Source organism: Serratia sp. A07 (assembly GCF_058725505.1).
This window is the reverse complement of record NZ_JBZXDO010000004.1, coordinates 283872-339856: the sequence shown is the minus strand read 5'-3', so window position 1 is coordinate 339856 and position 55985 is coordinate 283872. Positions and strand designations below refer to the sequence as shown.

General features: G+C 58.9%; 57 protein-coding genes, 4 tRNA genes, 1 rRNA gene and 1 other annotated feature (1 of these 63 only partly in view). Of the genes, 19 read left to right on the top strand and 43 right to left on the bottom strand.

All coding sequences use genetic code 11. From position 1 onward, the window contains the following. The 4 genes from AC4PR2_RS07005 to rluD all read right to left on the bottom strand — a co-directional run. Nucleotides 1–76 (bottom strand): 16S ribosomal RNA (locus AC4PR2_RS07005); the annotation flags it as partial. 519 nt (nucleotides 77–595) lie between these two features. Beyond that, nucleotides 596–3169 carry an ATP-dependent chaperone ClpB gene (gene clpB, locus AC4PR2_RS07000; protein ID WP_492174959.1) on the bottom strand — a complete coding sequence of 858 codons (2574 nt, stop codon included), beginning with the start codon at nucleotides 3167–3169 and terminating at the stop codon, nucleotides 596–598. Between the two features lie 130 nt (nucleotides 3170–3299). After that, a complete protein-coding gene (gene yfiH, locus AC4PR2_RS06995) occupies nucleotides 3300–4031 on the bottom strand; it encodes a purine nucleoside phosphorylase YfiH (protein WP_197802423.1) in 732 nt (243 codons plus the stop codon). After that, nucleotides 4031–5008, bottom strand: coding sequence for a 23S rRNA pseudouridine(1911/1915/1917) synthase RluD (gene rluD / locus AC4PR2_RS06990; protein WP_004932452.1), 978 nt, complete (start codon nucleotides 5006–5008; stop codon nucleotides 4031–4033). Before rluD ends, yfiH begins: the two co-directional genes overlap by 1 nt. A gap of 131 nt (nucleotides 5009–5139) precedes the next feature. Here rluD and bamD point away from each other — a divergent pair, with 131 nt between their 5' ends. From bamD to pheA, 4 genes are all read left to right on the top strand, one after another. Continuing rightward, nucleotides 5140–5871, top strand: coding sequence for an outer membrane protein assembly factor BamD (bamD, locus tag AC4PR2_RS06985; RefSeq protein WP_004932456.1), 732 nt, complete (start codon nucleotides 5140–5142; stop codon nucleotides 5869–5871). A 312-nt stretch (nucleotides 5872–6183) separates the two neighbouring features. After that, on the top strand, nucleotides 6184–6600 hold the full coding sequence (gene raiA, locus AC4PR2_RS06980) for a ribosome-associated translation inhibitor RaiA (RefSeq protein ID WP_492174958.1): 417 nt from the start codon (nucleotides 6184–6186) through the stop codon (nucleotides 6598–6600). Between the two features lie 47 nt (nucleotides 6601–6647). After that, nucleotides 6648–6774: a sequence feature (Phe leader region), on the top strand. Beyond that, entirely contained in the window at nucleotides 6649–6696 is a 48-nt protein-coding gene (locus AC4PR2_RS06975) for a hypothetical protein (RefSeq protein WP_101428074.1), read from the top strand. It overlaps the preceding feature by 48 nt. 42 nt (nucleotides 6775–6816) lie before the next feature. Further along, nucleotides 6817–7974, top strand: coding sequence for a bifunctional chorismate mutase/prephenate dehydratase (gene pheA, locus AC4PR2_RS06970; RefSeq protein ID WP_060425327.1), 1158 nt, complete (start codon nucleotides 6817–6819; stop codon nucleotides 7972–7974). Between the two features lie 61 nt (nucleotides 7975–8035). Here pheA and tyrA read toward each other — a convergent pair whose 3' ends face one another. Both tyrA and AC4PR2_RS06960 read right to left on the bottom strand, forming a co-directional pair. Next, the gene (gene tyrA, locus AC4PR2_RS06965; protein WP_049273621.1) at nucleotides 8036–9157 is read right to left on the bottom strand and encodes a bifunctional chorismate mutase/prephenate dehydrogenase; all 1122 of its coding nucleotides are present in this window, start codon (nucleotides 9155–9157) and stop codon (nucleotides 8036–8038) included. 3 nt (nucleotides 9158–9160) lie between these two features. Then, nucleotides 9161–10237 carry a 3-deoxy-7-phosphoheptulonate synthase gene (locus AC4PR2_RS06960; RefSeq protein ID WP_038871801.1) on the bottom strand — a complete coding sequence of 359 codons (1077 nt, stop codon included), beginning with the start codon at nucleotides 10235–10237 and terminating at the stop codon, nucleotides 9161–9163. A 505-nt stretch (nucleotides 10238–10742) separates the two neighbouring features. Here AC4PR2_RS06960 and AC4PR2_RS06955 point away from each other — a divergent pair. The 4 genes from AC4PR2_RS06955 (at nucleotide 10743) to AC4PR2_RS06940 (ending at nucleotide 12770) form a co-directional block, all read left to right on the top strand. Then, a complete protein-coding gene (locus tag AC4PR2_RS06955; RefSeq protein ID WP_047728881.1) occupies nucleotides 10743–11507 on the top strand; it encodes a DUF481 domain-containing protein in 765 nt (254 codons plus the stop codon). 249 nt (nucleotides 11508–11756) lie between these two features. Then, nucleotides 11757–11978, top strand: a complete 222-nt coding sequence (locus tag AC4PR2_RS06950; protein WP_038871804.1) for an HP1 family phage holin — start codon at nucleotides 11757–11759, stop codon at nucleotides 11976–11978. Then, entirely contained in the window at nucleotides 11962–12477 is a 516-nt protein-coding gene (locus AC4PR2_RS06945; protein ID WP_492174957.1) for a lysozyme, read from the top strand. Before AC4PR2_RS06950 ends, AC4PR2_RS06945 begins: the two co-directional genes overlap by 17 nt. Before the next feature lie 65 nt (nucleotides 12478–12542). Then, nucleotides 12543–12770, top strand: coding sequence for an ogr/Delta-like zinc finger family protein (locus AC4PR2_RS06940; protein ID WP_016929021.1), 228 nt, complete (start codon nucleotides 12543–12545; stop codon nucleotides 12768–12770). A gap of 142 nt (nucleotides 12771–12912) precedes the next feature. On the opposite strand, the gene rplS is transcribed toward AC4PR2_RS06940, so the two are convergent. The 5 genes from rplS to ffh all read right to left on the bottom strand — a co-directional run bounded on the left by rplS (nucleotide 12913) and on the right by ffh (nucleotide 16529). Further along, nucleotides 12913–13269, bottom strand: a complete 357-nt coding sequence (gene rplS / locus AC4PR2_RS06935) for a 50S ribosomal protein L19 (protein WP_015376707.1) — start codon at nucleotides 13267–13269, stop codon at nucleotides 12913–12915. A gap of 48 nt (nucleotides 13270–13317) precedes the next feature. Continuing rightward, nucleotides 13318–14085, bottom strand: a complete 768-nt coding sequence (trmD, locus tag AC4PR2_RS06930) for a tRNA (guanosine(37)-N1)-methyltransferase TrmD (protein ID WP_060440743.1) — start codon at nucleotides 14083–14085, stop codon at nucleotides 13318–13320. A 52-nt stretch (nucleotides 14086–14137) separates the two neighbouring features. Then, nucleotides 14138–14686: a ribosome maturation factor RimM gene (gene rimM / locus AC4PR2_RS06925; protein WP_197802419.1), complete on the bottom strand. Its 549-nt coding sequence runs from the start codon at nucleotides 14684–14686 to the stop codon at nucleotides 14138–14140. A gap of 18 nt (nucleotides 14687–14704) precedes the next feature. Beyond that, nucleotides 14705–14953 carry a 30S ribosomal protein S16 gene (rpsP, locus tag AC4PR2_RS06920; protein ID WP_004932501.1) on the bottom strand — a complete coding sequence of 83 codons (249 nt, stop codon included), beginning with the start codon at nucleotides 14951–14953 and terminating at the stop codon, nucleotides 14705–14707. Nucleotides 14954–15167: 214 nt separating this feature from the next. Further along, complete coding sequence (gene ffh, locus AC4PR2_RS06915; protein ID WP_004932504.1) at nucleotides 15168–16529, bottom strand: signal recognition particle protein; 1362 nt, start codon at nucleotides 16527–16529, stop codon at nucleotides 15168–15170. Between the two features lie 169 nt (nucleotides 16530–16698). Between ffh and AC4PR2_RS06910 the strand changes: the two genes are divergently transcribed. Continuing rightward, nucleotides 16699–17490, top strand: coding sequence for a cytochrome C assembly family protein (locus AC4PR2_RS06910; protein ID WP_004932506.1), 792 nt, complete (start codon nucleotides 16699–16701; stop codon nucleotides 17488–17490). Between the two features lie 42 nt (nucleotides 17491–17532). Continuing rightward, nucleotides 17533–18822, top strand: a complete 1290-nt coding sequence (locus tag AC4PR2_RS06905; protein WP_038871814.1) for an HlyC/CorC family transporter — start codon at nucleotides 17533–17535, stop codon at nucleotides 18820–18822. A gap of 66 nt (nucleotides 18823–18888) precedes the next feature. On the opposite strand, the gene luxS is transcribed toward AC4PR2_RS06905, so the two are convergent. The 10 genes from luxS to alaS form a co-directional block, all read right to left on the bottom strand. Continuing rightward, nucleotides 18889–19404, bottom strand: a complete 516-nt coding sequence (luxS, locus tag AC4PR2_RS06900; protein WP_019455133.1) for an S-ribosylhomocysteine lyase — start codon at nucleotides 19402–19404, stop codon at nucleotides 18889–18891. A gap of 166 nt (nucleotides 19405–19570) precedes the next feature. Further along, on the bottom strand, nucleotides 19571–21133 hold the full coding sequence (gene gshA, locus AC4PR2_RS06895; RefSeq protein ID WP_049200284.1) for a glutamate--cysteine ligase: 1563 nt from the start codon (nucleotides 21131–21133) through the stop codon (nucleotides 19571–19573). Nucleotides 21134–21215: 82 nt separating this feature from the next. Then, complete coding sequence (locus AC4PR2_RS06890) at nucleotides 21216–21644, bottom strand: YqaA family protein (protein ID WP_004932520.1); 429 nt, start codon at nucleotides 21642–21644, stop codon at nucleotides 21216–21218. Next, nucleotides 21641–22207: a fructose-1-phosphate/6-phosphogluconate phosphatase gene (yqaB, locus tag AC4PR2_RS06885; protein ID WP_033637176.1), complete on the bottom strand. Its 567-nt coding sequence runs from the start codon at nucleotides 22205–22207 to the stop codon at nucleotides 21641–21643. The genes AC4PR2_RS06890 and yqaB overlap by 4 nt, the downstream gene beginning before the upstream one ends. Nucleotides 22208–22382: 175 nt before the next feature. Beyond that, nucleotides 22383–22459 (bottom strand) — tRNA-Arg (locus AC4PR2_RS06880). Nucleotides 22460–22511: 52 nt separating this feature from the next. Beyond that, a tRNA-Arg gene (locus AC4PR2_RS06875) sits at nucleotides 22512–22588 on the bottom strand. A gap of 52 nt (nucleotides 22589–22640) precedes the next feature. Then, nucleotides 22641–22717 (bottom strand) — tRNA-Arg (locus tag AC4PR2_RS06870). Nucleotides 22718–22720: 3 nt separating this feature from the next. Continuing rightward, nucleotides 22721–22813: transfer RNA gene (locus AC4PR2_RS06865), tRNA-Ser, on the bottom strand. 310 nt (nucleotides 22814–23123) lie between these two features. Next, nucleotides 23124–23309, bottom strand: coding sequence for a carbon storage regulator CsrA (csrA, locus tag AC4PR2_RS06860; protein WP_004091602.1), 186 nt, complete (start codon nucleotides 23307–23309; stop codon nucleotides 23124–23126). Nucleotides 23310–23562: 253 nt separating this feature from the next. Then, nucleotides 23563–26190: an alanine--tRNA ligase gene (gene alaS, locus AC4PR2_RS06855; protein ID WP_492174956.1), complete on the bottom strand. Its 2628-nt coding sequence runs from the start codon at nucleotides 26188–26190 to the stop codon at nucleotides 23563–23565. Between alaS and AC4PR2_RS06850 the strand changes: the two genes are divergently transcribed. Beyond that, nucleotides 26140–26283, top strand: coding sequence for a hypothetical protein (locus AC4PR2_RS06850; protein WP_162091232.1), 144 nt, complete (start codon nucleotides 26140–26142; stop codon nucleotides 26281–26283). The genes alaS and AC4PR2_RS06850 overlap by 51 nt on opposite strands. A gap of 40 nt (nucleotides 26284–26323) precedes the next feature. Here AC4PR2_RS06850 and recX read toward each other — a convergent pair whose 3' ends face one another. From recX to pncC, 3 genes are all read right to left on the bottom strand, one after another. After that, nucleotides 26324–26836: a recombination regulator RecX gene (gene recX, locus AC4PR2_RS06845; protein WP_060440746.1), complete on the bottom strand. Its 513-nt coding sequence runs from the start codon at nucleotides 26834–26836 to the stop codon at nucleotides 26324–26326. A gap of 60 nt (nucleotides 26837–26896) precedes the next feature. Next, nucleotides 26897–27961, bottom strand: coding sequence for a recombinase RecA (gene recA / locus AC4PR2_RS06840; RefSeq protein WP_004932541.1), 1065 nt, complete (start codon nucleotides 27959–27961; stop codon nucleotides 26897–26899). A gap of 111 nt (nucleotides 27962–28072) precedes the next feature. Then, complete coding sequence (gene pncC, locus AC4PR2_RS06835) at nucleotides 28073–28561, bottom strand: nicotinamide-nucleotide amidase (protein ID WP_060425320.1); 489 nt, start codon at nucleotides 28559–28561, stop codon at nucleotides 28073–28075. Nucleotides 28562–28804: 243 nt separating this feature from the next. Here pncC and AC4PR2_RS06830 point away from each other — a divergent pair, with 243 nt between their 5' ends. Continuing rightward, entirely contained in the window at nucleotides 28805–30184 is a 1380-nt protein-coding gene (locus AC4PR2_RS06830; protein ID WP_337046764.1) for an MFS transporter, read from the top strand. A gap of 9 nt (nucleotides 30185–30193) precedes the next feature. Here the strand turns inward: AC4PR2_RS06830 and chbG are convergent, their stop codons facing one another. The 6 genes from chbG to AC4PR2_RS06800 all read right to left on the bottom strand — a co-directional run bounded on the left by chbG (nucleotide 30194) and on the right by AC4PR2_RS06800 (nucleotide 36400). Next, complete coding sequence (gene chbG / locus AC4PR2_RS06825; protein WP_087762913.1) at nucleotides 30194–30955, bottom strand: chitin disaccharide deacetylase; 762 nt, start codon at nucleotides 30953–30955, stop codon at nucleotides 30194–30196. Nucleotides 30956–31103: 148 nt separating this feature from the next. Next, complete coding sequence (gene chbR / locus AC4PR2_RS06820) at nucleotides 31104–31952, bottom strand: transcriptional regulator ChbR (protein ID WP_060425318.1); 849 nt, start codon at nucleotides 31950–31952, stop codon at nucleotides 31104–31106. A 15-nt stretch (nucleotides 31953–31967) separates the two neighbouring features. Continuing rightward, nucleotides 31968–33353 carry a family 1 glycosylhydrolase gene (locus tag AC4PR2_RS06815; RefSeq protein ID WP_197802417.1) on the bottom strand — a complete coding sequence of 462 codons (1386 nt, stop codon included), beginning with the start codon at nucleotides 33351–33353 and terminating at the stop codon, nucleotides 31968–31970. 43 nt (nucleotides 33354–33396) lie between these two features. Beyond that, nucleotides 33397–34758: a PTS N,N'-diacetylchitobiose transporter subunit IIC gene (gene chbC / locus AC4PR2_RS06810; RefSeq protein ID WP_049200339.1), complete on the bottom strand. Its 1362-nt coding sequence runs from the start codon at nucleotides 34756–34758 to the stop codon at nucleotides 33397–33399. A 12-nt stretch (nucleotides 34759–34770) separates the two neighbouring features. After that, nucleotides 34771–35088, bottom strand: a complete 318-nt coding sequence (locus AC4PR2_RS06805) for a PTS sugar transporter subunit IIB (protein WP_004932561.1) — start codon at nucleotides 35086–35088, stop codon at nucleotides 34771–34773. Between the two features lie 418 nt (nucleotides 35089–35506). Next, the gene (locus tag AC4PR2_RS06800) at nucleotides 35507–36400 is read right to left on the bottom strand and encodes a LysR substrate-binding domain-containing protein (protein ID WP_197802416.1); all 894 of its coding nucleotides are present in this window, start codon (nucleotides 36398–36400) and stop codon (nucleotides 35507–35509) included. Nucleotides 36401–36506: 106 nt separating this feature from the next. Between AC4PR2_RS06800 and AC4PR2_RS06795 the strand changes: the two genes are divergently transcribed. The 4 genes from AC4PR2_RS06795 (at nucleotide 36507) to mutS (ending at nucleotide 42178) form a co-directional block, all read left to right on the top strand. Further along, nucleotides 36507–37307 (top strand): SDR family NAD(P)-dependent oxidoreductase, encoded by an 801-nt coding sequence (locus AC4PR2_RS06795; RefSeq protein WP_049200335.1) that lies wholly within the window; start codon nucleotides 36507–36509, stop codon nucleotides 37305–37307. A gap of 12 nt (nucleotides 37308–37319) precedes the next feature. Continuing rightward, nucleotides 37320–38291 (top strand): aldo/keto reductase, encoded by a 972-nt coding sequence (locus AC4PR2_RS06790; RefSeq protein ID WP_492174955.1) that lies wholly within the window; start codon nucleotides 37320–37322, stop codon nucleotides 38289–38291. A 29-nt stretch (nucleotides 38292–38320) separates the two neighbouring features. Beyond that, nucleotides 38321–39313, top strand: a complete 993-nt coding sequence (locus AC4PR2_RS06785; RefSeq protein ID WP_227818455.1) for a Vgb family protein — start codon at nucleotides 38321–38323, stop codon at nucleotides 39311–39313. 309 nt (nucleotides 39314–39622) lie between these two features. Then, complete coding sequence (gene mutS, locus AC4PR2_RS06780) at nucleotides 39623–42178, top strand: DNA mismatch repair protein MutS (protein WP_060425333.1); 2556 nt, start codon at nucleotides 39623–39625, stop codon at nucleotides 42176–42178. A 79-nt stretch (nucleotides 42179–42257) separates the two neighbouring features. Here mutS and rpoS read toward each other — a convergent pair whose 3' ends face one another. The 8 genes from rpoS to ftsB form a co-directional block, all read right to left on the bottom strand. Beyond that, a complete protein-coding gene (gene rpoS / locus AC4PR2_RS06775; protein ID WP_004932578.1) occupies nucleotides 42258–43256 on the bottom strand; it encodes an RNA polymerase sigma factor RpoS in 999 nt (332 codons plus the stop codon). A gap of 54 nt (nucleotides 43257–43310) precedes the next feature. Further along, a complete protein-coding gene (gene nlpD / locus AC4PR2_RS06770) occupies nucleotides 43311–44309 on the bottom strand; it encodes a murein hydrolase activator NlpD (RefSeq protein WP_038871876.1) in 999 nt (332 codons plus the stop codon). 325 nt (nucleotides 44310–44634) lie between these two features. Then, the gene (locus AC4PR2_RS06765) at nucleotides 44635–45261 is read right to left on the bottom strand and encodes a protein-L-isoaspartate(D-aspartate) O-methyltransferase (protein WP_047728898.1); all 627 of its coding nucleotides are present in this window, start codon (nucleotides 45259–45261) and stop codon (nucleotides 44635–44637) included. After that, nucleotides 45255–46016 (bottom strand): 5'/3'-nucleotidase SurE, encoded by a 762-nt coding sequence (surE, locus tag AC4PR2_RS06760; protein ID WP_047728900.1) that lies wholly within the window; start codon nucleotides 46014–46016, stop codon nucleotides 45255–45257. The genes AC4PR2_RS06765 and surE overlap by 7 nt, the downstream gene beginning before the upstream one ends. Beyond that, nucleotides 45997–47043, bottom strand: a complete 1047-nt coding sequence (gene truD / locus AC4PR2_RS06755) for a tRNA pseudouridine(13) synthase TruD (protein ID WP_089185481.1) — start codon at nucleotides 47041–47043, stop codon at nucleotides 45997–45999. Before truD ends, surE begins: the two co-directional genes overlap by 20 nt. 4 nt (nucleotides 47044–47047) lie before the next feature. Then, a complete protein-coding gene (gene ispF, locus AC4PR2_RS06750; protein WP_004932594.1) occupies nucleotides 47048–47521 on the bottom strand; it encodes a 2-C-methyl-D-erythritol 2,4-cyclodiphosphate synthase in 474 nt (157 codons plus the stop codon). Nucleotides 47522–47531: 10 nt separating this feature from the next. Next, nucleotides 47532–48239 (bottom strand): 2-C-methyl-D-erythritol 4-phosphate cytidylyltransferase, encoded by a 708-nt coding sequence (ispD, locus tag AC4PR2_RS06745; RefSeq protein WP_102985439.1) that lies wholly within the window; start codon nucleotides 48237–48239, stop codon nucleotides 47532–47534. Between the two features lie 3 nt (nucleotides 48240–48242). Further along, a complete protein-coding gene (gene ftsB / locus AC4PR2_RS06740; protein WP_016929043.1) occupies nucleotides 48243–48563 on the bottom strand; it encodes a cell division protein FtsB in 321 nt (106 codons plus the stop codon). 403 nt (nucleotides 48564–48966) lie between these two features. Here ftsB and AC4PR2_RS06735 point away from each other — a divergent pair, with 403 nt between their 5' ends. From AC4PR2_RS06735 to AC4PR2_RS06725, 3 genes are all read left to right on the top strand, one after another. Beyond that, a complete protein-coding gene (locus tag AC4PR2_RS06735; RefSeq protein WP_197802413.1) occupies nucleotides 48967–49737 on the top strand; it encodes a transporter substrate-binding domain-containing protein in 771 nt (256 codons plus the stop codon). A 114-nt stretch (nucleotides 49738–49851) separates the two neighbouring features. Then, complete coding sequence (locus AC4PR2_RS06730; RefSeq protein ID WP_042706788.1) at nucleotides 49852–50571, top strand: amino acid ABC transporter permease; 720 nt, start codon at nucleotides 49852–49854, stop codon at nucleotides 50569–50571. Next, nucleotides 50555–51277 carry an amino acid ABC transporter ATP-binding protein gene (locus tag AC4PR2_RS06725; protein WP_038871895.1) on the top strand — a complete coding sequence of 241 codons (723 nt, stop codon included), beginning with the start codon at nucleotides 50555–50557 and terminating at the stop codon, nucleotides 51275–51277. Before AC4PR2_RS06730 ends, AC4PR2_RS06725 begins: the two co-directional genes overlap by 17 nt. A 52-nt stretch (nucleotides 51278–51329) precedes the next feature. On the opposite strand, the gene AC4PR2_RS06720 is transcribed toward AC4PR2_RS06725, so the two are convergent. The 5 genes from AC4PR2_RS06720 to cysG all read right to left on the bottom strand — a co-directional run. Further along, nucleotides 51330–51656: a DUF3561 family protein gene (locus AC4PR2_RS06720; protein ID WP_004932611.1), complete on the bottom strand. Its 327-nt coding sequence runs from the start codon at nucleotides 51654–51656 to the stop codon at nucleotides 51330–51332. An 84-nt stretch (nucleotides 51657–51740) separates the two neighbouring features. Then, nucleotides 51741–52430, bottom strand: a complete 690-nt coding sequence (gene cysC, locus AC4PR2_RS06715) for an adenylyl-sulfate kinase (RefSeq protein WP_080440255.1) — start codon at nucleotides 52428–52430, stop codon at nucleotides 51741–51743. Continuing rightward, nucleotides 52369–53796 carry a sulfate adenylyltransferase subunit CysN gene (gene cysN / locus AC4PR2_RS06710; RefSeq protein WP_102985440.1) on the bottom strand — a complete coding sequence of 476 codons (1428 nt, stop codon included), beginning with the start codon at nucleotides 53794–53796 and terminating at the stop codon, nucleotides 52369–52371. Before cysN ends, cysC begins: the two co-directional genes overlap by 62 nt. A gap of 11 nt (nucleotides 53797–53807) precedes the next feature. After that, entirely contained in the window at nucleotides 53808–54716 is a 909-nt protein-coding gene (gene cysD, locus AC4PR2_RS06705; protein WP_004932620.1) for a sulfate adenylyltransferase subunit CysD, read from the bottom strand. A gap of 22 nt (nucleotides 54717–54738) precedes the next feature. Beyond that, nucleotides 54739–55985: the 3' portion of a siroheme synthase CysG gene (gene cysG, locus AC4PR2_RS06700; RefSeq protein WP_060440757.1), read on the bottom strand. Its footprint extends 184 nt past the window's final position; the window shows 1247 of its 1431 coding nt (coding positions 185–1431); the start codon falls outside the window, past its right edge; it ends in the stop codon at nucleotides 54739–54741.

Genomic DNA, 55985 nt, shown 5'->3' with positions numbered 1-55985 from the left:
TGTGCTACCGCTCGACTTGCATGTGTTAAGCCTGCCGCCAGCGTTCAATCTGAGCCATGATCAAACTCTTCAATTAAAAGCTTGATTTGCTTCCACTCGAGAAGCGATGCTCAAAGATTTACTGCATGAATTTTACTTCAGTTAGTCACTCTTCAAGACTTGATATTTTTTTGCATCCGAAGATGCTGGATATCGTCTTGTGGAGTGCCCACACAGATTGTCTGATAAATTGTTAAAGAGCAGTGAGTTAGGCGCTTTCGCTTGCTAACTCGAGGTGGCGTATATTACGCTTTTCACCCGGAGAGTCAAGCGTTTATTTCGCTTTCCTCTCGCTGACCCGGCGGCTTGTCAGTCGTTGTTCCCGGTCAGTGGAGGCGCATTATAGGGAGTTCTCGGCGGGCCGCAACCCCTAATTGCAAAAAACTTTTCAATCGCTCAAATAATCACCCGAAATGCCTTTTTAGGATGTTTATTAGTCAAAAAATACCACTTTTAGCACAGTAATAGCGGCAAACCCTGTAAATAGGGACAAACGAAGATAAAGAAAAGGGAGCGGTCGCCCGCTCCCTTTCATCTTTATTACGCTCGATTGCCGTTATTGGCGTGCAACGATATGGTCGTTTTCCACATCCAACGTGACCAGCTTGCCGGGGATCAGTTTACCGGACAGGATTTGCTGCGCCAGCGGGTTCTCGATCTCCTGCTGAATAGCGCGTTTCAACGGACGCGCACCATACACAGGGTCGTAACCGGTTTTGCTCAACAGCGCCAGGGCCGGTTCGGTCATGGTCACTTCGTAACCGCGCTCTTCCAAACGCTTGTAGAGACGCGACAGCTGAATCTTGGCAATTGCAGCAATGTGTTTCTCGCCCAGCGGATGGAACACCACCACTTCGTCGATACGGTTGATGAACTCCGGGCGGAAGTGGTGACTCACCATCTCCATCACCGACTCTTTCATCTGCGCGTAGTTCATCTGACCGAAATGCTCCTGGATCAGATCTGAGCCCAGGTTGGACGTCATGATCACCACAGTATTGCGGAAATCGACGGTACGGCCTTGACCATCGGTCAGTCGGCCGTCATCCAACACCTGCAACAGAATATTGAATACGTCCGGGTGCGCTTTCTCGACTTCATCCAGCAGAATCACCGAATAAGGCCGGCGGCGCACGGCCTCCGTGAGGTAACCGCCCTCTTCATAGCCGACATAACCCGGAGGCGCGCCGACCAGACGAGAAACGGAGTGTTTCTCCATAAACTCGGACATGTCGATACGCACCATGGCGTCGTCGCTGTCGAACAGGAACGAAGCCAGCGCTTTGCAGAGCTCGGTTTTCCCCACCCCGGTCGGGCCCAGGAACAGGAACGAACCGATCGGCCGGTTAGGATCGGACAATCCGGCGCGGCTGCGGCGGATAGCATTCGAGACCGCGCTGACCGCTTCGTCCTGGCCGATAACCCGCGAATGCAGCTCTTGCTCCAGGCGCAGCAGTTTGTCACGCTCCCCTTCCAGCATTCTGGCAACCGGGATACCGGTCGCACGCGCCAGCACTTCAGCAATCTCCGCATCGGTCACCCGGTTGCGCAGCAGCTTCATGCTCTTGCCTTCGGCCTGCGTGGCGGCGGCGAGCTGTTTCTCCAGCTCAGGAATTTTGCCGTACTGCAGTTCCGACATCCGCCCCAGATCGCCGACGCGGCGCGCCTGCTCCAGGGTGATTTTGGCCTGTTCGAGTTCGGCCTTGATGTTCTGGGTGCCGGAGAGCGAGGCTTTTTCCGCTTTCCACTCTTCTTCCAGCTCCGAATATTCGCGCTCTTTCTGTCCCAGCTCGTCGCTGAGCATGTCCAGGCGTTTCTTGCTGGCGTCGTCAGACTCTTTATTCAGCGCCTGCTGTTCCAGCTTCAACTGAATGATGCGGCGTTCAAGTCTGTCAAGCGATTCCGGCTTGGAATCCATCTGCATCCGAATGCTGGACGCCGCTTCGTCGATCAGGTCGATAGCCTTGTCCGGCAATTGACGATCGGCGATATAACGGTGCGAAAGCGTTGCCGCCGCCACGATGGCCGGGTCGGTGATCTGCACGTGGTGGTGCAGTTCGTAACGTTCTTTCAAGCCGCGCAGGATAGCGATGGTGTCTTCCACGCTCGGCTCCGCCACATACACTTTCTGGAAACGACGTTCGAGCGCCGCATCCTTTTCTATATACTGACGGTACTCGTCGAGCGTAGTCGCGCCGACGCAGTGCAGCTCGCCGCGCGCCAGCGCTGGTTTGAGCATGTTGCCCGCATCCATCGCGCCATCCGCCTTACCGGCGCCAACCATGGTGTGCAGTTCGTCGATAAACAGGATACCGCTGCCTTCCTGCTTGGCCAGATCGTTGAGCACGCCTTTCAGGCGCTCTTCAAACTCGCCGCGGTACTTGGCGCCGGCGATCAAGGCGCCCATATCGAGGGACAATACGCGCTTGTGCTTCAACCCTTCAGGCACTTCGCCGTTGATGATGCGCTGCGCCAGGCCTTCGACGATGGCGGTTTTACCCACGCCAGGCTCGCCGATCAGCACCGGGTTATTTTTGGTACGGCGCTGCAGCACCTGGATGGTACGGCGGATCTCTTCGTCACGGCCGATTACCGGGTCAAGTTTGCCCTGCTCGGCGCGTTCGGTCAGATCGATGGTGTATTTCTTCAATGCTTGCCGTTGGTCTTCGGCGCCTTGGTCTTCCACGCTGTCACCGCCTCTCATTTGTTCAATGGCTTTGCTGATTTTGTCGGCCGTTGCGCCGGCCGCTTTCAACAAGTCGGTCAACGAGCCGCGGTCTTCCAGCACCGCAAGCACAAACAGCTCGGAAGAAATGAATTTGTCCGCGCGCTTCTGCGCCAGCTTGTCGCACAGGTTCAAGACGCGCACCAGCTCGTGGGACGGTTGAACGTCGCCACCGGTGCCTTCTACCTGCGGTAAACGGGACAGCGCCTGTTCGATTTCGGTGCGCACGCGCCCGGCATCGATACCTGCGGAAGTTAATAGTGGACGAACCGTGCCCCCTTCCTGATTGAGCAGGGCGCTCATCAGATGTAGCGGTTCAATAAACTGGTTGTCGTGCCCAAGGGCTAGTGACTGGGCATCGGCGAGGGCAAGCTGGAATTTGTTGGTAAGACGATCCAGACGCATAACACCTCCAAGATGGGTCGAAATTGCTACTGGAGATTAAATGAGGTCATCCCTCAAATTTTCAAGGTTATCTCGACGCTAAATTTTCGGTACAACGCCATGCGTCGTTGGATCGTCCTAATTCAATAGGTTATATCAGCCAGATTAAACTTGCCAGACGTCCGGTTATTCCATCGCGTCGATAGGAGAAAAAATGACTCTTTTCGTTAACCGTGCAGCGGTCACCACCATAGATGGCCTGCACGCCTGCCCGCAACAAACGTTGGCGCGCCAGTAAGTAGATATTAGCCAAAAACTTATCGCCGTGCGGCATAAACGCCGCCGCGGCTTCGGCGTCTTCCGCGATAAAGGCGGCACGCACCTCCGGCCCGACTTCAAACTGCTGCGGGCCAATCGCCGGCCCCAGCCAGGCGCGGATCTGGCCCGGTGCGGCGCTGAACGCCGCCACGGTTTGTTCCAGCACGCCATGGCACAACCCACGCCAGCCGGCGTGGGCGGCGGCCACTTCATCGCCGTTCTGCGAGCAGAACAGCACCGGCAGACAATCCGCCGTCATCACGGCACACACCTGCCCCGGCACGTTGCTGTACACCGCATCCGCCCGCAGATCGGCGGGCGCTTGCCCCGTCAACGTCACCACGCGGGTGCCATGTACTTGCTCGAGCCATACAGGCATCTGCGGCAAGCCGGCGGCGGTAACCAACCGTTCCCGATTGCGCTTCACCGCTTGCTCCTCGTCACCGACGTGGGTGCCGAGGTTCAGCGAGTCATAAGGCGGCAGGCTGGTGCCGCCGCCGCGCGTGGTGCTGCAGGCCTTAACGCCGGAAGGCAACGGCCAGTCGGGCAGAATGAGCGAATTCATTACCAGTCCATCTGATCTTTGAATTCTTCGGTGTCCGCCTTCAGCGCGTTGATCAGATCGACCATGTCCTGCGGCAGCGGCGCATGCCACTCCATCTGGATACCGCTGATCGGATGATACAAACGCAGCATGGTGGCGTGCAGCGCCTGGCGGTCAAAGCCGCGCAGCGTGTTGATGAAGGCTTCCGAAGCGCCTTTCGGCGGACGTGGACGGCCGCCGTACAGCGGATCGCCCACCAGCGGATGGCTGATGTAAGCCATGTGTACGCGGATCTGGTGAGTACGGCCGGTTTCCAGGCGCAGACGCAGGCGGGTGTGCGCACGGAAGTGTTCCATGATGCGGTAGTGCGTCACCGCCGGTTTACCCATCGGGTGCACCGCCATGTGGGTGCGCTTGGTAGAGTGACGCGCGATAGGCTCTTCTACCGTGCCACCGGCGGTCATGGTGCCGATCGCCACCGCTTCGTATTCACGGGTAATTTCACGCGCCTGCAGCGCTTCCACCAGCCGGGTTTGCGCCGGCACGGTTTTCGCCACCACCATCAGACCGGTGGTGTCTTTATCCAGACGGTGCACGATGCCGGCGCGCGGCACGTCGGCGATTTCCGGGTAATGATGCAGCAATGCATTGAGCACCGTGCCGTCCGGGTTACCGGCGCCAGGATGCACCACCAAATCGCGCGGTTTGTTGATCACCAGGATGTCGCTGTCTTCATAGACGATATCCAACGCGATATCCTGCGGCTCCCAACGCGCCTCTTCTTCAATCTGTGCATCGATGGCGACGGTCTCTCCGCCCAGCACCTTCTCTTTCGGTTTGTTTGACGTTTTGCCATTGACCTTCACCCGATCGCCCAGGATCCACTCTTTTATGCGAGATCGTGAATAATCAGGGAACAATTCGGCCAAAGCCTGATCTAAACGTTGTCCGAGTTGAGATTCGGCCACCGTTGCGGTGAGTTGTACTTGTTGTGCCATATGCAGCTTCTTCGTTAACGTTGGGTTTTCACGGCGATGCCGTTTAATATAATGTGCTATTGTACCTGGTCTTTGTCGGGAGCTTAACGGACAGTCTCCCGGAATAACACCCTGAGGATAATCAAAACGTCATGACGCGTATGAAATATCTGGTGGCAGCAGCCACGTTGAGCCTGGCGCTGGCAGGTTGCTCCACATCCAAGGATGCGGTTCCCGACAACCCACCTTCGGAAATCTATGCTACCGCGCAGCAAAAACTGCAGGACGGTAACTTCAAGGGCGCGATTACGCAACTCGAAGCGTTAGATAACCGCTATCCTTTCGGGCCGTATTCCCAGCAGGTCCAGCTGGATTTGATTTACGCCTACTATAAGGCTGCCGACTTGCCGATGGCTCAGGCATCCATCGATCGCTTCATGCGTCTGAACCCGACGCACCCGAACATCGATTACGTGATGTACATGCGCGGCCTGACCGACATGGCGCTCGATGACAGCGCACTGCAGGGCTTCTTCGGGGTTGACCGTTCTGACCGCGATCCTCAGCACGCTCGCGCTGCGTTCCGCGACTTCAGCCAGTTGATTCAGCAATACCCGAACAGCCAATACGCGACCGATGCCAACAAGCGTTTGGTGTATCTGAAAGACCGCTTGGCCAAGTATGAGCTTTCGGTGGCGGAATACTACACTAAACGCGGTGCTTACGTCGCGGTCGTTAATCGCGCCGAGCAGATGTTGCGTGAATTCCCGGATACCAAAGCGACCCACGACGTGTTGCCGCTGATGGAAAATGCCTACAAGCAGCTGCAGTTGAACGGCCAGGCTGACAAAGTGGCCAAAGTGATCGCCGCCAACCCGCAATAACCGCGCGTCGGCATCGGCAGAAAAACCAAACGGCAGCCTCGGCTGCCGTTTTCATTGGCGTCGACCGGGTTTTCACTGGAGAAATATACAAGTAAAAACACGGTGTTAGCTAGCGCCCCTCACCGGTCAACTCATCGATAATGCGCCATCCGGCGGCAACTCTCAAGCATTAGATAGTCAATTCAGATGCTGAATCACAGATTGAACTAACTTTGCAAAAAGTGACAAAAAATCGTGATTTACATCACGCATTTAAACAAAAAGCGGGGTATGCTGGATTCACCAAGACGGAAAGACAGAGAGGTAAGTTATATGACATTGAACATTACCAGCAAACAAATGGATATCACTCCCGCAATCCGCAATCACGTCGAAGACCGTCTCACCAAACTGGAAAAATGGCAGACCCAGCTCATAAACCCACATATCGTCTTATCTAAAGAACCGCAGGGGTTTGTCGCCGACGCTACCATTACCACGCCTAACGGCCCGCTGGTCGCCAGCGCCAAACATGATGACATGTACACCGCCGTTAATGAGCTGATCGCCAAGCTGGAGCGCCAGCTGAACAAGGTGCAGCACAAAGGCGAAGCGCGCCGCTGCAATGCCAGCGTGAAAGACATCGTGCCGGAAGTCACGCAAGAGCAAGAATATCCGTCCGACAGCGATTGCCGCATCAAACGCGCCCGAGGGCGCGTTTTTTGTCGGGTATTTTTGTTGACGGGGTAAAGGCCAGCGGTTACTTTAAAACCTGATCGCATTAACCTTAGGTAGACCATGCCACGCACACCGTTTTTCTTCGCATTCTTTTTTACCTTCCCCTGACTGGGAGGCGTTTCGTCGTGTGAGAAAGAATGCGAAGACGAACAACAAGGCCTCCTGGAAACAGGGGGCTTTTTTTATGGCTATTTTACAACGAATAAGAACTGAAGGCGGAAGCTGATTATGACTGACAACCCGTTATTGGTGCTGCGCGAGCGCATCAGCGCACTGGACTTGAAACTGTTGGCCCTGCTGGCGGAACGCCGTGAGCTGGCGATCGAAGTCGGCAAGACCAAGCTGCACTCTCACCGCCCGATCCGCGATAAAGAACGCGAGCGCGACCTGCTGGACGCGCTGATCGCCGCCGCCAAACCTTACGATCTGGACGGCTTCTACGTCACCCGCCTGTTCCAACTGATCATTGAAGACTCCGTTCTGACCCAACAGGCGCTGCTGCAGCACCAGCTCAACCCCGTCAGCCAGCACTCCGCCCGCATCGCCTTCCTCGGCCCGAAAGGCTCTTATTCACATCTGGCGGCGCGTCAATACGCCGCCCGCCATTTCGATCAGCTGATCGAATGCGGCTGCCAGAAGTTTCAGGATATCTTCACCCAGGTGGAAACCGGCCAGGCGGACTACGCGATACTGCCGATCGAGAACACCAGCTCCGGCTCGATTAACGAGGTGTACGATCTGCTGCAACACACCAGTCTGTCGATCGTCGGCGAGCTGACTAACCCGATCAACCACTGCGTTCTGATTGCCGGCGACAGTGATTTGAGCCAGATTGAAACCGTCTACAGTCACCCGCAGCCGTTCCAGCAGTGCAGCCAGTTCCTGAACCGCTTCCCGCACTGGAAAATCGAATACACCGAAAGCACCGCCGCCGCGATGGAGAAAGTCGCCAAGCTGAATTCACCGAAGGTAGCGGCGCTGGGCAGCGAAGCCGGCGGCGCACTGTACGGGCTGCAGGTGCTGGAACACAACCTTGCCAACCAGCAGCAGAACATCACCCGCTTTATCGTCCTGGCGCGTAAAGCGATTGACGTCTCCGAACAGGTGCCGGCCAAAACCACGCTGATCATGGCGACCGGCCAGCAATCCGGCGCACTGGTCGAAGCGCTGCTGGTTCTGCGCGACAACGGCATCATCATGACCAAGCTGGAGTCACGCCCGATCAACGGCAATCCGTGGGAAGAGATGTTTTATATCGATGTGCAGGCCAATCTGCGTGCCGACGCGATGCAAAAAGCGCTGCGCGATCTGGCACCAATCACCCGCTCGCTGAAGGTACTGGGCTGTTACCCGAGCGACACCGTGGTGCCGGTCAACCCATCCTGAAACCATAAAAAAAGGGTTCGGCCAAGCCGAACCCCTTACCTTTACGTTTACCACCCGCGTTTTACTGCCGGCTGTCGTTAGCCTGCCGCAACAGCGTGCGGCTCTCCACCAGGAAGCGCTGGGCGTAATCGCCGAACCAGTGCTCCACCTTGCGGAAACTGTCGATAAACGCCTGTTTGTCGCCATGCTCCAACAACTTTATCGCCTCGCCGAAGCGCTGGTAGTAACGCTTAATCAGCGCCACATTTTCCTCCGACGACATGATGATGTCGGCGTACAGCTGCGGATCCTGCGCAAACAAGCGGCCAACCATCGCCAGCTCCAGCCGGTAGATCGGCGAGGAGAGCGCCAGCAGTTGCTCCAGTTGCACGTTCTCTTCCGCCAGGTGCAACCCGTAGGCGAAGGTGGCGAAGTGCCGCAGCGCCTGAATAAACGCCATGTTTTGATCGTGTTCGACCGCGCTGATGCGATGCAGCCGCGCCCCCCACACCTGCAGTTGTTCAAGCAACCACTGGTAAGCCTCCGGCCGGCGGCCATCGCAGTAGACCACTACCTGCTTCGCCACGCTGCCCACGTCCGGGCCGAACATCGGGTGCAGCCCCACCACCGGGCCGTTGTGCACCGCCAGCATCGCATGCAGCGGACGGTTCTTCACCGACGCCAAATCCACCAGAATACAGTCGTCGGGCAACGTTGGCAGGCGGCTTATCACCTGCTCTGTCACATGGATCGGCACGCTGACGATCACCATGCCGGCGTCGGCCAACAGCTGTTCCGCCTGTGGCCAATCTTCCTGATCCAATACCCTGACCTGATAACCCGACAGCGTCAGCAGACGGTTGAACAGCCGGCCCATCTGGCCGTTGCCGCCGATGATGACGATCGGCCGCAGCTGCGGGCACAGGGTTTTAAAGCCTTTATCGTTCTCGCTGACGTATGATTCGCGCATCACGCGGCGCAAGACGTCCTCGATCAAATCCGGCGGCACCCCGAGGTTTTCCGCCTCCTGACGGCGCGAGGCCAGCATCGCCGCCTCGCGCTCCGGCACATAAACCGGTAAACCGTGGCGGCTTTTCACCTCCCCCACTTCCGCTACCAGATGCAGGCGTTTTGCCAGCAGATCCAGCAACGCTTTGTCCACCTCGTCGATTTGATCGCGCAGCGCGGTCAGTTCTGCCACCATAACTTACTTTTCTCCCGTGCGTGCCGTCAGCGCAGCGCCGAGTTCCTGATGCATATGACGCAGCAGCGTTTCCGTGCTCTCCCAGTCGATGCAGGCGTCGGTGACGGACACACCGTAACGCATGTCTGCACGCGGCTGTTCGGAAGACTGATTGCCCTCATGCAGATGGCTCTCCAGCATAATGCCGGTGATCGAACGGTTGCCCGCTTTGATCTGCTCCACCACGGACTCGGCCACCGCCGGCTGACGGCGATAGTCTTTATTCGAGTTGCCATGGCTGCAATCTATCATCAAGGACGGATGGAGTCCCGCCTCGAGCATCTGTTTTTCACAGGCCGCAACGTGCTCGGCGCTGTAGTTCGGGGTTTTGCCGCCGCGCAGGATCACGTGCCCGTCCGGATTGCCCTGGGTCTGCAGCAGGCAAACCTGGCCCGCCTGGTTGATGCCGACGAAGCGGTGCGGCATAGCGGCGGCGCGCATGGCGTTGATGGCGGTGCCCAGACTGCCGTCGGTGCCGTTTTTGAACCCGACCGGCATCGACAGGCCGGAAGCCATTTCGCGGTGGGTCTGCGATTCGGTGGTGCGCGCGCCGATCGCCGACCAGCTGAACAAGTCCCCCAGGTACTGCGGGCTGTTCGGATCCAACGCTTCGGTAGCCAACGGCAAGCCCATGCCCACCAGATCCAGCAACAGGCGACGCGCGATATGCAAGCCTGCTTCAACGTCAAACGAACCGTCCATGTACGGATCGTTGATCAAACCTTTCCAGCCGACAGTGGTTCTGGGTTTTTCAAAATAGACGCGCATAACGATATACAGCTGATCGCTCAAGTCAGCCGCCAGGGTCTTCAAACGACGGGCGTAGTCCAGTGCCGCATCCGGATCGTGGATCGAACAAGGCCCGCACACTACCAACAGACGGTGATCGCGCCCCTGCAAAATATTGGCGATGGTGTTGCGCGCGGTGGCGATTTCATTTTCGTCGTCGGCGCTAAGCGGGAACTGGTTCTTCAGCTCCTCCGGCGTGATGAGAACCTGTTCTGCACTGATGTGTACGTTATTGAGCGCGTCTTTTTGCATGATGCTATTCCTGTCGTTTGGCGTTATGCGTTGAAATGGAACATTGAGCGTTTCAGGGCTCTACCTTACCACGGGTTGTAAAGTTTTCAATCCAATATCCGTAAATAAAAAATTACCGTGATTAAACCGATGAAAATGCACGCATGTAAATATCAATAAATTAAAATAAAACCAAGTAAATTCAATGATATGTACAAAAAACAAGACATCGAAACGCACCTGTACGCCTTCCCGGCGGAAACCCCACTCCGTAAATATATATGTACAGTTGATTTTACAGGCAAGATACGCCGCCCGCCGCGGCGCCAACTAACGGGCAGCAGCGGATACCGTCAGGCTCAGCACGAAAGGCCGCCGAAAGCGATGAATTTAAGTAGAAGAAAAACGAATAAATGAGGAATAAAAATTAAAAACTTAAGCTAATGGCGGCTATTTTTGTCGCCGAAGTGAACCGATATAATGTGACCGTCATCAACAATAACCACCCTTAACAACTGGATCCAAGATGCTCTCTTCTCGCGCTCGTCGCGCTTTTCCGCTGTATATTTGCTGCTTAACGACTTTCACCAGTGTTTCAGCCCTTGCCGACAATACGCTTTTCACCGCGATGGACGATCCGGCCACCGCAAAGAAACCGTTCGAAGGCAACGTGCAGGCTGGCTACAACGCCCAGTCCGGCAACTCGCAAAGCTCTACCCTGTTGGCCAACACCAACATGACCTGGTTCAATACCGACGCGGCGTATAGCCTGTGGGGGGCGGCCAATAACACCACCTCCTCAAACGTGCGCTCGTCCGAAAAGTACCAGGCCGGTGGCCGTACACGCTATAACCTGACCGATCGCAACTACCTGTTCGGCCAGGCCAGCTGGCTGAGCGACCGTTTCAACGGTTATGACTCGCGCTCCACTCTGACCGGCGGTTACGGCCGCCAACTCCTCAACGGGCCGCTCAGCGATCTGCGGGTGGAATTCGGTCCCGGCGTACGCCATGACGAATACCACGGCGGCGGCCGCTCGACCAAAGGGCTGGCCTACGGTGCGGCCAACTATTCCTATCAGCTGACCGACAACACCAAGTTCATTCAGGGCGTTTCCGCGCTGGCGAACGAGGAAACCACGCTGAACTCGGAAAGCGCGTTGAACGTGGCGATCAACGATCGCTTCTCACTGCGCGTGGCCTACACCGTGACCTACAACAGCAAACCGCCGGCCTCCGCACCGAAAAACACCGATACCACCACCTCGGTCACGCTGGTCTACGGCCTGTAACCTCCCCCCGCCCAGAATCTCTCGAAGCCCATCATCGATGGGCTTTTTTTATACCCGCCGCTCTCTCTTGCACAATCTGCTAAAAATATTCATCTCGCCCATTGACGACTTTAGCAAATAGCTTAATACTGTATGCATATACAGTAATTATTATACAGCCTCGTGGCATGATGGATTTCGATAGCGAGTGGCCAACAACGCATCGATAACCCCAGCTCCGAGAGACTGTAAACAAAGTGAGCATAAGCTATGGAGAAAATCACCTCATTCATCACCTACGCCATGGCGCTGTTTCTCGCCTGGCTCGGCAGGCTCTCTCCGCAGGACATTGCCTTTTTAGTCGGTGCGGCGGTAGGAATCGGCACGTTTCTGGTGAACTGGTACTACCGACGTAAAAGCCTGCAGATCTTGAAGGCTATTGAGCGCAATGCGGCATCACGGAGGAAAATTTACGATGAGTGCAATCGTTAAGAGCTGCAGCGTCGCCGCCGTTTTGGCCATCGCCGTGCTGTTACCGTCATTTGGCGAGCTGCAAACCTCAGAAGCCGGCCTCAGGCTGATCGCCGATCTCGAAGGTTGCCGCCTGTCGCCTTACCAGTGCAGCGCCGGAGTGTGGACACAGGGCATTGGACACACCGCCGGCGTCATCCCGGGCCAGGCTATCGATGAGCGGCAAGCCGCTGTGGATTTGGTAGACGATGTTCGCCGCACCGAGCGTGGCATGGCCGCCTGCCTGCCGCAAACGCTCCCACAAGAAACCTATGACGCGGTGATCGCCTTCGCCTTCAACGTGGGCATCAGCGCCGCCTGCCACTCCACGCTGGTCACGCTGCTGCAGCAGCGCCAGTGGCAACAGGCTTGCGATCAGTTGCCACGTTGGGTTTACGTAAACGGAAAGAAAAACAAGGGGCTGGAACAGCGACGCGCCACGGAACGCGCACTGTGCTTGCAAGGCATTGCCTCATCATGACGGGCTCGCTCGCCTAAGTGGTGATGCCACAACAATTTCACTTAATTTGTTCAAGGGGGGTTCTTATGATGCACTGTCCACTATGCGGTCACGTGGCCCACACTCGCTCCAGTCGCTATCTGAGCGAGTCGACCAAAGAGCGTTACCATCAATGCCGCAACATCAACTGCAGCTGCACGTTCGCCACGCACGAATCCGTTGCACGGGTGATCGTCAAGCCCGGCGATGACATTGTCCCGGCGCAGCCGCACCCGCCGGAGAATCAGCATAAACAAAGCGCCGCCGCGCTGTAATGCAAAAAGCCTGCTGATGCAGGCTTTTTAATGTCGCTACAACGTGGCCAAATCTCGCAAATGCAACGAAGCCGGATTTTCAGATAAAAAAAGGGGTTGGCATAGGCCAACCCCTGATAACTATTAACTTTTGGATGCAGCGTTAGTTAACGCGGTTCAGACGCTCTTTGATACGAGCAGCCTTACCAGTACGTTCACGCAGGTAGTACAGTTTAGCTTTACGAACGGCACCACGACGTTTAACAGTAATGCTGTCGATTACTGGGGAGTGAGTCTGGAATACGCGCTCAACACCTTCGCCGTTGGAAATCTTACGAACAGTGAATGCAGAGTGCAGACCGCGGTTACGGATAGCGATAACCACGCCCTCGAATGCCTGCAGACGTTTTTTGCTACCTTCAACGACCCATACCTTCACTTCCACGGAATCACCCGGACGGAATGCAGGTACGTCTTGTTTCATCTGCTCTTGTTCAAGTTGCTTAATAATGTTGCTCATAATATGTCTCTTACCCTAGGTAAACTGATATATCGGTCCCGTCTGATGTCAGACGTTTCCTTCATAGTCCTGTTGCCTGGCCTGATGTTCCCGTTGGAACTCAGCCAGCAACACCGCTTGCTCGTCAGTCAGAGCTAGGCTTTCTAGAAGTTCAGGTCTTCTAAGCCAGGTTCGGCCCAGCGACTGCTTTAAGCGCCAGCGACGTATCTCGGCATGGTTGCCCGACAGTAGAACCGGCGGTACTTCCATCCCTTCCAACACCTCTGGGCGGGTATAGTGCGGGCAGTCCAGCAATCCGTCGGCGAAGGAGTCTTCCTCCGCTGAGGCCTGATGGCCCAGCACACCCGGTATGAAACGGGCGACTGAATCAATCAGGGTCATCGCCGGCAGTTCCCCGCCGCTGAGAACGTAATCGCCGATTGACCACTCTTCGTCAATTTCGGTTTGGATTACGCGCTCGTCTATCCCTTCGTAACGGCCGCACACCAGAATCATCTTCTGATTGGCCGCCAGTTCGCACACGCCGGTTTGATCCAGCTTGCGCCCCTGAGGTGACAGATAAATCACCTTTGCTCCCTCGCCTGCCGCTTCTTTCGCCGCATGAATGGCTTCCCGTAAAGGTTGCACCATCATCAGCATTCCCGGGCCGCCGCCATAAGGGCGATCGTCCACGGTGCGATGCCGGTCGTAGGTGAAGTCGCGAGGACTCCAACACTGCACGCTCAGCAGGCCATTTTTTACTGCCCGGCCAGTCACCCCGTAATCGGTGATAGCGCGGAACATCTCAGGAAACAGGCTTACAATACCGATGAACACAAGCCAATCCCCTTACCGTTATTCCACTTGCTTCGACCGTTTGATCCGGGGGTCAAAAACCAGGATCCCAATCTGCCTCAATCACGCGGGCAGTGAGATCGACTTTCTTGATAACCTGCCCATGAAGAAACGGAATCAACCGCTCCTTCATGCCGAACGCATCTTTCAGGTTCGCTTTCACAACCATCACATCGTTCGAGCCGGTTTCCATCATATCGATGACTTTACCCAGCTCGTAGCCGGCGGTGGTGACTACCTGGCAGCCCATCAGGTCTTTCCAGTAGTAATCGTCACCCTCCAGCGGAGGAAGTTGCTCAGAATCCACCATAATCTCGCGATTAGTCAGCAGATTCGCCGCGTCCCGATCGTCAATGCCTTTGACCTTGATGATCAGATCCTGACTGTGGCGCTTCCAGTCTTCCAACTCGATATACTGCCACTGACCCGCCTGCTGGATAAACCACGGCTGATAGTCAAAAATGCTTTCGGCGTTCTCGGTGGATGAAAACACTCTGAGCCAACCACGAATGCCGTAAGCGGACCCCATTTTACCGAGTACAATCGGCTGCTTAGGCGCTACCGGTTTGAGTTGCTTGCTCATTGCCACCACCGCGACAGATTAAGCTGCTTTCTTAGCGTCTTTGATCAGCGCGTGAACGCGATCAGAAACGGTTGCACCCAGACCAACCCAGTGCTCGATGCGGTCCAGGTCCAGACGCAGTGCTTCAGCCTGACCGGAAGCGATCGGGTTGAAGAAGCCTACGCGCTCGATGAAACGACCATCACGAGCGTTGCGGCTGTCGGTCACTACTACTTGATAGAACGGACGCTTTTTAGCGCCGCCACGTGCCAAACGAATTGTTACCATAACATCCTCTTTAGTTAATAAAACAGCCGGGCCCCATTGAGGGACGGGGCCCGGTTGCAATATAAAAAGCCCGAAAATTTTACTCATTTTGGCGCAAAAAGCAATCTAAAGCGTCGATCGCAGGGGACAACTTTTGCAGCCTGTCAAATTTCGGGCGGTTTTCACCGCGAACGGCGAATGCTGAAAGCGCCCGCACTCGGCGTGCGGAGGCCCATCAGCGGCCTGGGAAGCCCGGCGGCATCATACCTTTCATGCCGCGCATCATCTTCGCCATACCGCCTTTCTTCATCTTCTTCATCATACGCTGCATTTCGTCGAACTGCTTCAGCAAGCGGTTGACGTCCTGCACCTGCATGCCGGCCCCCATCGCGATGCGGCGCTTGCGCGAGCCCTTGATGATTTCCGGTTTGGCGCGCTCTTTCAGCGTCATCGAGTTGATGATCGCCTCCATGCGCACCAGCACTTTATCGTCCATCTGCGACTTGACGTTGTCCGGCAGCTGGCCGGCGCCCGGCAGCTTGCTCAGCATGTTGGCCATGCCGCCCATGTTGCGCATCTGCTTGAGCTGCTCCAGGAAGTCGGTCAGATCGAAACCGTCACCCTTCTTCAGCTTGTTGGCCAACTTCTCCGCCTGCTCGCGGTCGACCTTGCTTTCGATATCTTCGATCAGCGACAGCACGTCGCCCATGCCCAGGATGCGCGATGCCACGCGATCCGGGTAGAACGGCTCCAGCGCTTCGGTCTTCTCGCCCACGCCGAGGAATTTGATCGGCTTGCCGGTGATATGACGGATGGACAGCGCGGCACCGCCGCGCGCGTCGCCGTCGACCTTGGTCAGCACCACGCCGGTCAGCGGCAGCGCTTCGTTAAACGCCTTGGCGGTATTGGCGGCGTCCTGGCCGGTCATGGCGTCGACCACGAACAGGGTTTCCACCGGCTTGATCGCCGCGTGCACCTGTTTGATCTCGTCCATCATCGCTTCGTCAACGTGCAAACGGCCGGCGGTATCGACGATCAGTACGTCGTAGAACTTCAGCTTGGCCTGTTGCAGCGCGCGATTGACGATGTCGATCGGTTTTTCTTTGACGTCAGACGGGAAGAAATCGATGCCGACGCCTTCCGCCAGCGTTTCCAGCTGTTTGATCGCCGCCGGGCGATAAACGTCCGCGGAAACCACCAACACTTTCTTCTTCTGTTTTTCTTTCAGGAATTTGCCGAGTTTACCGACGCTGGTGGTTTTACCGGCACCCTGCAAGCCCGCCATCAGCACCACCGCCGGCGGCTGGGCCGCCAGATTCAGCTCGGTGTTGACTTCGCCCATCGCGGCGATCAGCTCGCCCTTGACGATCTTGACGAACTCCTGCCCCGGCGTCAGGCTCTTGTTGACTTCATGACCGACCGCGCTCTCTTTGACGCGGTTGATGAAGTCGCGCACCACCGGCAGCGCAACGTCCGCTTCCAGCAATGCCATGCGCACTTCACGCAGGGTTTCCTTGATATTCTCTTCGGTCAGCCGCCCGCGGCCGCTGATATTGCGCAACGTGCGCGACAATCGATCGGTTAAATTTTCAAACATCGTCTCATGCTCAACGTGTAATGACAGGCCGCTCCGGCGACACAATTGCGCCGATGATAACACGAAGCGCGGCGGATCTCTGCCTCAGCGTTGGAGATAGGTTGGAGTGAAACGCGCGCAACGTTATACTGACACTCCAATTAACCACGCCGAAGCAAAATTAAACGCTATGCCAGTTTTCTCCATTGTGGCTTTGATGGCCTACCTGCTCAGCCTTGGACTGATCATTCCCAGCTTGTTGCGGAAGAACAGCGCATACCGTCGGCTTGCCCTCGTCTCGGCGGTGGTGGCGCTGATTTGCCATGCCATCGCGCTGCAGCAGCGCATCTTTGACGTCAGCGCCGGGCAGAATCTCAGCCTGCTGAACATTGGCTCCATCGTCAGCCTGATCATCTGCTCGGTGATGACCTTCGTCGCCTCGCGCGACCGCGGCTGGTTCCTGCTGCCGATCGTCTACAGCTTCGCGATGATCAACCTGGCCTTCGCCAGCTTCATGCCCGGCGAGTTCATCACTCACCTGGAAGCCAGCCCGGAACTGATGGTGCATATCGGCCTGGCGCTGTTCTCTTACGCTACCCTGATCATCGCCGCGCTCTACGCCTTGCAGCTCGCCTGGCTCGATTACCTTCTGAAAAACAAGAAGTTGACCTTTAGCGCCGACATGCCGCCGCTGATGAGCATCGAGCGCAAGATGTTCCATATCACCCAGATCGGCGTGGTGCTGCTGACGCTCACCCTGTGCACCGGCTTGCTGTACATGGATAATCTGTTCAGCAAAGAGAACGTGCATAAAGCCGTGCTGTCGATCATGGCCTGGTTCGTGTATATCGTGCTGTTGTGGGGCCATTACCATGAAGGCTGGCGCGGCCGCCGCGTCGTCTGGTTCAGCTTCGCCGGCGCCTTCCTGCTGACGCTCGCCTACTTCGGCAGCCGTCTGATTCAGCAGGTGATGGTGCGCTAATCCAGCCCGGTTCAATTCTCCCTCTCTATAAGGAATACTGCATTGGAGCATGTGTCGACGGGGACCCTCATCATTATCCTGGTGATCATGATCGTGGTCTCCGCTTACTTCTCCGCTTCAGAAACCGGCATGATGACGCTCAACCGTTATCGCCTGCGTCACCTGTCCAAACAGGGCAACCGCTCGGCGCGTCGGGTGGAGAAGCTGCTGCAAAAACCGGATCGACTGATCGGCCTGGTGCTGATCGGCAACAACCTGGTCAACATCCTCGCCTCGGCGCTGGCGACCATCGTCGGCATGCGGCTGTATGGCGATCTCGGCGTGGCGATCGCGACCGGCATACTGACCTTCGCCGTGCTGCTGTTCGCCGAAGTGCTGCCGAAGACCTTCGCCGCCCTCTATCCGGAACGTATTGCCTTCCCCAGCAGCGTCCTGCTGGCCCCGTTGCAAAAGGTGATGTTCCCGCTGGTCTGGCTGCTCAACGGCATCACCAGCCTGACCTTGCGCCTGTTCGGCATCCGCACCAACGTGCGCATCAGCGACGCCGTCAGCAAGGATGAGCTGCGCACTATCGTGCGCGAATCCCAGTCGCAAATCTCCCGCCGCAATCAGGACATGCTGATTTCGGTGCTGGATCTGGAAAAGGTGACGGTCAACGACATCATGGTGCCGCGCACCGAGATCGTCGGCATCGACGTCAACGACGACTGGAAGTCGATCATGCGCCAGCTGACCCACTCGCCGCACGGCCGCATCGTGCTGTATCGCAGCTCGCTGGACGACGCGATCGGCATGCTGCGCGTGCGCGAAGCCTACCGCCTGATGACCGAGAAAAAAGAGTTCAACAAAGAGAACCTGCTGCGCGCCGCCGATGAAATCTACTTCGTGCCGGAAGGCACGCCGCTCAACGTGCAGCTGGTGAAGTTCCAGCGCAACAAAGAGAAGGTCGGCATCGTGGTCGACGAGTACGGCGACATTCAGGGCCTGGTCACGGTAGAAGACATTCTCGAAGAGATCGTCGGCGACTTCACCACCTCGATGTCACCAACGTTGGCGGAAGAGGTCACGCCGCAGAGCGATGGCTCGGTCTTGATCGACGGTACCGCCAACGTGCGCGAACTGAACAAGGCCTTCAACTGGACCCTGCCGGCCAGCGAGGCCCGCACCGTCAACGGCATGCTGCTCGAAGAGCTGGAAGAGATCCCTGAAACCGGCACCCGGGTGCGTATCGGCCACTACGATATCGACATTCTCGACGTGCAGGGCAACATGATCAAACAGGTGCGAGTCACGCCGATCACCTCGCTGCAGTCCAGCGTCGGCCATCACTGACCGCCGGCCTGAAAGTAAAAAAGACGCGAAATCGCGTCTTTTTTTATCTCTGCGGGAAACTCGCGGCTAGATATGCAGTTCCTGCAGCTTCTCTTTTGGCAGCGCTAGCTCGTCGTTGTGGTTAACCACCACGTCGTTATCCAGGATGTGCTTGGCGATCTCCTGCGCTTCTTCCAGCGAGTGCATATGGTAAGTGCCGCACTGGTATTCGTTCAGCTCAGGGATTTTGCGCTGGTCGGTCACTTTCAGCACGTCGGCCATCGCCGCTTTCCACGCATCGGCTACGCGCTGCTCTTCCGGCACGCCGATCAGGCTCATGTAGAAACCGGTACGACAGCCCATCGGGGAGATGTCGATAATCTCCACGCCCTGGCCGTTCAGGTGGTCACGCATAAAGCCGGCGAACAGGTGCTCCAGCGTGTGAATGCCGCGCTCGGGCATCACTTCCAGGTTCGGGCGGCAAAAGCGCAGATCAAACACCGTGATGGTATCGCCATGAGGCGTTTTCATGGTTTTCGCAACGCGGACAGCCGGAGCTGCCATACGGGTATGATCGACGGTAAAGCTATCCAGCAATGGCATTTCGCTACCTCCTCGTAAAAGAGCATTTATTTCGAAACTTTTTTTCCTAACCGGGAAACCTTTTCTAACCCTGCGAGTCTGAGTATGTGAAAGACGCGCATTTGTTATCATCATCCCTGTCATCAGAGATGCATATTTGGCCACATTGATGTGGCCTTTTTCTTTTTCAGCTTCCGCCGTTTTGCTTCAGGAACGCTTCAAAGCTTAGCGTATCATTGGCTTCTATGTCGCGTTGGCGCTGCCACGAGGCTTCCCGCTCTTTATCCAGCTCGGCTTCGTTCAGGATTTCCAACGGCTCTTCCAGCAACGTCTGACGATACTGCTCCGCCAGCTGCAACCCGACGCGCCCGGTGCCTTCCGCCTTCATCGCCTTCAGAATGCGCGCAGAGAAGGTCAACTCAGGATCGTCGAACGCGGCAACCAGCTCATCACACACCTGCTGGTATTGACGGTTGCCGGCTTCGCCGTCCAACACTTCCGCCACCCGACGCAGATCGGCGAACAGCGCCTTACCCACTTTTTCGAGCGGTTCATGGCTGGCGCCACAGCCGATGCCGATGGTCTGGCCCGGCTTACGCCCTTCCAGAATCACCCGGTTCCAGTTCTTGCGCGTGCACAGCAGTTCATCGCTGCTCATCTCCGGCGCATCGGCCAGCGCGCACCACACCAGGAACAGATCCAGGAAACGCGCCTGCACCGCGTCCACGCCGATTGGCGAGAACGGGTTGATATCCAGCGAACGCACTTCGATGTATTCGATGCCGCCGCGCAGCAGCGCGTCCGACGGCGTCTCGCCGCTTTGGGTCACGCGCTTCGGCCGGATCGGCGCATACAGCTCGTTCTCGATTTGCAGCACGTTGCTGTTCAGCTGCAGGTAGCGATCGCCCTCTTTCACGCCCAGCTTGGCGAACTCTTCAGAAGGCGTCGCAATTGCCCGCTTCAGACCGGCCACATAGCTGTGCAGATCGTTGAAGGTGATGCCCAAATTGCTCTGCGACTTGTTGGTGTAACCCAGGTCGCTCAGACGCAGCGAGGTGGCGTACGGCAGGTAGCACATCCCCTGCTCGGTGCGCTCGAACGGCAGATTGGTCTCACGCCCTTTGAGGAACGAAGAACAAATGGCCGGCGATGCGCCGAACAGATACGGGATCACCCAACCGAAACGGTAATAGTTGCGGATCAGGCGGAAATACCCCGCCGAGATCTGCTCTTTACCGCTTTCTGCGTCCTGCACCCCGGCCCAGGCCTGCCAAAACTCCAGCGGCAGCGAGAAGTTGTAGTGCACGCCGGAAATGGTCTGCATCAGCGCGCCGTAGCGATTCTTCAACCCTTCGCGGTACAGCGTCTTCATGCGGCCGATGTTCGACGAACCAAACTGCGCCAGCTCGATATCCTGCTCGGCTTCGATAAAGCACGGCATGCTGAGCGGCCACATGCGCTCATCGCCGATATTGCGCGCCACGTAACGATGAATATCGCGCAGGAACGTCAGCAGGTGATCGATGTTGTCATCAACCGGCGTAATGAACTCTAACAGCGCTTCGGCGAAATCCGTGGTGATCCAGTGGTGCGTCAATGCCGCGCCCAGCTTTTCCGGATGCCCGGTGGTCGCCAAGGTGCCGTTCGGCGTGACCCGCAGCGTTTCACGCTCGATGCCGCGACGAATGCCTTTTAATGCCTGGGGATGGGCTTCCAACCAAGAAAGCGCCTGTGATACGTCCGGGATCAAATTGACCTCCCGCTTCTAAAAACAATAACTCGTAAGCATACTGAATCCGCACCCGAGAGAATATTGAGTTATATTCACTTGGTTACTGCCACCAGGCGATACCCTGTACCGTTATCATAGCCAAAACGATGTAACGCAGCGCCTTTCCGATACACAGAAACAGCGCGACAGAGCCCCAGGGCATGCGCAGCCAACCTGCCAACACGCACAACAAATCGCCCACCACCGGCACCCAACTGAGCAGCAGCGCAGCCGGGCCGAAGCGTTGCAGCCACCCGAGCGCCGTTGCCAGCCCCCGCTGTGGTTTCAACGCCGGTAACAGGCGCCCGATAATGACATTGGTCAAGCCACCCAGCGTATTGCCCAGGGTCGCGGCCAGCACCAGCAACTCCGGCGAGACGCGACTCTGGGTCAGCAAGGCGACCAGAACGATTTCTGAATTTCCCGGCAGCAGCGTCGCACTGAGGAAGCTACTGCCAAATAACGATATTACGGCTAGCGTACTACTCACAGCGTACGGACGTCTACCACAGCCATACCGGCACTTTTCGCCGCCTGAATGCCGAAATCGGCGTCTTCAAACACCACGCATTTTTCCGGCGGCACGCCGATCAGTTCGGCACAGCGCAAGAAGGTGTCCGGCTCCGGTTTGTGGCGCTGCACGTCGTCCGCACCGACGATCGCGTCGAAGCAGTTGAACAGGCCGAGATGACGCAGCAGCATTTCCGCCATGCGGTGCTCGCTGCCGGTACCGACCGCCATCGGACGGCGGCCGTGATAGGACTTCACCACCTCGATCAGCGGCAATGGACGCACGCTGTCCAACAGCATCGCTTCCACCGCGCGGGTTTTCTCCGCCGCCAGGTGATGGGGATCGAGATCGGCCTGATGGCTGGCGATAATCGCCTGGGCGATGCGCCAGGTCGGTGAACCGCTCAGCGCCACCATGGCCGCTTCATCAAACGTCATGCCATAACGGGACAGCACTTCACGCCACGCTTTGCGGTGCGTTGGCTCGGTGTCCAGAATCGTGCCGTCCATGTCGAAAATAAGACCCTGATAGCGGTCGTACATCGTTACTCCATGATCGTTGAGGAAAGAAAACTACTTTAGCGTAAAGCCGTTGGGTTGTCGCTGACTGCGTCATAACGGAATGTGCTGTGCCCGATCGGGCGCAAAGGAGGACGGGGGAGAGAGAATGGCTAAATGCTGAAAAGCGAAAAACCCGCCGAAGCGGGTTTCTCTTAGATGGTGCATCCGGGAGGATTCGAACCTCCGACCGCTCGGTTCGTAGCCGAGTACTCTATCCAGCTGAGCTACGGATGCATTACTATTTTTACTGCTTGCCTGCTTCGCTAATGAAGCCAGACTTAAAGAATGGTGCATCCGGGAGGATTCGAACCTCCGACCGCTCGGTTCGTAGCCGAGTACTCTATCCAGCTGAGCTACGGATGCATTACTATTTTTACTGCTTGCCTGCTTCGCTAATGAAGCCAGACTTAAAGAATGGTGCATCCGGGAGGATTCGAACCTCCGACCGCTCGGTTCGTAGCCGAGTACTCTATCCAGCTGAGCTACGGATGCAAATGGCGGTGAGGCGGGGATTCGAACCCCGGATGCAGCTTTTGACCGCATACTCCCTTAGCAGGGGAGCGCCTTCAGCCTCTCGGCCACCTCACCAAACGCTTCTTTCGAATTGCGCCTAACTTGCTTTAGAGAAGCTCATCGGCACTGCGTGGCGCACATATTACTTTCTCCGACTTTTAAGTCAAACAATTTTTCCCAACTCATGCGCGTTTGCACAATTCGCACCCAACATGGGCGATTTCACGGCAAAAAGGGCGTTTTATCAACAGGCAACCGCAGCGTCTGTAGCAACAAAGCAGAAAACTAACCGGGAAAATAATCACGAAAAAGAGAGGGGAGAACGAAAGAAGTGGGTAAAACGATGCAGTAGCGTCTCGTCTGGCAACGAGACGCTGCTTCGGAATCAGTAAGTCGTCTGCTGAGACTTCTCTGCCTGAATGCGCTGATAGATTTCTTCACGGTGAACCGAAACCTCTTTGGGGGCGTTCACACCAATACGCACCTGGTTGCCTTTTACCCCTAGCACAGTGACCGTAACCTCATCGCCAATCATGAGGGTTTCACCAACTCGACGAGTCAGAATTAACATTCTTTGCTCCTTGAAAGATTAAAAGAGTCGGGTCTCTCAGTTTCCCCGTCATTATCCATCATATGTGGTGAAAACGTAAGCCGCGCAACCCACAATAAGTGTAAGCAGACTTGGTCCCACCTCAGATAATGGTAAGTTTAGCCGACCTGAAAAACTTTGTTCCCGCAATTGTAACTAAATTGTGTTAGCACAGTATGAAAACGCCATAATCAACAAAGTATTATGGCGTTTGTGCGTGCTATTTATTATATGTTCACAGCTTCGAGGCCACCCAGGCTTCTACGCTGTTTAACGCCGCTGGCAGGGCGTTGATATCCGTCCCCCCCGCCATCGCCATATTAGGGCGACCACCGCCCTTGCCGCCTACCTGCTGCGCCACGTTGCCAATCAACTCGCCGGCTTTCACGCGGTCAGTCAGATCCTTGGTCACGCCTGCAACCAGGCTGACTTTGTCATCAGCCGTCGTTGCCAACACGATGATGGCTGAACCCAATTGATTTTTCAGGTCATCCACCATGGTGCGCAGCATTTTGGCTTCGACATTGTCCAACTGGCTGACCAACAGCTTCACGCCGTTAACCACTTTTGCCTGGCTGGACAGCGACGCGCTTTCCTGCGCCGCCTGCTGATCTTTCAACTGCTGCAGTTCTTTTTCCAGCGCGCGGGTGCGATCGAGCACCGAGCGCACTTTATCGGTCAGGGTGTTGCTGTCGCCCTTAACCAGCTGCGCAACGTCTTGCAACAAATCGCTTTGCTGGTGCAGCGTGGCGATAGCGCCTGCGCCGGTCACCGCTTCAATACGACGGATGCCCGCCGCGGTGCCCGACTCGCTCAGAATACGGAACAGGCCAATATCGCCGGTGCGGCTGGCATGAGTACCGCCACACAGCTCGGTGGAGAAGTCGCCCATGGTCAGTACGCGCACGTTGTCATCGTACTTCTCGCCAAACAGCGCCATCGCGCCCTTCTCTTTGGCATCTTCCAACGCCATCAGCTCGGTCTGTACCGGCAGGTTACGACGCACCTGCTGGTTCACCAGATCTTCCACCGCGCGGATTTGCTCCGGCTTCATCGCTTCGAAGTGCGAGAAGTCGAAACGCAGATATTTGTCGTTAACCAGCGAGCCTTTCTGCGCGACGTGGTCACCCAACGTTTGGCGCAGCGCGGCGTGCAGCAAGTGAGTCGCGGAGTGGTTAAGACGGATGCTGTTGCGGCGCTCAGCGTCGATCTGCGCATCCAGGCGATCGTTCAGCTTCAGCGAGCCCTGCGCCAGTTTGCCCTGGTGGCCGATAGCCTGGCCGTATTTCTGGGTGTCGTTGACCACAAACTCTACGCCGGCGGCTTTCAGCACGCCTTTATCGCCGACCTGGCCGCCGGATTCACCGTAGAACGGCGTCTCATCCAGCACTACCACCGCCTCTTCGCCGGCGTTGATCTGATCGACCGGCTGGCCGTCGCGGAACAGCGCGATGACAGTTGCCTGCTGCTCGTCGTGATCGTAACCGCTGAACTGGCTGCTGCCGTCCACGCGGATCAGGCTGTTGTAGTCGGCGCCGAAACCGCTGGATTCGCGCGCACGGCGGCGCTGCGCTTCCATCGCTTCTTCAAAGCCCGCTTCATCGACTTTCAGACCGCGCTCGCGGCAGACGTCAGCGGTCAGATCGACCGGGAAGCCGTAGGTATCGTACAAACGGAAAGCGGTTTCGCCGTCCAGGGTATCGCCCTGCAGCTTGGCCAGCTCTTCGTCCAACAGCGCCAGGCCACGCTCCAGCGTGCGGGCAAACTGCTCCTCTTCGGTTTTCAGCACCTGCTCCACCAACGATTGCTGGCGTTTCAGTTCGTCGGCCGCCGGGCCCATCACTTCGATCAGTGGCGCCACCAGCTTGTAGAAGAAGGTGTCTTTCGCGCCCAGCATGTTGCCATGGCGGATCGCGCGACGAATGATGCGGCGCAGCACGTAGCCGCGGTTTTCGTTAGACGGGATCACGCCATCCGACACCAGGAAGGCGCAGGAACGGATGTGGTCGGCGATAACGCGCAGGGATTTGTTGTCCAGATCGGTTGCACCGGTCACTTTTGCCACGGCGGCGATCAGGGTACGGAACAGATCGATTTCGTAGTTGGAGTTCACATGCTGCAACACCGCCGCGATGCGCTCCAGGCCCATACCGGTATCCACCGAAGGTTTCGGCAGCGGCAGCATGGTGCCGTCGGACTGGCGGTTGAACTGCATGAAAACGATGTTCCAGATCTCGATGTAGCGGTCGCCGTCTTCTTCCGGGCTGCCAGGAGGGCCGCCCCAGATGTGATCGCCGTGATCGTAGAAAATCTCGGTGCACGGGCCGCATGGGCCGGTGTCGCCCATCTGCCAGAAGTTGTCGGAAGCGAAAGGCGCGCCCTTGTTGTCGCCGATGCGAATAATGCGCTCGGCCGGTACGCCGATTTGCTTCTGCCAGATGTCGAACGCTTCGTCATCGGTTTCATACACGGTGACCCACAGTCGCTCTTTCGGCAGGTTGAACCAGTTTTCACCGGTCAGCAGTTCCCACGCGTAGCTGATCGCGTCATGCTTGAAGTAATCGCCGAAGCTGAAGTTGCCCAGCATTTCAAAGAAGGTGTGGTGACGGGCGGTATAGCCGACGTTTTCCAGGTCATTGTGCTTGCCGCCTGCGCGCACGCAGCGCTGCGAGGTGGTGGCACGGGAATAGGCGCGTTTGTCCAGCCCCAGGAAAACATCCTTAAATTGGTTCATGCCGGCATTGGTAAACAGCAATGTCGGATCATTGTTAGGCACCAGGGAGCTGCTCGCTACAACCTGGTGACCCTTACTATGAAAGAAATCGAGAAACGCTTGACGGATCTCAGCGGTGCTCTTGCTCATAATTTTCCTGGAAAGGCTAGAATAACGACACGTGAGCCGGTGACGCGTCATCCCGACGATGACAACCAGCTCACGAACAAAAAGTGGGGATAAGATAAATTTTCTTCAGAGGGAAGTAAAACCCCGTGTGCGCTCATTGCGCAAAATCACGGTAAATTGACTGAATTTCTTCCTGGAAGAAGCCGCGATAGAGCAGATAGCGCTGCACTTTGGCTTTCTCTTTCCAGTCGGTTGGCAACGCATCGCCAAATTTTCGCTGCGCCACCTGTTTCGCCTGTTCGCACCAGTCGATGTCGCATTCCGCCAGCGCGTCCTGCACCAGCGCTTTGTCGACACCCTTTTGCATCAGTTCACTGCGGATACGCTGCGCACCGTAACCTTTGCGGCTGCGGCTGCCGATGTAGCTGTGAGCGAAACGCTTATCGTCTAGCCAATTATGCTGGTAACAGTAGGCAATAACCTGCTCGATCAGCGCAGGATCCACCGGCTCTTCAGCCCCCGGCGATGATGCCGGCGCATGTGGCCCCCTGCCGCCAAAACGGGCTTTCGCCACAAACGGCTGCGCCGCAAGTTTGCGGCGCAGTTCAGCTTCACTATGATCGCGTTGCGACAGCAGGCGCATGGCGCGGCTTAGCAAGTCATTCATCATTCAAGCCTGAATTTATGGGATATGCGCCACACGAACGGCGGCGCATATCTTCAGCGATTAGAACTGCTCGCTGGTTTCCGCTTCGTCGTCTTCGAAGTCGTCACCGGAAGCGGCCACCAGTTCACCGCCGCTGTGCAGCAGCAGGTCACGCAGCTTCTTATCCAGCTCAGCGGCGATAGCCGGGTTTTCTTTCAGGAAGTTACAGGCATTCGCCTTGCCCTGACCGATCTTCTCGCCGTTATAGCTGTACCAGGCGCCGGCTTTTTCGATCATCTTGTGCTTCACGCCTAGATCGACCAGCTCGCCACGGCTGTTGATGCCTTCGCCGTACATGATTTGGAACTCAGCCTGCTTGAACGGCGCAGCGATTTTGTTCTTCACCACTTTCACGCGGGTTTCGCTGCCCACCACTTCGTCGCCCTCTTTGATGGCGCCGATGCGGCGGATATCCAGACGCACCGAAGCGTAGAACTTCAGAGCGTTACCGCCGGTCGTGGTTTCCGGGTTGCCGAACATCACACCAATTTTCATACGGATCTGGTTGATGAAGATCAGCAGGGTATTGGCGTTTTTCAGGTTGCCGGCCAGCTTACGCATCGCCTGGCTCATCATGCGTGCCGCCAGGCCCATGTGCGAATCGCCGATTTCACCTTCGATTTCCGCCTTCGGCGTCAGCGCCGCCACGGAGTCGACGATGATGACGTCAACCGCGCCGGAGCGGGTCAGCGCATCACAGATTTCCAGCGCCTGCTCGCCGGTGTCCGGCTGGGAGCACAGCAGGTTGTCGATATCGACACCCAGCTTTTTCGCATAGATAGGATCCAGCGCGTGCTCGGCATCGATGAACGCACAGGTTTTGCCTTCGCGCTGCGCAGCGGCGATCACCTGCAGCGTCAGGGTGGTTTTACCGGAGGATTCCGGGCCGTAGATTTCAACGATGCGGCCCATCGGCAGGCCGCCGGCGCCCAGAGCGATATCGAGTGACAGTGAGCCGGTGGAGATCGTTTCCACGTCCATGGAGCGGTCTTCACCCAGGCGCATGATGGAGCCTTTGCCGAACTGTTTCTCAATCTGGCCCAGTGCCGCAGCTAACGCCTTTTGCTTGTTCTCATCAATAGCCATTTTTGCTCCTTCGTTTCGCAATGCCGGTGTTACCCCACACTGCCACTGAATGTATGTTGTGCAGGAAATGTCACTAATTATACTGTATGGTCATACAGTATCAAGCCTAATTTACAAAAATTCGTCGATGGCGGTTTGCAGCGCGAAAATCGTCGCCTGCAGCCGCACCGCGTCGCGGTCGCCCTCGAATTGCATCATGCGCGACAGCCCCCGGCCATCGCTGCCGGCGAAGCCGAACCACACGGTACCGACCGGCTTTTCCGCGCTGCCGCCGTCCGGGCCGGCGATGCCGCTCACCGATAGCGCCAGATCGGCCTGCGCCGCCCGCAGCGCCCCTATCGCCATCTCGCGCACCACCTCTTCGCTGACCGCGCCGTGCGCCGCCAACGTGGCTTCTCTCACCCCTAACAGGTCATGCTTCGCCGCATTGCTGTAGGTGACGAAACCGCGATCGAAATAGGCGGAGCTGCCGGCGATATCGGTAATAGCCTTGGCGATACCGCCGCCGGTGCAGGATTCCGCACAGGTGATCCAGCGGCCCTGGGCCTTCAGTTTTTCCCCCACCAGCACGCTGAGCCGGCGCAGTTGGTTTTCACTCATAACCTCTCCCTCGCGAATTCAGGTATATGCGCCCGATAGTAGCATTTATCAAGGCGACGCGGCGGCCGACGCGTGGAAATGCGCAGCGCCTCGCAGGAGGTACGGTTTTAAGCGCCCGGCCAAGCTGCTAGTATCAAAAGAAGCGCCCCATTGAGCGGCGGCGCACCAGCACAAGGAACATCACGGAGGCGGCACGCTGCGGCAGCGGCCTCAGGGCGCACCAGAAGAGATTAGGATGATAGCGTGAAAAAAACGTTGGGCGTATTCTTGCCGTTGTATACCACCACCCTGCTGCTGCTGTTGGGCTCGGGCCTGCTCACCACCTACGTCTCGCTGCGGCTGGCCTCTATCCACGTCAGCAGCGCGCTGATCGGCGCCATCATCGCCGCCAACTACATCGGGTTGGTGATAGGTGGCAAGGTCGGCCACTTTCTCATCGCCCGCGTCGGGCATATCCGCGCCTACGTGGCCTGCGCCGGCATCATTACCGCTGCGGTGCTGGGGCACGGCCTGACGGAGTTCATTCCCGCCTGGGTCGCCCTGCGCCTGGTGATCGGGCTGTGCATGATGTGTCAGTACATGGTGCTGGAAAGCTGGCTGAACGACCAGGCGGAATCCAACCAGCGCGGCATGGTGTTCGGCTTCTATATGGCGGCGACCTATCTCGGCATGTCGCTGGGCCAGATCGTGCTGATGCTGCAAAGCAACCTGGGCATCACCACGCTGCTGGTGATCGCGCTGTGCTTCGCGCTCTGTCTGGTGCCCATCGCCCTCACCACCCGCACCAATGCGCGCCACATGTCGCCGGCGCCAATGGAGCTGCGCTACTTTGTCGGCGCCATTCCCAAGGTGCTGGCCACCACGTTGGTGATCGGCATGGTGGTGGGCTCGTTTTACGGCCTGGCGCCGGTCTATGCCAGCCTGCAGTCCTTAACCACTCAACAAACCGGCCTGTTCATGGCACTGGCCATCTTCGCCGGGCTGGTGGCGCAGTTCCCACTCAGCTGGCTGTCGGATCGCTATAGCCGCCCGTTGCTGATGCGACTCAACGCTATTTTGCTGATCGTGGCGGCGCTGCCGCTGGCGCTGCTGCCGCACATCGACTTCCCGCTGCTGCTGGCGGTGGGATTCGTCGTCAGCATGCTGCAGTTTACGCTCTACCCGTTGGTAGTGGCGCTGGCCAACGATCTGATTGAGCCGGAGCGCCGCGTCTCACTGGCCGCCTGCCTGCTGATGGCGTTCGGCGTCGGCGCCAGCATCGGGCCCTTGGCGGTCGGCGCGCTGATCGAGCCGCTTGGCGGTAATATCCTGTACGCCTTCTTCGCCCTGTGCGGCGTGCTGCTGGCGGCCCTCAGCCGCACGGCGAAAGCGGAGGAACCTCAGCTGGCGCAGGACGCACCGGTGCCGCATATTCCGCTGCCGGACAGCCTCGCCAGTTCGCCGCTGTCGCCGGCGCTCAATCCGACCTTCGATGAGCAGATCATTCACGACACCATGCCGCCGCCGGAAGCGGCGCCCGATGTCGACGAGCCGCAGCCCGAGGAACAGGAGACGGAGCCCCTGCCTCAGGGGGCCGATCCGCAAGAGGATACCGGCCTGAAAAAGGCGCACGCCATGCTGTAAACGGCGGCGCTACAGATCCAGGAAGGAGCCCAACATGAAACCGCGTTCGGCGATCGCCGCTTTCAGCGTCGGCGCGGTCAACACCTCCAGCTCGACGAGGCGCGGGTGACAATATTTGCTCTGCAGGATCGTCGCGTCGAGGAACGCCGGGTGGCACATCATTTCCAATGACTCGGCGCCCTGCTCGTCGGCGCGCGTCAACCGCTGCAGGAACAAGGCTTCGGAAATCATTTCACCGTAGAATCCCGCGTCAAACGCGTCGGTGCTGCAGGGCGTCTGCAACGCAATATCGCGCCGTTTCGCCTCTTCGCGATCGAGACGCAGCGGCAGACCCTGTGCCTGCGCAAACGCCTCCACCAGCGGGTAAATCTGCGGCTGCATATGCACATGGTGGTGGCTGTCGATGTGCGTCGGCGGCCTGCCGAACAGCGTCACAAACCGCGCGAACTGGCGCTGCAGCTCCTCCTGAACCTCGTCCAACTGCAGCTCGCCGGCCTCGGCGCGGCACCACAGCCATTTACCCAGTTCGCCATGCTCGTTGACCAGCGAAGGCATGGCGCCCAGAGGCCTGCCATGGGTCAAAACGAAATGCAGCCCGATCGGCAGCCCCGGATATTGCCGGCTGAGCGCCGCCGCGTGCTGGGCGCCGCCGCCGTTCACCATCGCCGTGGTAGAAGAAACCACGCCATGCTGATACGCCTCGATGACGCCGTAGTTTTGCCCCTTGCTCAGGCCGAAGTCGTCGGCATTCACGATCAGTAGTTTTTCCATAATGGCTCCCGCGAGATGGATTTTTGGCAAGGGAAGCCCGACCGACCGACGCGGCATTCCCCTTCGCTAAGGTAAAAATCGAATGATTAACCGGCCGGCGGCCTGAAGCTCATCGGCATATCGGCGTTGATACTGATCGGGAGCGGCCCTAAAGAGGGCCGTAGCACTTTTTTCGGTAGTTGCCTGGGGTCACGTCGGTGAGCCGCTTGAAGTTCTTAATGAACAGGCTGACATCGCCATAGCCGGAATCAAAGGCGATATCGGAAACCGAAGAGTTGGTGACCTCCAGCTGCGTCTTGGCGAAATTGATGCGGATCTCATTGATTACCTGCATCGGCGTCTTATGGTAGTAACGCCGCATCGCCCGGGTCAGATACTCCTGGGTCTTCCCCGACAGCGCCACCATGTTCGCCAACGCCCTTTCGCCGAACATCGCCTTGTCATGCATGCCGGCCAGGGTGTTCTTCAGCCACTGCGGGATATCATCGCCGCCGTCGTTTTCTTCCTTATAGTGACGAATGCGGCTGATCACATAGAAAGTCAGCGTTTCGAGAAATTCGGCGAAATCATCCTCGCGAAACTGCGGCGAACTCACCACCGATTCGATATAGGCCAAAAACTCGCTCCTCAGGCTGTAGGCCTGCGAGGCGACGAAGCAGCGCGGCAGCTGCTGCAAATAGTGCTCTTCAAAGAACGCTTTGCTGACCGCCACGTTGAAGATTTTCGTCGCGCCGAACTCGTAAAAGCTCTGGTGATAGGAGCCGATAGGGATAAAGACGAAATCCCCGCGTTCCAGCAGCACCCGCTTGCCGTTGATCTCCTGGTAACACTTGCCGCTCAGCACGATGGTGAACTCGTAATAGTCGTGCTGATGCAGCCCGGTGGCGCTTTCCACCTTGTTGTAGATAAACAGGTGAAAATCTTTGCAGTTAAAAAAATCCTGCTCGCGAATCAGCTTCACGTCGTTCGCACTCAGCGAAATTCGGTTGTCGGACACGGCGCCGGCCTCCCGTTAGTCAAATCCGTTGCGTCTGGCCGCCTCGGCAAACCAGTAGCCGCTTTTCTTTATGGTACGGCGCTGATCCGCCCGATCCAGCCGCACCAGCCCATAACGATTCTTGTAGGCGTTCAGCCAGGACCAGCAGTCGATAAAGGTCCACAGATGATAGCCTTTGCACTGCGAGCCTTCCGCCAGCGCGCGGTGCAGCCATTTCAGGTGCTCGCGAATAAAGTCGATGCGGTAATCGTCCTCCACCCGCCCATCGACGCCGATAAACGCCTCTTCGCCTTCAACGCCCATGCCGTTTTCCGAAATATAACAAGGCAGATTGCCGTAGTTCTCTTTCAGATCCATCAGGATGTCGTACAGCCCCTTTTCGTAGATCTCCCAGCCGCGGTGCGGATTGATTTTGCGGCCCGGCATTGCATAGTAACTGAACAAATCCTCCGGCGATGCGATCGGCCCCTCGGCACGGCGCCCCTCTTTCGCCTGCACCCTGCGCGGTTGGTAATAGTTGACGCCGAGGATGTCCACCACGCCGTCTTCAATCAGCTGCGCATCCTGCGGCTCGCAGTGGGGCATCAGCCCATGCCGCTCCAGCAGCTGCAGCAACGCCGCCGGATAACGCCCTTTGGCGACCGGATCGAGGAAACTGCGGTTGAGCAGCAGATCGGCGTCGTGTGCAGCCTGCCGATCCTCCGACGCATCGGAACGCGGATAGGTCGGGCTCAGGTTCAAAATAATGCCGATATTCCCCGGCAGCTCCCGCGCTCTGAAACGCTGCACCGCCATGGCATGCGCCAGTACGCTGTGATACGCCACGGTGACCGCCCGTTTGAAGTCCACTACGCAAGGGTAGTGCAGGTCATTCAGGTAACCGGCCTCCACCGGCACGATCGGCTCGTTGAAGGTGAACCAGTGGGTGACCCGATCGCCAAACAGATCGAAGCAAATGTCGGCGTAACGCGCATAGGCTTCGACCACCGCCCGGTTTTCCCAGCCGCCGCGCTGCTGCATGCACAGCGGCATATCGAAGTGGTAGAGATTGATAAACGGGGTGATGCCCTGCACCAGCAGCTCGTCGATCATCGCGTTATAGAAAGCCACCGCCTGCGGGTTCACTTCGCCGTCGCCGTCCGGGATCAGCCGCGACCACGAGATCGACGTTCTAAAGGTATTGTGGCCCAGCGTTTTGAGCAGCCCGATATCGGTACGGAAATGGTCGTAAAAGGTTGAGGCCTCGCCCGGCCCCACCCGATCGTGAAAGCGCTCGGGCGCGATCTCGAACCAATAGTCGAAGATGTTGCGGCTCTTGCCGTCCCGTGCGGCCGCCCCTTCAGACTGCGGCGCGGAGGTGGCGCTGCCCCACCAGAACCCGTCGGCAAATTGATATTCCATACTCGCGTCCCTCGCGGGGCGGCCACGCCGCCCCGTTCCACTGTTAGAATTTCAGCGCCTTGGCGATGTCTTCTTCGCTTTCCGTCGCCGCGTCGATCTGGCTCTGCGCCTTGTTGGAGATCGCCACGAACGGCAGATAAATCACGGTGGCGACCGCCAGGTTGAACAGGCTCAGCAACAGGGCCATGATGCTGCCGTTGGTGTTGAAGAACGCCCCCAGGCCGACCGGCATGGTCCAGGGCGCGATGTTGGTGATCGGCGGGATCAGCCCGGAGTAATAAGCCAGCGAGGTGATGATGGTCAGCACCGGCTGCACCAGGATGAACGGAATGAACATCACCGGGTTCATGATCACCGGCAGGCCGAACAGAATCGGTTCGTTGATCTGGAAGATGCCGGACGGCGTCGCCAGCTTGGCGACCTGGCGGTAATCTTCGCGGCGCGAGGCAATGAAGATGGCGATGATCAGGCCCAGCGTCGAGCCGGTGCCGCCGAGGTAGATGTAGGAGTCGACAAACGGCTTCGCCCACATATGGAACTCTTTGCCGGCGGCCACCGCCGCTTCGACCGAACCGTATTTGTTGTACAGCTCCACGTTTTCCAGCGCGAACGGCGTCATGATGCCGCTGTCCAGCGCCGCCAGCGCCATGGAGCCGTGCACCCCAAAGAACCACAGCAGCGAAGAGAACAGCACGTACACCCAGCCCACCACGCTGCCCATCTTGGCCAGCGGCGCCGAAATGCCGTCCATGATGATCTGGTGGAAGTTGGTGCCCCAGTGCGCCAGCGCGAACGCCACCAGCCCCATGATGGAGAGGATGATGAAACCGGGGATCAGCGCCGAGAAGGAGCGCGACACCGAAGCCGGCACGCTGTCCGGCAGGCTGATCACCCAGTTGCGCCGCACGATGAAAGCGAACATCTCGGCCACCACCAGCCCGATCACCATACCGGAAATGATGTTGGCGCCGCCCAGCCAGTTGGCGCCCACCGCATAGGCCTCGCCGACGTTAAACGGCGTGACGGTCATAAAGGCCGCCACCGCCAGCAGTGCCGAAGCCAGCGGATCGACCTTGCGCTCTTCGGCCAACGCCATGCTGATAAAGAACGGCGTCATCAGGGACATGATCCCCAGCGTGCCGTTGTAAACGCTGCCGCCGATGCTCTTCAGCCCGTTCAGCGTCTCGATGGTGGAGGCATCCAGGCGCACGCCCAGCGAATAGAAGAACGATCCTTCGCCGAAGCTCAGGAACACGTTGTTGATCAACACGAACATCGCCCCGGTCAAGGTCAGCGGCATCAGGCGGATAAAGCCGTTCTTGATGGCGTTGACGTGGGGCTGCTTACCGATTTTTACGGCGAAAGGCAGGATAACCTTCTCGAGCGAGGCAATGAGGGTATTCACGGCGGCCTCCTGTTATTGATTGGCTTTCTTGATGGCGGCCACCGCGGCCTTCAGCACCCCCAGCCCATCGACCTTGCCGTACAGCAGCGGATCGATGACTTCAACAGGTTTGTTGGGCAGCTGTTTTTGCACTTCCGGCAAGGTGTAGGCGATCTGCGGCCCCAGCAGGATCAGATCCGCTTCAACGCCTTTCTCCGCGGCCAGCGCCTCCGGATAGGCGGCGATGATCACCGGTACTTCGTATTTCTCGGCCTGCGCCTTCATTTTTGATACCAACAGGGAAGTGGACATACCGGCAGAACAAAACAGATAGATTTTTTTCTTTTCCATACCAAGCACCTCAGATAATCAAAAAAACCCCGTGTTATTTGTATGCCAGATGCAATCACGATTGCTTCACGCACATTCCTTATGAAAATTTCCGTCACGTTGCCCTGGTTGCAGACAGTATACGGAGCATGAAAAACGGATCGGTAAGCCAGCGAGGATAATAACCGTCTCTCCTTGACCTACTGGCTTGACCCTCTTCACATTTCACATAAAAAAATAGTGTGACCGGGCTCTCAAATAACCGATAAAAACTCGGAATATTCGCAATAAATACTCAAATAGCAATTATAAACAGCCAGTTATAAACTCGCCGGGAATTTAAGGGATTATTTGCGCCCGAACAAACGAAGGGGGAATAATAATAGTTCAAGCTTGATTCGCTTACTTGCCATCCGAACGCGATGGCCGGTAAAGAAGATTAGGTGGGCAGACGCAGCAACTCGATCACTGTGGTCAGCGCCACGGAATGATTCCTGCGGTTGGGATAATAGAGGTAAAAACCGGGAAACGGCGCGCACCAGTCGGCCAACACCCGCCGCAGCCGCCCGCTCGCGAGGTGTTCTTCCACCTCCTGTTCGATGGCGAAAGCGATGCCGACGTGCGCCAACGCCGCCTGCAGCAACAGCCTGGCGTCATCCACGATAAGCGGGCTGTTGACCGCCACGGAAAATCGCTGCTCGCCCTGCTGAAATGCCCATTTGTAGCGCTCGCCCGAAGAGGCCTTGCGCCAACCGATGCAGCGGTGCTGCAGCAAATCCTGTGGATGCGTCGGTTCGCCGTGCCGTTGAAAATAGTCCGGCGTGGCGACGATGGCAAAACGCAGATCCGGCGTCAGGCGCACCGCACGCATATCGTTGTGCAGATCCTCGCCGAGCCGAATACCGGCGTCAAAGCCTTGCTCGACGATGTTGGCAAACCCTTCGTCCGCCACCACCTCCAGCGTAATGCCGGGGTAATCGCTGGCCAACCGCCCCAGATGCGGCACGATGGCGAGATCGATCGCCGAACGCGGCGCGTTGATGCGCACCAGGCCGCGTGGCCCTTCGCGAAACGCATTCAGGCTCTCCAGCGCGGCGTCGATGTCGGTAAAGGCCGGCACCAGCTGTGCCAACAGATGCTCACCGGCCTCCGTCGGCGAGACGTTGCGGGTGGTGCGGTTCAGCAGGCGAATGCCCACCTGCGCTTCCAGTTCGCGCAGGGTGTGGGTCAGCGTCGGCGGCGTCACGCCCAGTCGGGCGGCGGCGCGGCGGAAGCTGCGTTCACTGGCGATAGCCACGAAGGCTGCCAGGCCGGACAATTCGGGTTTCTTCATGCTATTAATATAAATTATCTAATAGTGAGATGAATTTTTAGCGGATAGTTATCCGTCATCTAACAACATAGCATTGCGATCGAACCCATTACCAGGTATCGATGCGATGATTAATACTACAGCTCCAACTCATGAAACGCCGCGCCGTCTGGCTGACAAAGTCGTGCTGGTAAGCGGCGGCGGCACCGGTATCGGCCGCGCAGCCGCGCTGGCCTATGCCCGCGAAGGCGCAAAAGTGGCGCTGGCCGGCCGGCGTGCGGCGGAAATCGAAGCCACGGCGCGCGACATCGCGCTCGCCGGCGGCGACGCCCTGCCCATCGTGGCCGACGTCTCCCAGGAAAACGACATCCGCAGGCTGCTCGCCACGGTGACCGCCCACTACGGCCGGCTCGACGTCGCCTTCAACAACGCCGGCATCATCGGCAACTTCGCCCCCATCACCGAACAGAGCAGCGAGGATTTTGACCGCGTGATCGCCATTAACCTCCGTGGCGTCTGGCTGGCGATGAAATACGAGATTGAAACCTTCCTGGCGCAACATTCAGGCGGCGTGATCGTTAACACCTCCTCCTGGCTGACCCACGGCGCGCTCGCCGGCTCATCCAGCTATTCCGCCAGCAAAGGCGCGCTCGACGCGATGATCCGCGCGGTGGCGCTCGAATACAGCGGCCAGGGCATCCGCGTCAACAACATCAACCCCGGCATCATCGACACGCCGATGGCGCGCGGCAGCGTGGCTGACAGCGCGGCGTTCGCGCCCTTTATCGCCCACACGCCCGCCGGCCGCCTGGGCGAATCGGAAGACATCGGCGATGTGGCGCTGTGGCTGGCGACGGACGAAGCCCGCTTCATCACCGGCCAAAGCCTGCTGGTGGACGGCGGTTACACCATCGCCGGCATGCGTTGAGGGGGCGACGCCATGAACTACGTTCGGCTTGGCGACAGCGGCCTGCAGGTGTCCCGCCTTTGTCTGGGCGGCATGACCTACGGCGATCCGGCCTGGCGGCCCTGGGTGCTGAAAGAAGAGCAAGCGCGCCCCTTTATCCGTGAGGCGCTGGAGGCGGGCATCAATTTTTTCGATACCGCCAACATTTACTCCGGCGGAGAAAGCGAGCGCATTCTCGGCCGCGCGCTGAAGGCGTTCGCCCGTCGTGAAGACGTGGTGATCGCCACCAAAGCCTACTTTCCGATGGACGCGCAGCCGAACAGCCGCGGGCTGTCGCGCAAGCACCTGCTGCACAGCGTCGACGCCTCCTTGCAGCGGCTGGGAACGGATTACCTCGATTTGTTCGTACTGCACCGCTTCGATACCGAAACGCCGATCGAAGAAACTGCCGACACCCTCGACGGCCTGGTGCGGGCGGGCAAGATCCGCTATCTCGGCGCGTCTTCACTGCACGCCTGGCGCCTGATGAAAATGCTGGCCTTTCAACGTCAGCACCGCCTGGCGCCGTTTATTTCGTTGCAAAGCCAATACAACCTGGTGACGCGTGAAGACGAAGAAGAATTGATCCCGCTGTGCCTGGAGGAAGGTATTGGCCTGACGCCCTGGTCGCCGCTGGCCCGCGGCGTGTTGGCCGGCTCCGCCAGTGGCGGCACGCTGCGCGCCGCCACCGACGAACAGGCGCCCCGTTGGTACGGCGGCAGAAACGAGGTGGAATGCACCGTCGCTGCCGTAGCGGAGGTGGCGGCCGCGCGCGGCGTTCCACCGGCGCAGATCGCGCTGCCCTGGCTGTTGGCCAAACCCGGCGTAGCGTCGCCGCTGGTGGGCATGTCCAAGCCACACCATCTGCAGGATGCGCTGGCGGCGCTCGACCTCAGGCTATCGCCGGAAGACGTGGCCGCGCTGGAGGCGCCAATGGCACACGCTGCCCGCCCCGAGCGCTGGTAGCCCCCTTTCCCTCATTCCCGGAGAGAAACATGTCATACGCTGTTACCGCGCGAGCGGCGTTGTTCACCCTCGCTGCCGCATTCACCCTTAGCGCGCCGGCGCAGGCCGCCGTCAGCGCAGACTGCACGGAAAGCAGCATAACGCTGCCGCCCGGCGCACTTTACCCCAACGGCATCGCCCGCGCGGCGGACGGTACGCTGTATGTCGGGCTGATCACCAGCGGCAACGTGCTGCGCAAACGGCCGGGTCAGGCGTGGGAAACCTTCTTCCCCGGCGCTGACACGGTGTTCGCCTCAAACGCGCTGCGGCTGGACGAACGGCGCGGGCTGCTGTGGGGGAACTCGCCGGACTTTCTCTCCGGCGGCAAAACGCGCGCCAACCGCATCTATGCGCTGAACGTCGTGGATGGCACCCTCAACCGCAGCCTGGCGCTGCCGGCGGGGGAAATGGGCAACGATATCGTGCTCGGCGCAGACGGCACGGTGTACGTGACGGAAACCCGCGGCGGCGGCATCCTGCGCCTGCGGCCGGGCGAAACGGCCTTCAGTACGCTGTATCGGGATCCGCAATTGGCGGCTCCCAGCGGGTTGGGGGCCGCCGGGATCGTGCTGCTCGACGACCGGCTGATGGCAGTCGCCAATTTCGGCACCGGTAAGCTCTACGCCCTCAGCTATAACGATCCAAAGCCGCAGCTGACGGAAATGCAGCTGCCGCGCCTCATCGAAAACCCGGACGGGATGGGGTTGGCACCGGACGGCGCGCTGATCGTGCTGGAAAACGGGATCCAGAGCGGCCAGGGGCGGATCCTGCGGATCCCTTCCCCCAAGGCGGCAGGCATGCACCGGATTGAGATCTTGCGCGAAGGCATGGAATCGCCGGTCAACCTGACTATCACGCCACAAGGCTGCGCCTTCGTCAGCGAATCGCGCATCCGCCACCGCCTGCTGCCCGGCCATGAAACCGAAGTGCCCGACAGCTTCCGCCTCTATCAACTGCCTTTGCCTCTCACCGCCGCGCAATAACCTTTCCACCACCACTGCGGGCGGCGACTTGCGTTGTTGCCCGCAGGCGAACAACAATCTCGCTGCGTTACAAACCCGCCTTGCGCTACGCTTCCCATTTTTACCTGTGACAGCCGATTGCCCGCTGGGCTAGTATAAGCGTCTGTGCAAACCTCAGGTTTGAGCGCGCCGTCTGGCGTTTTGATGATTTGATTTGCGCCGCCCGGCAAGCGCTAAAGGGGGCGGCGCCTGCTGAAACAATGTGATAGCGAATGACGACAATGAAAATCACAGTTCCCTTTACATTCAATGGATTGGAAAAATAATCGCATGAATAGCACCGATAAACTCGATTCGCATACGCCGATGATGCAGCAGTACCTGCGCCTCAAGGCCCAGCATCCTGAAATCCTGCTGTTCTACCGCATGGGCGACTTCTACGAGCTGTTTTACGACGACGCCAAGCGCGCTTCCCAACTGCTGGATATCTCGCTGACCAAACGCGGCGCCTCGGCGGGTGAACCGATCCCGATGGCCGGCGTGCCGCACCACGCGGTGGAGAACTACCTGGCCAAGCTGGTGCAGCTCGGCGAGTCCGTCGCCATCTGCGAGCAGATCGGCGATCCGGCCACCAGCAAAGGGCCGGTCGAACGCAAAGTGGTGCGTATCGTCACCCCCGGCACCATCACCGACGAAGCGCTGCTGCAAGAGCGTCAGGACAACCTGCTGGCGGCGATCTGGCAGGACGCGCGCGGTTTCGGCTACGCCACGCTGGACGTCAGCTCCGGCCGCTTCCGCGTCGCCGAGCCGCAGGATCTGGAAACCATGGCCGCCGAGCTGCAGCGCACCAATCCGGCCGAGTTGCTCTACCCGGAAACCTTCGAACAAATGGCGCTCATAGAACAGCGCCACGGCCTGCGCCGCCGCCCACTGTGGGAATTCGAGCTTGAGACCGCGCGTCAGCAGCTCAACCTGCAGTTCGGCACCCGCGATCTGACCGGCTTTGGCGTCGAGCAGGCGCACCAGGCGCTGCGCGCCGCCGGCTGCCTGCTGCAGTACGTCAAAGATACCCAGCGCACTTCACTGCCGCACATTCGCGGCCTCACCATGGAGCGCCAGCAGGACGGCATCATCATGGACGCCGCGACCCGCCGCAATCTGGAGCTGACGCAAAGCCTGTCCGGCGGCAGCGACAACACGCTGGCGGCGATCCTCGATCGCACGGTCACGCCGATGGGCAGCCGCATGCTGAAACGCTGGCTGCACATGCCGACCCGCGATATCAAGGTTCTCACCGCCCGCCAACAGGCGATCGGCGCATTGCAGGACCTGTTCACCGATCTGCAGCCTTCTCTGCGTCAGGTGGGCGATCAGGAGCGAATTTTGGCGCGTCTGGCGCTGCGCACCGCGCGGCCGCGCGATCTGGCGCGCATGCGCCATGCTTTCCAGCAACTGCCGGACATCCGCGCGCTGCTGCAAGACGTGGACACCCCGCACGTGCAGCAGCTGCTGTCACAGGTGGGCCAGTTCGACGAGCTGCGTGAGCTGCTGGAACGCGCGGTCATTGAATCGCCGCCGGTGCTGGTGCGCGACGGCGGCGTGATCGCCCCCGGGTACAACAGCGAACTGGACGAGTGGCGCGCACTGGCCGACGGCGCCAGCGACTACCTCGATCGGCTGGAGATCCGCGAGCGTGAAAAACTGGGGCTGGATACGCTCAAGGTCGGTTTTAACGGCGTACACGGCTACTACATTCAGGTCAGTCGTGGCCAAAGCCACCTGGTGCCGATCCACTATGTGCGCCGCCAGACGCTGAAAAACGCCGAGCGCTACATCATCCCGGAATTGAAAGAGTACGAAGACAAAGTGCTCACCTCCAAGGGTAAGGCGCTGGCGATCGAGAAAAGCCTGTACGACGAGCTGTTTGATCTGCTGCTGCCGCACCTGGCGGAACTGCAGCAAAGCGCCGCCGCACTGGCCGAGCTGGACGTGCTGGCCAACCTGGCCGAGCGCGCCGATACCCTGAACTACGCTTGCCCAACCATGAGTGAACAGCCGGGGATCCGCATTACCGAAGGCCGCCACCCGGTGGTAGAGCAGGTGCTGAGTGAGCCGTTTATCTCCAACCCGCTCACCCTGTCGCCACAGCGCCGCATGCTGATCATCACCGGCCCGAACATGGGCGGTAAAAGCACTTATATGCGGCAAACGGCGCTGATCGTGCTGATGGCGCACATCGGCAGCTACGTGCCGGCCACCAAGGCCACTATCGGCCCGGTGGATCGCATCTTCACCCGCGTCGGCGCGGCGGACGATCTGGCTTCCGGCCGCTCTACCTTCATGGTGGAGATGACCGAAACCGCCAACATCCTGCACAACGCCACCGAGCACAGCCTGGTGTTGATGGATGAAATCGGCCGCGGTACCTCCACCTACGACGGCCTGTCGCTGGCCTGGGCCTGCGCCGAGAACCTGGCCAACCGCATCAAGGCGATGACGCTGTTCGCCACCCACTACTTCGAGCTGACGACGCTACCGGAGAAAATGGAAGGCGTGGTCAACGTGCACCTGGACGCGCTCGAACATGGCGACACCATTGCCTTCATGCACAGCGTGCAGGACGGTGCCGCCAGCAAAAGCTATGGCCTGGCGGTCGCCGCGCTGGCCGGCGTACCGCGCGACGTCATCAAGCGCGCCCGTCAGAAGCTGCGCGAGCTGGAGTCTATCTCCAGCCACACCGCCTCGGGCAGCGTCGATGCCACCCAGATGACGCTGCTGCAGGAAGAGACCTCGCCGGCGGTAGAAGCCCTGGAGGCGCTGGATCCGGATTCCCTGTCGCCACGCCAGGCGCTGGAATGGATCTACCGGCTGAAAAATATGGTGTAGTCTGGCGCCAGACGCGGGCATAAAAAAACGGTGAGCATCATGCTCACCGTTTTTATTTGATGCGGTTCAACAATCGGCGTTATTCGCGGAACAGCGCCTCAATGCTCAGGCCCTGCATCTGCAGAATCTCACGCAGACGGCGCAGGCCTTCAACCTGAATCTGACGGACGCGCTCACGCGTTAGGCCAATCTCCCGGCCTACGTCTTCCAGCGTCGCCGCTTCATAGCCCAGCAGGCCGAAACGGCGCGCCAACACTTCACGCTGTTTGGCGTTCAGTTCGAACAACCATTTGACGATGCTTTGCTTCATATCGTCGTCTTGCGTGGTGTCTTCAGGCCCGTTGTCCTTCTCGTCGGCCAGAATGTCCAGCAGCGCTTTCTCCGAATCCCCGCCCAGCGGCGTATCCACCGAGGTGATGCGTTCATTCAGACGCAGCATGCGGCTGACGTCATCCACCGGCTTGTCGAGTTGCTCGGCAATCTCTTCAGCGCTCGGTTCATGATCCAGCTTGTGGGAAAGCTCGCGCGCGGTGCGCAGATAGACATTCAGTTCTTTGACGATATGGATAGGCAAACGAATGGTACGGGTTTGGTTCATGATCGCCCGTTCAATCGTCTGACGAATCCACCAGGTTGCGTAAGTGGAGAAGCGGAAACCGCGTTCCGGGTCGAATTTTTCCACTGCGCGAATCAGACCGAGGTTACCCTCTTCGATCAGATCCAGCAGCGCCAGACCGCGGTTGCTGTAGCGGCGAGCGATTTTCACCACCAGCCGCAGGTTGCTTTCAATCATGCGGCGGCGGGACGGCACGTCACCGCGCAGAGCACGCCGCGCAAAATAGACTTCTTCCTCTGCAGTCAGCAGAGGTGAATAACCGATCTCACCCAGATAGAGCTGCGTCGCATCCAATACGCGTTGCGTAACGCCTTGAGACAACAGCTCTTCTTCCGCTAAATCGTTCTCGCTGGTCTCTTCTTCTACCAGCGCTTTTTCATCAAACGACTCAGCCTCAGCTCCATTCTCGTCGAAATCCGCATCATCATGTAACTCGTTAACTTTCAGCGTATTTTGGCTCATATGCTGCTCCTACCCGTGATACCGCGAGCAGAATCTCAGCGTATTCTGCCCAATCTATCGCTGCGGAAGATAACGCAGCGGGTTTACGGATTTCCCCTTGTAACGAATTTCAAAATGCAAACGTACTGAACTGGTACCGGTGCTACCCATGGTGGCTATTTTTTGACCCGCCTTCACTTCTTGTTGTTCCCGGACCAGCATTGTGTCGTTATGAGCGTAGGCGCTCAGGTAATCATCATTGTGTTTGATGATGATTAGATTACCGTAACCCCGTAAAGCGTTGCCGGCATACACTACGCGGCCATCGGCGGTAGCGAAGATAGGCTGCCCACGGGAACCGGCGATATCGACGCCCTTATTCCCACCTTCTGATGAGGAAAAGTTATCAATAATCTTACCGTCAGTCGGCCATCTCCAGGTACTGACCGGAGAACTGTTGCTGACGGTGCTGCTCACGGGTGGAGCGGCTTCCGGTGCGGTAACAGGCGCAGTCGCGGTCCCAACCGCTGCGGCACCTGCTGCAGGTAACATCTTACCTACATTCTGTTTACCCGAGTTTTCAGAATACGCGTTAGTTGATTGAGAATCAACCGTTGCCGTCTGGATCTGGGAGCTGGAAGGTGGCTTCGGAACGCCGCCTTTGGTCGCGTCTGTCGTCGCCAGCATGCCGCCGCCGCCGTTGGCAGAACCATTACCAAGCTGAATGGTTTGGCCAACATTCAGGCTGTATGGCTCGGGAATATTGTTGCGCTGCGCCAGGTCGCGGAAATCGTTGCCGGTGATCCAGGCGATATAAAACAGCGTGTCGCCGCGCTTGACCGTGTAGGTTTCACCGCCGCTGTAGCTCCCTTTAGGGATAGCGTTATAACTGCGGTTATAGACAATGCGGCCCTCGGGGCTGACCTGCTGCGCCCCGCCATTATTATTGCCGGATGGAACGGCACCGCCGCCACCCACGCTGCTGATAGGGGCCGACGTCGAGGCATTGTTCGTACAACCCGCCAACCACAAACTTACCATCGTACACACCGCTACCCGGCGTAACGTAATCATTGGGCTTCCCGTGCTCATGCTTCCCCCATGACAGCAATATCAGTGATATATCCAAAATACCCTTTACATCGTAGCCGAGCTTTTGCCACTTCCCAGTCCCTGCGATGTAAAGGCGCCGCCGGCCGATCCCTGAACGCCAGGTCATCTCCCGCCGGAGCATCAAAACGCGCGCCAATGCTAACCACATTGGCGTTGCCGCACCATAAGACAACTACGTAGAAAGGCCAATTCTAGTGAAAATTAGCCTGATTGGAACGAGAAAACCTTATCCGGACGTGATGAAAGTGCAACAGATTTTGCAGACGGTCGAAAAATCAGACAATCGCTAGGCCAATTCGCCTTTCACCAGCGGGACAAAGCGCACCGCTTCCACCGCATCGACAACGAACTCGTTGCCATGGCGTTGAATGCGTTTGAGGGTTTGGGCCTGCTCGCCCACCGGCAGTACCAAAATGCCGCCGTCGTCCAATTGTTCCACCAGCGCCTGCGGGATCTCCGGCGGTGCGGCGGTGACGATGATCGCATCGAACGGACCGCGCGACGCCCAGCCCTGCCAGCCGTCGCCGTGGCGGGTGGAAACATTATGAAGATCGAGCTGTTTCAGGCGGCGCTTAGCCTGCCACTGCAGCCCCTTAATGCGCTCGACGGAACAAACGTGTTGCACCAGATGTGCCAGGATAGCGGTCTGATAACCGGAACCGGTGCCGATCTCCAGCACCCGTGAAGTGGGCTTCAAATTCAGCAGCTCGGTCATCCGCGCCACCATATAAGGCTGGGAAATGGTCTGGCCGGAGCCGATCGGCAGCGCGGTGTTTTCGTAGGCCTTATGATCCAGCGCTTCGTCGACAAAACGCTCGCGCGGCACCGCTTCGATCGCCCGCAGCAGCTTTTCGTCCCGGATCCCCTGCTGCCGCAGCTGCGTCAGCAATGTTTGCATACGCTTGTTCACCATTCCCCGCTAACCTCTGCCTTGGTTAACCATGTTTTCACGACTTCCTGCGCCGCGTAGGCGGTCAAATCCACCTGCAGCGGCGTGATCGCCACATAGCCTTGTTCCACCGCCGCAAAGTCGGTATCCGGCCCGACATCAAATTTATCACCAGGCGGCCCGATCCAGTAGAGATTTTGTCCGCGCGGATCCTGCTGGCAGAACACCTTGTCGGCGGGATGGCGGCTGCCGCAGCGGGTAACGCGCAGGCCTTTAATCTCCGCCAGGGGCAGATCCGGTACGTTGATATTCAGGATTTTTCCGGTACGCAACGGCTCACGCCGCAACGCGCGCAGGATACGGCAAGTAATGGCAGCGGCAGTCGCATAGTGCTGGTGGCCGTTCAACGACACCGCCAATGCGGGCAGCCCCAAATGCCGGCCCTCCATCGCCGCTGCGACGGTGCCGGAATAGATGACATCGTCGCCCAAATTCGGCCCGGCGTTGATGCCAGAGACCACGATATCCGGTGCCGGGTGCATCAGTGCGTTGACGCCAAGATAGACACAGTCGGTCGGCGTCCCCTGCAGCACCGCAATATCGCCGTTGGCCAGCGTCTGCGTGCGCAGCGGCGATTCCAGCGTCAGCGCATTGGAAGAGCCGCTGCGGTTACGATCCGGCGCCACGACCTGCACCTCGGCGAATTCCCGCAGCGCCGCCGCCAGCACCTGAATGCCCGGAGCGCTGACGCCGTCATCGTTACTCAGCAATATCCGCATCACTGTCATCCTGCTGCATGATCTCGCGAACTACGCTGGTGGCGAAGCTGCCTGCCGGCAGCCAGAAGCGCAGTTCCACGGTAACGTCATCCCACCAGTTCCACAGCATATTTTGCGGCTGTAACAGCAGGGCCCGACGAGCGGGTTCGACACGCTCGCGCTTTAAAAGCGTAAGCAATTCCGGCTGCTCCGCCAAGCATTGTTGTTCAAATGCCAACGCATCGCCGGCAGTACCCGGCTCGCCGTCGCCCGGCAACGTCGCGGTGACAACCAGCTCGCCGGCATCCAGGCGCTGTTGCAGCGTCTCCAGTTCATCGGCTTTGGCGACAAACCAGCTGCCGCGGCCGCTCAGCTGCAGGGCGTCACCTTCCAGCACGGTGCGCTGCAGGCCGTCGGCCAGGCGCCTGCTCGCGACCTGATTAAACAGCGCGCTGCGGCTGGCGGACAGGTAGAAACTACGCTTGCTGCGCTCTTTGACGCGAATTTCGTCATTCGCCCAGCGGCGCGCCATCACCAGGTTGTTGCCGCCGCGGCCGAAACGCTGGCTGCCGAAGTAATTCGGCACGCCCTGCGCGGCGATGGCCTGCAGGCGGCGTTCCACGTCCTGCCGGTCGGAAATCTGGCGCAGCACCAACGTAAAGTGGTTGCCCTTCAGGTTGCCGATGCGCATTTTACGCAGGTGGCGGGCGTATGAGAGCACCTCGCAGCCTTCCAGCGTAAACCGGGAGAAATCCGGCGTGTCCTTACCCGGCATATGCAGGCAGAACCACTGCTCGGTCACCGCGTGGCGATCCTTCAAGCCGGCATAGCTGACGGAACGGGCGTGAATTCCGGCGAAGCGCGCCAGGTAATCGGCCACGAACTGGGTATTGCAGCCGTTTTTACGGATGTTAACCAGCACGTGCTCGCCTTCACCGTCCGGCGCAAAGCCCAGGTCTTCCACCACCACGAAATCTTCCGGATTGGCTTTCAACACCCCGGTGCTCTGCGGCCGGCCATGCAGCCAGGTCAGATTCGCCATATCCATGCGGTTATTCCTTGATCAGCAAGGCGACCGCTTCGCAGGCGATACCCTCGCCGCGCCCGGTGAAACCGAGCTGCTCGGTGGTGGTGGCCTTCACGTTGACGTCATCCATATGGCACTGCAGATCTTCCGCCAGGAAGACGCGCATCTGCGGGATGTGCGGCGCCATTTTCGGCGCCTGGGCGATGATGGTGATATCGAGGTTGCCGAGGCGGTACCCTTTGGCGCGGATGCGTTTCCAGGCTTCGCGCAGCAGTTCGCGGCTGTCGGCGCCTTTGAACGCCGGATCGGTATCGGGGAACAGCTTGCCGATATCGCCCAGCGCCGCCGCGCCCAGCAGGGCGTCGGTCGCGGCATGCAGCGCGACGTCGCCGTCGGAGTGGGCCAGCAAACCTTTGTCGTAAGGGATGCGAACGCCACCGATCACCAGCGGGCCTTCGCCGCCGAATTTATGTACGTCAAAACCGTGACCGATACGCATGATGCGCTCCTTAATTGTCTAACTGAGTCAAATAGAACGCCGCCAGCGCCAAATCCTCCGGCCGCGTTACTTTAATGTTGTCCGCCCGGCCGGCGATCAGCTGCGGATGATAACCGCAATGCTCCAGCGCCGAGGCTTCGTCGGTGACGTTCGCACCTTCATCCAGCGCGCGCTGCAGGCACTGCTTGAGCAGCGGCAGCGGAAACAGCTGCGGCGTCAGCGCGTGCCACAGATCCTGGCGTTCGACGGTGTGGGCGATGGTTTCGCGGCCGGGTTCGGCGCGTTTCATGGTGTCGCGCACCGGTGCGGCGAGAATGCCGCCGACCTTGCTGTGTGCGGTGATCGCCAGCAGGCGCTCGAGATCGTCGGCGTGCAGGCAGGGACGTGCAGCGTCGTGCACCAGTACCCAGTCCGCATCACCCGCCAGCTTCAGCCCGGCCATCACCGAATCGGCGCGCTGTTTGCCGCCCTCAGTGACGGTCACCCGCGGATCCTGGGCGATCGGCAACTGTTCGAACTGGCGATCTTCGGGGCCGATCGCCACGATCACCCGCTCAATGCGCGGATGACGCAACAGGGCGTGGATGGCGTGCTCAACGATGCTGTGCCGGCCGATGGTTAAATATTGCTTCGGGCATTCCGCCTGCATGCGGCTGCCGATACCGGCAGCGGGCAGGACGGCAATCACCGAGGGAAAGGTGCCTGCGGAGTGATTCATGCGTTATTTTTGTGCGTTATTTTGCGAGGAAGACGCCGCGTTGCGTCTGGATTGGTCAGGAACCAGACGATAGAAAGTCTCACCGGGCTTGATCATGCCCAGCTCATTACGCGCTCGCTCTTCGATCGCTTCCTGACCGCCGTTCAAATCATCGATTTCGGCAAACAGCTGATCGTTACGCGCTTTCAACTTGGCGTTGTTGCCCTGTTGGACCGCAACGTCTTCATTGACTCGCACGTAATCGTGAATACCATTTTTGCCCAGCCACAGTGAATACTGTAACCAACCGAGCAATGCCAGCAATAGCAGCGTAAGTTTTCCCATCTCCGCCCCCTGAAAAACCGACCAATCATCCCACAACTTTTCGTTGGACTCCACACTGAGAGCGGCATTTCAACGCCAAATTCAGAATACGGATGAAGGGTTCCCGAGTTTATCGCCCAATTCCGCGGCGAAAGCGGCAAAAAAAGCCCCTTACACCGGATGCGCACGACGCGTTTTCCAATGAGGCACACACTGCCCTTCACCCATTATGCAGCAAGAACCACTGCACCGCCGCTTTCTGCCCCATCGCTTACTCCGTCGCAACGCAAAAAGTGAATATTTACCACCATAGAAAGAACATTCCTTATGCAGGGGTTGTACTTTCATTCATTGAAGCTTATTTTTATGCACTACTAGTGCATAAATAATTCCAATATATAACCTTTCATTATCGGGGATCGCGATGTTAAAACGTTTAGTTCTGATCGGCGCCTGCCTGGCCGCCACCTTCTCCACCGCCGCGTTGGCGGCTGAAACTACCTACGTCGTCGGCTCCGGTGGCACCTATCGGCCGTTCGAGTTTGAAAACAGCCAAAAGCAGCTGGAAGGTTTCGACATCGACATCATCAAAGCGGTGGCCAAGGCCGAAGGCTTCCAGATCAAACTGATCAATACGCCGTGGGAAGGGATCTTCGCCACGTTGAATTCCGGCGATCGCGACATCATCATTTCCGGCATCACCATCACCGACAAGCGCAAACAAATGGTTGATTTCTCGGCGCCTTACTTCCCGGCCGAGCAGGCTATCGTGGTGCCGCAGGACTCGACGGTAGACTCCATCGCCGCGCTGAAAGCGCTGAAGGTCGGCGTGGTGAACTCCAGCACCGGCGACATCGTGGTGTCCGACGTGCTGGGCAAAAACAGCACCGCCATCAAGCGCTTCGACAATACGCCGCTGATGCTGCAGGAGCTGTATGAAGACGGCATCGGCGCGGCGGTCGGCGACGTCGGCGTGGCCAAGTTCTATATCAAAACCCACCCTGAGAAAGCCTTCAAGCTGGTACCCGACGCCAAGTTCGATCGCCAGTATTTCGGCATCGCCGTCGCCAAAGGCAACGATGAGCTGCGCAACAAGATCAACGCCGGCCTGAAGAAAATCGTCGCCGACGGCACCTACGCCAAGATTTACCAAACCTGGTTCGACAGCAACGTACCGACGCTGCCGGCGGAATAATACCCTGTCGCCGGCGCCCGCCAGGCCGTCGGCGCCCCCCCGTTTCAGCCTACCAAGAAGGAATACCTTTTGAACTTCCGTTGGGAGATCATCCAGGAATACGCGCCGCTGTTTATGGAAGGCGCCTGGATGACCATCAAATGCACCATTATCTGCGTACTGCTCGGCACCACCTGGGGATTGATCCTCGGGCTGGGCCGTTTGGCGCAGGCGCCGCACGGCATCTGGAAACCCATCCTGCATTACGGCGTTCAGTGGCCGGTGCGCATTTACATCAGCGCCTTTCGCGGCACGCCGCTGTTCGTGCAGATCATGGTGGTGCACTTCGCGCTGGTGCCGCTGTTCATCAACCCGCGCGACGGCCTGCTGGTCACCAGCGGCCTGATGAGCGTCGATTTTGCCCGCGCGCTGCGCGCTGACTACGGTGCCTTTCTCTCCTGCGTAGTGGCGATCACGCTCAACGCCGGCGCCTATGTGTCGGAAATATTCCGCGCCGGGATCCAGTCGATTGACCGCGGCCAGATGGAGGCCTCGCGCTCGCTGGGCATGAGCTACGGCAAGACCATGCGCCAGGTGATCCTGCCGCAGGCCTTCCGCCGCATGCTGCCGCCGCTGGGCAACAACGCCATCGCTATCGTCAAGGATTCGTCGCTGGCCTCCGCCATCGGCCTGGCGGATCTGGCCTATGCCGCCCGCACCGTCTCCGGCGCCTACGCCACCTATTGGGAGCCCTACCTGACCATTTCGCTGGTCTATTGGGTCATCACCTTCCTGCTCTCGCTGCTGGTGCAACACATGGAAAAGAGGTTCGGTAAAAGTGATTCGCGTACATAACCTGCAAAAACAGTTCGGCGAGAGCCACGTGCTGCGCGGCATTTCCTGCCGGATCGCCGCCAACGAAGTGGTGTGCGTCATCGGCCCTTCCGGCTCCGGGAAGAGCACCTTCCTGCGCTGCATCAACGCGCTGGAAACGCTCTCCGGCGGCGAGATCGAGGTCAACGGCTTCGCCGTTCACGATCAAAAAACCGACCTAAACAAGATGCGTGAAAGCGTAGGTATGGTGTTCCAGCGCTTCAACCTGTTCCCGCACATGACGGTGTTGGAAAACATCATCATGGCACCGGTGAGCGTGAAGAAACGGCCGCGCGCCGAAGCCATCGCGCAAGCCGAGCAGCTGCTGCACAAGGTCGGGCTGCTCGACAAGATAGACGCCTACCCCAACAGCCTCTCCGGCGGCCAGCAGCAGCGGGTAGCGATCGCCCGCGCGCTGGCGATGGAGCCGAAGATCATGCTGTTTGACGAACCCACCTCCGCGCTCGATCCGGAGCTGGTGGGCGAAGTGTTGGCGGTGATGAAATCGCTGGCACACGAGGGCATGACCATGGTGGTGGTCACGCATGAGATGGGCTTTGCCCGCGAGGTGGCCGATCGGGTGCTGTTTATCGATCAGGGGATCATTCAGGAGGAAGGTGCGCCGCAGCAGATCTTCAGCCATCCGGCCAATCCGCGCACACAGGCGTTTCTGAGCAAAGTTTTGTAACCTTCGGCACCGCTTTGCAATCCTTCGGGCGCCGGCATCGGCGCCCGCTCTCTCACCACCCGGTCAAGAAGCTGAACACCAGCCAGAACAGGCACAGCACGATGGCGCCGGTCAGCAGCAGCGTCAGGATCAGACGGCCGCGCAACAGCATGCTGAGGGTGATGCCGATCAGCACCGACAGCGGCATCAGCGCCAGGAAGAACGGCCAGGTATAGAGCAGGAAAAACAGCGTGTTGGAACCGTAAACCAGGAACGGCAACGCGAACGCCAGCCAGTAGAAAACAAAGCCGCTGACGCCGCCCAGGAAAGAATAAGAAGGCTCCTCTCTCTCCTGTTTTGACTGCTTGGAGTCGATCAAGATAGGCGTGACATTTTGCATAGTGATCCCTGGTTATTCGGCTCGCTCTGCGGCGGCTTAGAGTAAATAGCGCATGGCGAAAAACGCCACACGCTTTTTTTGAATTCAGGGTTTGATAATAGCCTGACCACGCAACACGTCTAACAATTGCGCAATCAAATTTGTTACCAATTGTTGGCCATCAAGGTGGATTTCCGGCTGCTGCGGCGCCTCGTAAACCGCGTCGATACCGGTGAAATTGCGCAGTTCGCCGGCGCGCGCTTTTTTATACAATCCCTTCGGATCGCGCGCCTCGCAGATCGCCAACGGCGTGTCGACAAACACTTCGATAAAGCGATCGGCGCCGAGCATTTCGCGCACCATCTGCCGCTCGGCGCGGTGCGGCGAAATGAACGCGGTCAGCACCACCAGCCCGGCATCCACCATCAGTTTGGCCACTTCCCCCACCCGGCGGATGTTCTCGCGCCGATCCTCGTCAGAGAAGCCGAGATCGCGGCACAGGCCGTGGCGCACGTTATCGCCGTCCAGCAGATAGGTGCTGACGCCGAGCCCGTGCAGCGCCTGTTCCAGCGCGCCGGCGACGGTGGATTTGCCCGAGCCGGATAGCCCGGTAAACCACAGCACCACGCCGCGATGGCCGTTGCGCGCTTCGCGATCCGCGCGCGTCACGGCGTGCGGATGCCAAACCACGTTCTCATCGTCCGGCCCGGTCGCCCTCAGTTCAGCGGCCACCTTATCGACCACCGAGCAGATCACGTGCGCCCCAGTGCGGGAAGTGCTTACGCACCAGCGCATTCAGCTCCAGCTCGAAGGCGCTGAACTCGCCGTGCGCCGCCGGGGTGGCCTGCAGCGTTTCGCGCACCAGACCGGCGCCTACCGTGACGTTGCTCATGCGATCGATGAAGATCAGCCCGCCGGTGTCGTGATTGCTCTGATAGCTGTCCAGCACCAGCGGCTCGTCGAAGGTCAGCTCCACCAGACCGATGCCGTTAAGCGGCAACGTGTCTGCCGGGTGCTGCGCCAGCGTATTGATCTCCACCTGATGGCGGATGCTCTCCACGCGGGCGCGGGTCTTTTTACCGGCGATCTTGATGTCGTAGCTCTGGCCCGGCACCAGCGGCTGCTCGGCCATCCATACCACGTCCACCAGCGCGCTCTGCGCCGCCTGCAGGCTTTCGCCGGCATCGACCAGCAGATCGCCGCGGCTGATGTCCACCTCATCCTTCAGCACCAGCGTAATCGCCTCGCCCGGCACCGCCTCTTGCAGATCGCCGTCGAAGGTCACGATGCGCGCCACGCTGGACTCCACGCCGGAAGGCAGCACTTTGACCCGTTGCCCCACCCGCACCACGCCGGCGGACAACGTGCCGGCATAGCCGCGAAAATCGAGGTTCGGGCGATTGACGTACTGCACCGGGAAGCGCAGCGGCTGGTTTTCTCGCTCGCTGACCACGTCAACGCTCTCCAGCACTTCCAGCAGCGTCGGGCCGCTGTACCACGGCATATGAGCGCTTTCGCTCGCCACGTTGTCGCCGTCCAGCGCCGACAGCGGCACGAATTTGATATCCAGATCGCCTGGCAGCTGCTGGGCAAAGGTCAGGTAATCCTGTTTGAACTGCTCGAACACCGCTTCCTGGTAGTCCACCAGATCCATTTTGTTCACCGCCACCACCAGATGGCGAATGCCCAGCAGGGTTGCGATAAAACTGTGGCGACGAGTCTGGTCCAGCACCCCTTTGCGCGCGTCGATCAACAGGATCGCCAGATCGCAGGTGGAGGCGCCGGTGGCCATGTTGCGGGTGTACTGCTCATGCCCTGGGGTATCGGCGATGATAAATTTGCGTTTTTCGGTCGAGAAATAGCGATAGGCCACGTCGATGGTGATGCCCTGTTCGCGCTCGGCCTGAAGGCCGTCCACCAGCAGCGCCAGATCGAGCTTCTCGCCCTGGGTGCCGATGCGTTTGCTGTCGCTGTGCAGCGTCGACAGCTGATCCTCGTAGATCTGGCGGGTATCATGCAGCAGGCGCCCGATCAGGGTGCTTTTGCCGTCGTCGACGCTGCCGCAGGTCAGAAAGCGCAGCAGGCTCTTGTGTTGCTGCGCGTGCAGGTAGGATTCGACGCCGCCCTGGTCAGCGATTTGTTGTGCAATTGCGTTGTTCATCCGGCGGCTCCTTAGAAATACCCTTGACGCTTTTTCAGCTCCATCGAGCCGGACTGATCGCGATCGATCATCCGCCCCTGGCGTTCACTGGTGGTGGAGACCAGCATCTCTTCGATGATCTCCGGCAGGGTTTGCGCCTGCGAATCCACCGCGCCGGTCAGCGGCCAGCACCCCAGGGTGCGGAAACGCACCATGCGCTGGCTGATCACTTCGCCCGGCTGCAGATCGATGCGATCGTCGTCCACCATCATCAGCATGCCGTCGCGCTCCACCACCGGGCGCGGTTTCGCCAGGTACAGCGGCACGATGTCGATCTTTTCCAGGAAGATGTACTGCCAGATGTCCAGCTCGGTCCAGTTCGACAGCGGGAAGACGCGGATGCTCTCCCCTTTGTTGATCTGGCCGTTGTAGTTGTGCCACAGCTCCGGCCGCTGGTTTTTCGGATCCCAGCGGTGGAAGCGATCGCGGAACGAATAGATGCGCTCTTTGGCGCGCGATTTCTCCTCGTCGCGCCGCGCACCGCCGAAGGCGGCGTCGAAACCGTACTTGTTCAACGCCTGCTTCAGGCCCTCGGTCTTCATGATGTCGGTATGCTTGGCGCTGCCGTGCACGAACGGGTTGATGCCCATCGCCACCCCTTCCGGGTTTTTATGCACCAGCAGCTCGAAGCCGTACTCTTTCGCGGTGCGATCGCGGAACTCGTACATTTCGCGGAACTTCCAGCCGGTATCGACGTGCAGCAGCGGGAACGGCAGCGTGCCGGGGAAGAACGCCTTGCGCGCCAAATGCAGCATCACGGAAGAGTCTTTGCCGATGGAATACAGCATCACCGGGTTGGCGAATTCAGCGGCGACTTCACGGATGATATGGATACTCTCCGCCTCCAATTGCCGCAAATGAGTGAGTCGTTTTTCGTCCATAACAGGTCCTTAAAAGCCTTGCCTATGCCAAATTCACGACGGCCGGGCGCGCGGCCCCTTCCGTCTGCGATTGATGCCCGAACCAGGCGATTTGATGGTGCAGTTCCACCACTTCGCCAATCACCAGCAGCGCCGGCAGCGGCGCCCGTTGGGCCAGATGTTCCAGTTGATCCAGCGTGCCGATCTGCACCTGCTGATCGGCGCGCGTGCCGCGACTGATCACCGCCACCGGCGTATCGGCAGCGCGGCCGTGGGCGATCAGGCGTTGGCTGATGTCCGCCGCCTTCATGGTGCCCATGTAGATAGCCAGCGTCTGCCGCGCCCGGGCCAGATCGGCCCAGTCCAGGCCATCGCCGTCGGGGCGGCAGTGGCCGGTGATAAAGGTCACGCTCTGCGCGTGGTCGCGGTGCGTCAGCGGAATGCCGGCGTAGGCGGTCGCCCCCGCGGCGGCCGTGACGCCCGGCACCACCTGGAACGGAATGCCGGCGGCGGCGGCTACCTGCAGCTCTTCGCCGCCCCGGCCAAAGATGAACGGGTCGCCGCCCTTGAGGCGCACCACGCGTTTGCCCTGCTGCGCCAGCGCCACCAACAGCCGGTTGGTCTCTTCCTGGATCACCGAGTGCGCGCCGGCGCGCTTGCCCACACAGATGCGCTCGGCGTCGCGGCGCACCAGATCGAGGATCTCGCCGCTGACCAGATGGTCATACAGCACCACGTCCGCCTGCTGCATCACCTGCAGCCCGCGCAGGGTCAACAGCCCCACGTCGCCCGGCCCGGCGCCCACCAAGGCTATCTCACCCTGCGCGCCTTCATCGCCTGCGGCGAAGCTTTGCAAATCCTGCTCAAGCTGCCGCTCCGCCTGCGCCGTCTGGCCGTTGGCCACCAGCGTGGCGAAACGGCCGCCGAAGGTTTTCTCCCAGAAACGGCGACGCTCGCCGATCGAGGCCAGCCGCTGTTTGACCTGGCCGCGCCAGCGGCCCGCCACCTGCGCCATCTGCCCCAAACTGGCGGGCAGCAGCGCCTCCAGCTTTTCGCGCAGCAACCGCGCCAGCACCGGCGCCTGGCCGCTGGACGATACGGCCACCACCAGCGGCGAGCGATCGATGATCGACGGGAAGATGAACGAGCAGCGCGGCTGGTCGTCCACCACGTTGGCTAACACCCGGCGTTTATCCGCTTCGGCAAACACCGCGGCGTTCAGCGCGTTGTCGTCCGTGGCGGCGATCGCCAGAAACACGTCGTCCAGCTGCGGCGGGTCAAAGGTTTTCC

What these genes read in the sequence shown, in the direction of transcription:
- AC4PR2_RS06850 (WP_162091232.1), top strand. Translation starts at nt 26,140, where the DNA reads ATGAAAGAAATCGAGAAACGCTTGACGGATCTCAGCGGTGCTCTTGCT.
- AC4PR2_RS06815 (WP_197802417.1), bottom strand. Translation starts at nt 33,353, where the DNA reads ATGGAATATCAATTTGCCGACGGGTTCTGGTGGGGCAGCGCCACCTCC.
- tyrA (WP_049273621.1), bottom strand. Translation starts at nt 9,157, where the DNA reads ATGGTGGCAGAACTGACCGCGCTGCGCGATCAAATCGACGAGGTGGAC.
- AC4PR2_RS06805 (WP_004932561.1), bottom strand. Translation starts at nt 35,088, where the DNA reads ATGGAAAAGAAAAAAATCTATCTGTTTTGTTCTGCCGGTATGTCCACT.
- AC4PR2_RS06940 (WP_016929021.1), top strand. Translation starts at nt 12,543, where the DNA reads ATGATGCACTGTCCACTATGCGGTCACGTGGCCCACACTCGCTCCAGT.
- AC4PR2_RS06785 (WP_227818455.1), top strand. Translation starts at nt 38,321, where the DNA reads ATGTCATACGCTGTTACCGCGCGAGCGGCGTTGTTCACCCTCGCTGCC.
- cysN (WP_102985440.1), bottom strand. Translation starts at nt 53,796, where the DNA reads ATGAACAACGCAATTGCACAACAAATCGCTGACCAGGGCGGCGTCGAA.
- rpoS (WP_004932578.1), bottom strand. Translation starts at nt 43,256, where the DNA reads ATGAGCCAAAATACGCTGAAAGTTAACGAGTTACATGATGATGCGGAT.
- yqaB (WP_033637176.1), bottom strand. Translation starts at nt 22,207, where the DNA reads ATGTACGACCGCTATCAGGGTCTTATTTTCGACATGGACGGCACGATT.
- cysC (WP_080440255.1), bottom strand. Translation starts at nt 52,430, where the DNA reads ATGCGCTGGTGCGTAAGCACTTCCCGCACTGGGGCGCACGTGATCTGC.
- raiA (WP_492174958.1), top strand. Translation starts at nt 6,184, where the DNA reads ATGACATTGAACATTACCAGCAAACAAATGGATATCACTCCCGCAATC.
- ispF (WP_004932594.1), bottom strand. Translation starts at nt 47,521, where the DNA reads ATGCGTATCGGTCACGGTTTTGACGTACATAAATTCGGCGGCGAAGGC.
- rluD (WP_004932452.1), bottom strand. Translation starts at nt 5,008, where the DNA reads ATGGCACAACAAGTACAACTCACCGCAACGGTGGCCGAATCTCAACTC.
- AC4PR2_RS06735 (WP_197802413.1), top strand. Translation starts at nt 48,967, where the DNA reads ATGTTAAAACGTTTAGTTCTGATCGGCGCCTGCCTGGCCGCCACCTTC.
- mutS (WP_060425333.1), top strand. Translation starts at nt 39,623, where the DNA reads ATGAATAGCACCGATAAACTCGATTCGCATACGCCGATGATGCAGCAG.
- AC4PR2_RS06765 (WP_047728898.1), bottom strand. Translation starts at nt 45,261, where the DNA reads ATGGTGAACAAGCGTATGCAAACATTGCTGACGCAGCTGCGGCAGCAG.
- cysD (WP_004932620.1), bottom strand. Translation starts at nt 54,716, where the DNA reads ATGGACGAAAAACGACTCACTCATTTGCGGCAATTGGAGGCGGAGAGT.
- ftsB (WP_016929043.1), bottom strand. Translation starts at nt 48,563, where the DNA reads ATGGGAAAACTTACGCTGCTATTGCTGGCATTGCTCGGTTGGTTACAG.
- AC4PR2_RS06910 (WP_004932506.1), top strand. Translation starts at nt 16,699, where the DNA reads ATGCCAGTTTTCTCCATTGTGGCTTTGATGGCCTACCTGCTCAGCCTT.
- rimM (WP_197802419.1), bottom strand. Translation starts at nt 14,686, where the DNA reads ATGAGCAAGCAACTCAAACCGGTAGCGCCTAAGCAGCCGATTGTACTC.
- AC4PR2_RS06950 (WP_038871804.1), top strand. Translation starts at nt 11,757, where the DNA reads ATGGAGAAAATCACCTCATTCATCACCTACGCCATGGCGCTGTTTCTC.
- chbG (WP_087762913.1), bottom strand. Translation starts at nt 30,955, where the DNA reads ATGGAAAAACTACTGATCGTGAATGCCGACGACTTCGGCCTGAGCAAG.
- nlpD (WP_038871876.1), bottom strand. Translation starts at nt 44,309, where the DNA reads ATGATTACGTTACGCCGGGTAGCGGTGTGTACGATGGTAAGTTTGTGG.
- alaS (WP_492174956.1), bottom strand. Translation starts at nt 26,190, where the DNA reads ATGAGCAAGAGCACCGCTGAGATCCGTCAAGCGTTTCTCGATTTCTTT.
- recX (WP_060440746.1), bottom strand. Translation starts at nt 26,836, where the DNA reads ATGAATGACTTGCTAAGCCGCGCCATGCGCCTGCTGTCGCAACGCGAT.
- bamD (WP_004932456.1), top strand. Translation starts at nt 5,140, where the DNA reads ATGACGCGTATGAAATATCTGGTGGCAGCAGCCACGTTGAGCCTGGCG.
- AC4PR2_RS06945 (WP_492174957.1), top strand. Translation starts at nt 11,962, where the DNA reads ATGAGTGCAATCGTTAAGAGCTGCAGCGTCGCCGCCGTTTTGGCCATC.
- AC4PR2_RS06730 (WP_042706788.1), top strand. Translation starts at nt 49,852, where the DNA reads ATGGAAGGCGCCTGGATGACCATCAAATGCACCATTATCTGCGTACTG.
- AC4PR2_RS06960 (WP_038871801.1), bottom strand. Translation starts at nt 10,237, where the DNA reads ATGCAAAAAGACGCGCTCAATAACGTACACATCAGTGCAGAACAGGTT.
- recA (WP_004932541.1), bottom strand. Translation starts at nt 27,961, where the DNA reads ATGGCTATTGATGAGAACAAGCAAAAGGCGTTAGCTGCGGCACTGGGC.
- rplS (WP_015376707.1), bottom strand. Translation starts at nt 13,269, where the DNA reads ATGAGCAACATTATTAAGCAACTTGAACAAGAGCAGATGAAACAAGAC.
- AC4PR2_RS06800 (WP_197802416.1), bottom strand. Translation starts at nt 36,400, where the DNA reads ATGAAGAAACCCGAATTGTCCGGCCTGGCAGCCTTCGTGGCTATCGCC.
- ispD (WP_102985439.1), bottom strand. Translation starts at nt 48,239, where the DNA reads ATGAATCACTCCGCAGGCACCTTTCCCTCGGTGATTGCCGTCCTGCCC.
- AC4PR2_RS06720 (WP_004932611.1), bottom strand. Translation starts at nt 51,656, where the DNA reads ATGCAAAATGTCACGCCTATCTTGATCGACTCCAAGCAGTCAAAACAG.
- truD (WP_089185481.1), bottom strand. Translation starts at nt 47,043, where the DNA reads ATGGATATGGCGAATCTGACCTGGCTGCATGGCCGGCCGCAGAGCACC.
- ffh (WP_004932504.1), bottom strand. Translation starts at nt 16,529, where the DNA reads ATGTTTGAAAATTTAACCGATCGATTGTCGCGCACGTTGCGCAATATC.
- clpB (WP_492174959.1), bottom strand. Translation starts at nt 3,169, where the DNA reads ATGCGTCTGGATCGTCTTACCAACAAATTCCAGCTTGCCCTCGCCGAT.
- luxS (WP_019455133.1), bottom strand. Translation starts at nt 19,404, where the DNA reads ATGCCATTGCTGGATAGCTTTACCGTCGATCATACCCGTATGGCAGCT.
- pheA (WP_060425327.1), top strand. Translation starts at nt 6,817, where the DNA reads ATGACTGACAACCCGTTATTGGTGCTGCGCGAGCGCATCAGCGCACTG.
- csrA (WP_004091602.1), bottom strand. Translation starts at nt 23,309, where the DNA reads ATGTTAATTCTGACTCGTCGAGTTGGTGAAACCCTCATGATTGGCGAT.
- AC4PR2_RS06795 (WP_049200335.1), top strand. Translation starts at nt 36,507, where the DNA reads ATGATTAATACTACAGCTCCAACTCATGAAACGCCGCGCCGTCTGGCT.
- surE (WP_047728900.1), bottom strand. Translation starts at nt 46,016, where the DNA reads ATGCGGATATTGCTGAGTAACGATGACGGCGTCAGCGCTCCGGGCATT.
- yfiH (WP_197802423.1), bottom strand. Translation starts at nt 4,031, where the DNA reads ATGAATTCGCTCATTCTGCCCGACTGGCCGTTGCCTTCCGGCGTTAAG.
- AC4PR2_RS06955 (WP_047728881.1), top strand. Translation starts at nt 10,743, where the DNA reads ATGCTCTCTTCTCGCGCTCGTCGCGCTTTTCCGCTGTATATTTGCTGC.
- rpsP (WP_004932501.1), bottom strand. Translation starts at nt 14,953, where the DNA reads ATGGTAACAATTCGTTTGGCACGTGGCGGCGCTAAAAAGCGTCCGTTC.
- AC4PR2_RS06790 (WP_492174955.1), top strand. Translation starts at nt 37,320, where the DNA reads ATGAACTACGTTCGGCTTGGCGACAGCGGCCTGCAGGTGTCCCGCCTT.
- pncC (WP_060425320.1), bottom strand. Translation starts at nt 28,561, where the DNA reads ATGAGTGAAAACCAACTGCGCCGGCTCAGCGTGCTGGTGGGGGAAAAA.